This window comes from Rahnella sp. ATs2, assembly GCF_051851855.1.
GTDB classification, from domain to species: Bacteria; Pseudomonadota; Gammaproteobacteria; order Enterobacterales; family Enterobacteriaceae; genus Rahnella; species Rahnella variigena.
The window spans coordinates 1-45,346 of sequence record NZ_JBLYPL010000031.1; the positions used below are offsets into that span (position 1 = coordinate 1).

A 45,346-nucleotide genomic window follows, 5' to 3' on the forward strand; every position below is an offset into this window, starting at 1 on the left:
GTGTTTGAAAGAGAGACATCGTTTAACTTAGCCCACATGAGCAGATCAATCATTGGAAGGATACGGTAGTCAACCAACTTTAGAATCTTTCCCAGACCAAAAGCCTCTTGCTTCCTGCCCTTGATTCCATACTCTTTCCTCCACACAGGAAGTAGCGCACGAAGCGAGCCTATGATTTCGTCATCCGATGAGCTTTCGAGGTCAAAGAAGGTATACACACGGCTTTCGTTTGTTCCCAGAACAACGGCTCTCATACTTTGAGTAAGTGACTTCTCCCTGCCATCTTTCTTGAGTTGATCACTACCTTTGACAAACGATTCTTGCGAGAACATTTCAAGTGACCTTCTGAGGCTTTCAATATGACCAAAAGTGACTTGTCGTATGTGCGTTTGGCTTTCTGCTAGATGAGTGTCGAGGTCAATTCTTTTACTGATTAGAGGGTTACCTGCAAGGATCTGGTCAAAATAATCATCTCCTTCTCCAAAAAACTCAATTGAGTCGAGGATGTTCTTTCTTACCTGTAACTCCTTATGTAAGCCTTTTAAAGTGCAAGACTCAACATCAACATAGTTGTCGTAGTCAAACCAAGCCTGTAGCTCTTTGTAGATCTGAACCGTATCCATACTGAGGCCTTACATTTGTGTTTTTATAGCTCAATGTAGAAGTCAGCTCATCATCACCTTGAACCAGCTTCTCAATCAACAAGCTCTGAAACAGTAACAACGGCTGATAAAATTGAGTATAATTAAGACGCTTTTTTCAGTGTCTCACAACAGTTTTTAAGGTTATTTTTGAGTGTTGGTATCTATGATGGTATAAAAACCTTAACTCCAATAAAAACCTTTAAAATCAGTAAGTTAACCACTAGTTCGATTTCTGCAGGGGACACCATACATACCTCATCTGAAGTCTATCGAAATCAATAAAAACCCCTTGTAATCAGCACGAAACCTCCAATGTCGACAATTCTATGTCAACTGGCATCTACCCATTTCAACGTAAATCAATACGTCTATGGGGCCTTATAGGAGGCTTATTCTGTTCAACGAAAAATGTGGCCCCCAATGCCCCTTAATGCAAGTCAGGTAGATACAGTCAAACCCAGGGAAAAAGTCTTTAAACTCGCTGATGGCGGTGGGTTATATCTCCAGGTCAACCCTAACGGTTCAAAGTACTGGTGGATGACATATCGATTCGCGGGAAAAGAGAAAAAGTTGTCATTTGGGATCTATCACGACATATCACTTGCAGAAGCTCGCACTAAACGAGATGAGGCAAGAAAGGTATTGGCGAATGATAAGGATCCCGGTGAGGTCAAAAAAGCTGAGCAGCTAGCCAAAAAACTCTCGGTTACCAACAACTAGCTCTCGAATGGTACAACGCTAAAGTATCTGGCTGGTCGAAAAATTATGCTGATTACGTCAAGCGAGCTTTTAAAAATAATGTCTTCCCCTATCTAGGCTCCCAGCCGGTGAATGTAATAAAGCCGCTGGAGCTTTTGTCTGTTTTGCAACGAATGGAAAAGCGAGGAGCGCCTGAGCTCGCAAGCAAAGTACGCCAGCGTTGTAGTGAGGTTTTTCGACACGCGATTGTGACAGGTCGTGCCGAACACAACCCAGCAGCTGATCTTGGTAGCGCTTTGCAAGGCCATGAGAAACAGCACTATCCCTTTCTTACCGCCGCAGAGCTGCCTAAGTTTTTGCACAAGCTGTCAAGTTACTCTGGAAGTCTGATTACCCTTCTCGCAACCCGGTTGCTCATGCTGACAGGTTTGAGAACACTAGAATTACGTCTGGCTGAATGGAGTGAAATAGACTTCGATAATCGTATCTGGGAATTCCCAAAACTAGAATGAAAATCAAACGTCCTCACATTGTCCCATTATCGACTCAATCCTTGAGCGCCCTTCGTCAATTGAAAGAACTAACTGGAACCTACCAGCTTATTTTTGCTGGACGAAACGATGTTAACAAAGCGATGAGTGAAGCTAGCATTAATATGGTTCTAAAGAGAGTTGGCTACGATAAGAGAGCGACTGGGCAAGGTTTTCGCCACACCATGAGTACTATTTTGTATGAGCAGGGATTCAACTCGGCGTGGATCGAAATGCAACTAGCTCACGTAGATAAGAACTCAATTCGCGGAACGTACAACCATGCACAATGTATTAATGGGAGGCGGGAAATGATGCAGTGGTACGCTGACTACATCGAAAACCTGGAAAGTGTAACTACAACAGCATAAAAAGCTCAGCCCATAACGGGCTGAGCTTTGCCACACCCCTTAATTTTTGCAAATTGCCGAAAATAGTTGAAAAATAGACTGACTCAAACAAATGAGCCCAATATCCAGTCGAATCCTTCCCAAAGCAGTAAGCGCCGTCCAAGCGATGGATTTAAAAACCAAAGAACAGCTTGCTGATGAAATATTCCGCAATCAACTAATGGCTGGCTTCGGTTGTGGTGCTGGATAGGTTTGGGGTAACAATGGAAAAAATTAATTTTGCAGTCAACATCCTGCTTATTTGTTTCACTGCGATGAAGATTCCCGGTCTTATCTGGCCTTTAATTACAGAGGTTTAGTTCACCACTGGTACTGCCGAAATCTATTCTGTTCACGCAAAATATTTGCCGAATCTTTGGACCCTTTTGCTGGTCCGCGACAGCAGGCTTCGCAGTCACTGCAAAAATTATAGTATCAACTGGGAGTGATTGGGATAACAGCTGTGCCCGCACTTCATATTCCTCTTTTTTGAAAGAAATCTACGAAAAAACCATTATCATGGATGGAAGCTAACACTCTTCCCATTCACTAAACCTATATTGAGGTAATTTTAATATGATTAGTTTTTTTAAATTAAAAATAAATATTCACTCTGATAATTTACAAAGCGCCATTAATAAAAAAACAAATAATACATCGCTATCTAGTAAGTCGTTGGAAAAATTAGTGAGCATAGCAAATACTCAGTATGAATTCAAAAATGGAGAGGCTGAATTTATAATCAGAGGTACCCCTTGTAGTACTAATGTGAATTATGGAAAGGTTTCAAAATTAATCAAAGAAATAAAAATTATTAAATCCTTCAAAGATGATTCATTTATCAACTCTCGAATTCACTCGTGGGAAGTTAATGCTAAAGAATTATTAAAAACAAATTACAACCCTGATGAGGAGAAACAATTATTGGGTAAGGGATCAAGAGGAACTGTATATAAAGATGGTGAATCTATTCTAAAGAAAACGAAAAACTTAACACTAAATGAAATTTTTCATGAAGCAAATATGTGCAATGAATATCATATAAAAATACAGAGTTTTAAAAAACCACCCACTATAGTAGAAAAATGTATTGAAATGCCATTCATCAACGGCAAGACTCCAAATTTCAAAGACACACTAATAGGAGTTAACGACCTATTTAAAAATGTTTTTTTTATGGGTGATGCAAAACCATCTAACTTTTTGAAAACTCCAGAAGGCAGCGTGGAACCCATAGATTTCGGACTTGTATTTAAGCATGATACATTAGAATCTATTGATCATGAAGTGAAAAAAAACATAATCTCTGACTATCTTAAAGGTGGGTTTAGATACATTCCAAACGAAATTAAGAATGAATATCATTCATGCATTGTAAAATTGGATGATATTCTTGGGAAAGATAGCCCCACAAGAAAGATAAATCTTAAAATACTATCAAAAGCAGGACTTTAAATTATACTCAAGAAAATTCTCATATCTTCACCCATAAGCGCCTTCAAAATCAAATGATGGCATAATCATGAAGAAAAATTATTCCTTGCAGCGTCAATATATTTATAGAGGGTGGATTTTGCCCACCCCATGACTTCACATATCTGTGAGACAGTATTTTTTTCATCATACAACCGAACGGCCAACGCCTGTTAACCCTTATTCAGCATCTTTGGCCGCCAACCTTTACGCTCTCTTGCCCGGGCAGCCTGAAGCCCGGCGGGAGTTCTTTCCGACGTCAAGTTACGTTCAAATTCCGCCAGTGCACCAAACAGATGAAATATTTGCATGCCGGCACTGGAAGTGATGTCGATGGATTCCTGAAGACTTTTTAACCTGCAGTAAAGCCGCATACCGCTTTATGAGAAAACTTCTGAATAATAAGATGCACTGGCACATTCCTCGGCTGATTAATACCGGTAAGGCCCCAACATACGGGAGGCCGCTTGCTCAACTTAAGCGCTAAGGAAAATGTCCGCCGGATGTTGAGCACTGGCAGATTAAGTAGCCAGGAAAACTATTTTTTTGTGCTATTGATGTCTTACCGTAACAATGAGGAGGCTAAGAAATATATTATACCCCGACAGCTAAACCATGAATTTCCTCTGAGTTTAGCAGCGTCTACATGTCGCATATTAAGCCTCATTGAGGGCATCTCCCTGAACTTACGCAGAATCCTCCTAGTTGTGATTTGATCTCGGTTGAGTCCAGTTAATAGCAGGAGAACAAAATATGGGATAGAAACCGCAATATACAGACTTTAAGTTGATTTTGGTAGACCAAGGAAGAGTTTGAGATGGTGCGAGAATACGAGTCTAACCTACGACCGTTGCATCGCTAATACAAGCCAACTCGTAATGAGTACAACCATGAGCACAAAAATGATATATTAAATAAAATTAAGAATACTTAACTCAAATCACGGTTAAACATCAAACTAAACCTTAACATCATGCAAGAATCCACGTACCGGCGTGGATTCTTTTATAAATGCGGCGGATTTTACAATTACGTGTCCGGAAGAATTGCCGGTAATACAGTCTCCCAGGCTTGAAGAATACAGTGTAGCGTGTTGGTATTTTTCACGCCTAGCTTATGTAACCCTCTTATCGTATGCGAGCTAACGGTCTTTTCGCTGATGCTAAACATCTGGGCAAGATGCTTACGGTTAGGGACTTTGTATAATTCCTTAATTACCATCTCTTCTCTGCAGGTCAAAATGGCCATTGTCTCGTCATCTAAGTCCTTTTCAAGACTCGTTTGAAGGCGACTAGCATATGCTTTGAGAGTGGCATTTTTACCTAAAAAGGCATGGCTGCAATATACCAGTGCGCTGAATGAATCATTGATATCTGCATGGCGTAATTTATCACCATGGAAAATATAGACGTACTCGCTGCCCGCATCAAAAACTATCATTCCGGAGGTATCACTAATATTAAGCTTTTCGATTAATGAACGTACGCCAAGAATAAAATAATTATCGTAGGAATAAATCTGCACAACACCATCCGATTTCTAGCTGAAATATTTAGTTAAAGGCCTGCTAAGCAGGCCTTGAGTATGCTGACAAAGCGGGGAGGTTAGCAGGAGCGCATAAAGACCGGTTTTGGCGGCACGCCCGGAGGGCAATGGTCCAACAGGGCCGTAAATGCTGTCAATGCCTCATCTTTTTCTTTGTTACGCATCGCTATCTCTGCTGGGGTTGTGGCAAGCATTAGATTTACATCCAAATCAAATGTTTGTGCGATACCCATAATCCCAACAACGCTAGGGTCGTGTTGACGGCTCTCCATATTGATGTTTGCTAGAGATATTTCTTTATATGAACGCATGGCAGAAAGTAGCGAAATAAATTTATCTTTATTCTCACGTGCGTTAGCATCAGATGAATTGAATTTATTTTCAAAAATTTTATTTACCTCTGCTTTATTGTCTTTATTGGCCACCAGCGCTCTGCGCTCTTCTGGAGAAAATTTATTTTCCGCCAGCGTTTCCCCCATCCATTTTTTTATCAAAAAACTTGCTTCAACATTATTAATTTCATTAGTTTTGACCGCATCCAGAAATGCAGTCTGGTCGGTCAAGCGTTGATTAAATTCGCTAAGTTTGATCGTTGGACTCTGTCGGAACATACCATTTATAGAGCTAGGGTCAGCTTCCATTTTCCGCATTAACTCCTGACAGAATATCCTCGTGTCGGCTCCCGAGATAGGATTAAGCGTAGTCACAGGCGGCGTTGACACAGGCGATGTTGACGCAGGAGCTTCAGCAGCCGAGGGACTCATCCTCTCACTAAGGCGATGGAAACCTGCAACGACCGCGTCTTTCATCGTTACCAGTGAGTTGTATACTTTTGTCACGCAAGAAAGAAATCCCTGCTGGACGCTATTCATGGCATTCCCTGCGGCCGTGGCGGCTTTAGCGCTGGCGCTTGCCATCGCCTGGTACAGTTCAGCAGGCGGAATCGGCATTGTAATCATTACATAGTTTCCTTATTAATTTACTGTCGCCCTCCCTATGTTCAGGCGACATTGAACGAACTGCGTTATGCACTTTCCTGCACGCGCTGGATAATATCCGCAACGGTCAGGCTGCTACTGATATCGGACTCTGGTATCGTTACGCCTATCTCTTCGAGCCGCATAAGGAGGTCTATAAGCTCAACGGAGTCCATTGCCAGGTCAGTAATTAAACTGTCCTTCAGGTTAATATTTTTTGGTAGAACGCCGTTTACCTGATAAATGAGATTAGCCACCAGCGAAGCTATCGTTTTATCAATCACTGATTCATTCATAGTGAATAACCTATTGCTCGCGTCGGCGTATGAACTCAGCTAACTTTTCCTGAAAAGGAAGTTTTTCTTTGTCCTGCTCAACACTCTTATTTTCCAGAGCTCCGAATTTAGATTGATCTCGTGGCTTTAACCTCGAAAGCACCGCATCCAGTTCAGCTGAGTCAGATTGGGAACCCTTAGGAACGAAACTCACCGGCTTCGACTCCCTGTTCCAGGAATTCACAGTGCGTACCGTTGTGTAAACCTGGTCGTTGCCAGACCTATTCCCGGGCATATTTACGGCCGCAGCATTAATTCGCGTTGGCTGGAAACCATCAGCTGCAGATTTACGGCTAACCTCTTCACCATCCTTGCGAAGCATTCCGTCATCAGTCGAATCCATGCCTGGATTGGCAGTTTTGATATTTGCGGGTGCCCTGTTCGCTGCCGAACCGTCACTCTGCACCTGAGGATTTAGTGGGGGTTCAGGTTCAGGCCTTATCAGGCTATCCGTTAAGTTCTTCTCAACATTATGCTCCACGGTTGGTTTTGCCTTTTCCCCTTCAGAAGCCAAGGCATCGTTTTTTTCCAGGTGAGCGAAGGCTGAAGGAGCCCTTTGCTTCAAAGCTTCAAACTTATCCGCCAGCGTCACGACTTTTCCGCTTGCCCGCTCAGGTTTAGTCTCTGGCCCAGGAGGGATAAAATGCGTCGGCGTTGAAGATCTGCGATTCAAAGGATCAATGTTGCGCGAGGTGGTGTAAATAAAATCACCGTTTGATAAAGAGGTGCGGCCGGACGGCTCCTTTTTCTCGCGCAGTACGACGCCATCGACGTTGTCCGCTTCCAAATTTTGCGCATTCTGCGTTTTGGACGCCTCGCCATCGAACGCCGTCTTCTGCATGTTTTGTTCAACCACAATGGTTGGCTGTTGCTGAACTTTGGGCTCAGGGCCAAGGCTCGAATCGTGAACAGTTTCCGTTTCAGTCGCCCCCTCAGTTTGAGTAGCGATGCTCTTTAATTCAGGCTTTGGTGTCTGGGTTTCAATTTCCCGCCTGGCAACGTTTTGCTGCGGAGTGTCGACAGCCAGCTCTTGCTTGTAGCCCTTTACGCCAGCCAGATTTCCAAGGAAGTTGCTACCGCCTCCAATGCCAGCATTAAACAGGTCTTTAATGAGACCCACCTTTTCAATATTGGTAAGCCCTGAATCCAGAATGTGCTTAACAATCGTAGAGTTAGAGTCCGCAGGCGAGGTATTCGCCGCACCAACTGAATGGGTAATATCGCCAACACTCCCCCCTTGGCTGGTGATATTCAGAGTAATGCCGCCCTGCCCTGGCCCGGTTGGAATAAATACTCTTTGGTTATCTGCACCACCTTCGGGGTTAGGATTCAGCATCTCCGGGCCTTGTGGTGCAGGGGTCAACGGTTCCGCATCATAAAATGTCAGCGTTTTCGAAATAGCGGCACAGTCATTGACGAAAAAGTTCAGCTTCTGGGCCATCGTTTCCCATGGCTGATTGGGCTGTGTCAGACCTTCTACGTCATGCTTCAGGGTAGATTTGCAAACATCCAGACATTGCTTGAAGATGGCCTTGTCGTGAGTATCCACTGACTTCGCCTGGTGATGATCTTCCCAGGCTTCCATACAGTGTTCAATATACTTGTTGATCACCTTCTCAAAAGCGCCCGCGCTGTATTTTGAAACCAGGCCTGAGAGTTCTTTTGCTACCTTCTGCTCTTTATTTTCATTGCCGTTAGCTTCGGCAAGTTTCTTACAAACTTTATCAAGCTTGGCTAGATCTTCTGAATTACCGCTATCTTGCACATCCTTATAGATAACACCGATAAGCGTCCTGATCTTATTTCCTTCAGGGCTTAATTCTTTTTGAAGAAAATCGGCTGGGAGATTTTTTTGCGCCTCATGCCAAACAAGCTGTTTTGCATTAACGGTCTGATGCGGCTGTTGTCTAAATAGGGCTATCGGATCGTTTCTACCTTCTGTAATCAGATTGATAAAAGCGGGTCTCTCGGTCGCGCATGCAGAGCTATCCATGCCTCTGGCATAGATAGATTGAATATCCTGTCTGACTGCACCATTAATAGATCCAGGCATAATAATAACTCCTCAACTGTCCTATGTTTTGACTTTGATGCAGGGCATAAAGCACCGGGTTAGGAAATTTAACAGCCGCTGAAAGACCGTTTTTTTTGGCTTGTCACTCGTTTCTCGATAGCGACTGTATATTTCAGGCTGCGCGATTAAAGCTTGATCGGCACGGTCATTATTGTGCGAAGTAGCTTGTTTTAGGGTATCGGCTCGCATATGAAAATAATAACGTTGTGCGGCGCAAACCCCTTCACCTGGCAATGAATGATGCTCTTCTAATGCAGAAGCATAGCCAAAATGGTCTTTAAAACTCCCCTGCGAGCTGTTAGACGACCCACTGTTCATACGTCTTAAAAAAGTGTCTGGTTCCGCAAATTTCACCTGCAAACCCGAAACGCGGCAGGCGAATGCACCATAGGTTTCATTTACTCCCTGAGTCAGATAAATATCTTGTCTTAAACTTTCTTGCGATGCGAACCTTTAGATGCTGTTCATATAACCCACCCAGCAAATTTTTAACCTAAGGCTTTAAGAACGTCTTTTGCACTTTCCGCAAGGGACGCGATCGCACCACTCAATACTTTATTTAAATTATCGAAGGTGCTGTTTGCCTGGCTATAACGTTGGGCAAAAGCCTGCATATTACTTTGCAGGGCGCTGCCGCCTGCATTAAAGGAGGCAAGCCACGCCTGGTAGCTGGCCGTAGAAACTTTGCCACCGCTAATACCTGATGGATAATTAGGTGCAGCGCTGTACTGATCGAGGTTGAATTCGATTTTACCGCTATCGTTTACTTTAAAGGCAGGCGCAAGCGTGGTTTCCATACTTTTACGCTCTTCCGGCGTCATTTTATCCCAGTTTTTTACACTGCCCAGGTCGATACCGTTAACTTCATTCCTGAAGTCGTCATACCCTTTTTTCATGACGGATGTATCGAACTTAACATTATTACCGTCATCACCTGTGGAAACGGCTTTGGATGCCGCTCCCTGCACGTGCGTATTATAAGCTTCGTACATTTCCGTATACTTCTGCATCAAATCGGCATAGAAATCTACGTAATCGCCTTTGATTTCTTTAATGGCGAGGGCCATTCTGGCCCACAGCTCGGCATAGCTGGTGTGGGTGGAAATTTCGTCATCACCGCTCTTTGGCTCCGGTGCAGGTTCCTGCGCCGCTCTTTGTTTCTCAGCCGAAAACTGGCTTAACGAATAGTTCGCCTTAGTACGATTTGTTACGATCTCGCGTTGGATATCCGATAACGCCTGAGCGCTACTCTTTACACGCTGTTCCTGATTGGCGACCATCTCAGCAACGTCATCCGACGGTTGCGCGCCGTCATTGGCCGTTTTGAGACACTCTAATGCGGCAAGCAGTTTGCTGTTATTAAAATCTTCGCCGCTGGTATCCAAACCATACTGACCAAGTAGTGCCCTAATTTCATCAAACTTATCCGCCTTATTAGGGGTATCCAACTGAGCAATAAGCTCTTTTATTAGTTTCGTAGTCAGTTCCGAAGTTGAACCTGCGTGGGTTTCAGCCATCGGCGCAGCCTGGGTAGCGTTGGTATCAGAGGAATAATAACTAACGGGGTTGGGTACAGCATTATTTACGTTAAGCATGGCGATATTCCTTTTGAGCAACGTATGCCGGGTATCCCTGCATACGTTGCTTATTCTTCAGATTTAGCGTGTACGTTCCGCGATGGAAGATACCGCGCTGTTATTAGCGTTGAGTATGGTGTCGGTCATACTTCTGATGGCCGCATTGGTCTCAGCGGCCTTCTTGGCCGTTTGACTTTGGGTATTGGCCAGTTCGCTGTTAACATCGCGGTCGGCGCGAGCCAGCTCTGCCTCTTTCTGCTTCTCAGCGGCTGATACGCCAAATGCCCCTTCAACAGCCCCCTGCCCGGAACGAATACCCTGGTTGGCGTACTCAGCGGTAACACGGCTTTTCTGCGTCGCGAGCTGTACCGAATTGTGGGTATCGCGCTTAAGCGCGCTGGCGTGCATATCAGCAGCCTGCGGATGTGTCATGGTGGCCTCAACATCGCCGGACAGCTTTTTGTTCTGATGAACCATGGTGTCCTTGCCACTCTTAATCGCGGTCTGATGCTCGCGAACGCCAAGCTCAAGGTTGCGGGCCGGTTTCAGATTCTTGGTGATGGAAGTGCCTTCTTTATTTAGCGCCTTCATCTGGGTCGCGGTCGTTGCTCCCTGTCCTGCAATACCCAGCGCGCCGGAGGTGATCGCCCCGTTGAGATTCTGTCGAGCAGCCTCAATGGTTTTATTACCTGCGCGAGCCGCCGCATCTACGCTGCGGTTTGTTGCCGCCGCCGCCGCTTTGTTGGCATCTCGTTCAGCATTTAACATTACGGTGGTGATGGTATTGCTCACCTCGAGCTGCTTCATGGAACCCACAACGTTGATGAACCGTGGGCCCGCGGCATCTGCGGCGGTGATATCAGTGCCGCCTTCAACAGCGGGCTGCGAACGAGCTTGACCAGCGGAAGACGAAGCGTTGCTCACGGATGACTGACTGTCACTTTTCCCGATATCTGCCGATTTATTATTTGGCTGCGTAATATTGATCTGTGAAGTTAATACGCCAGGCACGGAGGCTGCCAGGCGCTCTGCTTTATTTGCATCCCCTTCCCCTGCGACGGATAATTTCACAGTTTTAGCCGGGGTATCAGTTTCAATATCTCCCCCTTTGCGTTTCTGTGCCGCAGATGATGCCTGAGTCATATCGGTACGCAGACTCTGCTTTTCCATCATCAACGACAGCATGCCCTCTTTTTTTGCGAGATCGGACATGTCCTGGACATTTCTTTTCTCTTCCTGAATAACAACACTTTTTGTTTCGGTCTTAACGTCCTGCACTCGTAAATAACGTTCTGACGCACCAGCACCAATAATTGGATCGGACATAATTGATAAAACTCCTTTATATTATTGCGGGTAAAAAATAGTCCCGCCGTTTATCCGGCAACTGCACTCATCTGTTTAGTAATATATTTACCGGCCTGCGCCTGGTTTTCCGCAACCGTTGAGATATTGCGCACAATCTCACTGACCGATTCCATTCGATGGGTAAAGCTATCGATGGCGCGATTCATCATTTCGTTAAGCAAATCCTGAAGCGCTGCGTCCTTCATCATTTCAGCTCTGATCTTCGACGCTTCCAGCAGCATACTGGCCGCAACAATCCCGACAGCCGCCTGGCTTGAGGTATTGACCACGCTCAGACCCACCACAGCCTTCTGGCTGTAATTAGAAACCTTGGCCATTTGCAGCTCGTCTGCACCCAATGAACGGCCAAAACCTTTGCTTAGCCGCTTAATAACCTGGCCGATGGCACTGTCCATCAATTTTTGCATGGTAGATTTTGTGGCTTTTTCAGCCACTTCTTGCGCTACCTCTTCCGCAACTTCCTTCACCGCGGTGCGCACCACGTTTTTGGTGACGTCTTTAACGACCTCTTTTTCCACTTCAACAGCAACATTTTTGGCCATGGTCTTGCTGGCTTCTTCTGCCACGTCGACACCAATCTTTTTCATCACCGTGCCAAAAACTTTGCTCATCACGCTACCCGCCACCATTACACCGGCGACAAGTACCGCCGCCGCCGCGATCGCGCCCAGGATTTGTCCCACCATATCTGCCGTGTCTTTATCGACGCCGAAGGATTGAAGAATGGCTGAGAATATTTTGCCCATCATCTCCATCAGCGGTTTCACGATCGCATCCATCAGCGGCTGCATCGCGTCGGCCATAAACGAACGGCCGGTCACGGCCTGGCTTATCTCGTCACCAATCGCCAGCGCTAGCCCAACGGCCGCCAGTGCCAAAGAAGCGCCACCGGTGAATGCCGCAGCGGCAAAGCTGACGGCCGTAACAATCCAGCCCAAAATCTTGCCAATGCAGCCCATCGTCTTCTGCATTTCTTCAGCTTTACGCACTTCCTCTTCGTATTCCTTGGCCTTTTTCTCCGCGTCCTTGGCCGCTGCTTCCGCCAATTTCTGCTTCAGCTCCGCCGACGCCTGAAGATCGTCACTGGAACTTTTGTTAATCAGCTGCGCCATCAGGGCCATGAGGAATGTCAGGGTTTTAGACTCTGCGTCAGCCTCCTTACGCCGCTGTTCAATGGTGCTTTGCTGCTGCGGGTTGAACGACTCAACCATCTTCTGCGACTTAGCCTGCGTCGCATCTAATGCCGATCGGGAGCTTTTCTCCGCAGCTATTGCAGGATTCAACGTCTTATTAGCAAAGTTGTTATAGGCGGTTGTGGCCTGGGTGAGGTTAGCCTGCGCAGCGTTCACCGCCGTTTTAGCAGCATCAACCTTGCCCTGCAGTTCTTCAGAAACCGGGTCTTGTTTTGCGGCCTCGGCCTCAAGGGCCGCTAATTTTCTTTGCGCGTCATCAAGCGCAGATTGGGCCTTTCCGACATCCTGTGAAAGCGCATCCGCCTGGTGTTGCGCAGCCTTAAGCGCGTCAGCATCGCTGGCCCATTGCGTCCCCTGAAGCTCTAACTGGGCTGCCATCTCGGAATAGGCATTCGCGGCGCCATCCATCATGGCGTTGATGCCCTGCAGCTGGGCGAGCAGGTTACTCATCGACGTTTCATTCGTGAGCTGCATGACTTTCCCGAGCAATGCCGTCGCCCAAGCCGAAGCAGAAAGCTTCGCTTCGCTGCCGCTTTTTGCCGTGGCGGGCTCGCGGCTCGCCGGAGACTTAAGCTGAGGAATGTCCTGGTTATCTAAGTTCGTCCTTGGGGTATTCCCGTTGACGGTATTGATAGTCGATTTCAACAGCTTGAGCAGCTGATCGGGCTGCAGGGTTTGCAGCGCACCCTTAACAGAATTCAGCTGCGGATGATCTTTTAACTCCGCATTGCCGAGGCGTTTTGCCTGTGCGGTTTGTTTTTTTAACTCAACATCGCCCGCTTCCATCCCCGCCTGATGTTGGTCTACCGGCTCTTGGGTCGCTTGCTCCAGAATGACTGGTCGCGCCACCTGCCTGATTATCTCCATTATTATTCCTCATTAAGTTTCTCCTCTTCAGGAGTATCGGCCTTGTCATTATTTATTTTATTAAGCGCGGAAATATAGGCTTTCGCCTTTTCACTTAATAACGCGTCTTTACACCTGCTAATAACAATATCGAAGCATTTACGAGCCTGCACACTCTGTCGCAGCATCAGGTTACATTGACCGGCATAAAACATTGGCCTGAAGTCTTCTTTAGATAAGGAATAAGCAAGTGCATAAAATTCGATAGCTTTGGCATAGTTCTTTTTAAGCTGATAGACCGCCGCAAGACCCATTGCATATTCAGGGTTATAGAAATCATAAATGCACAGAAAACGGAACAGAGACTCAGCATCGTCCAATTTTCCATGATGATAAAAATCGTACGCCAGCTTATAAACGTCCTGCATGGTGTCATTAGGTACGGCATAGACATCCTTAAGCGTCGCCCCGTTTTGAATGGCATCCAGCAGGCTTTCAGCATAAGCATCGAGTTGCTCATCACTTTTAAATTCTTCTTCATCGTTGAGTAAATCCAACATATTTTTATTAGCCATTGCAGCCTCTTTCCTTATTAGTTGTTAACATCTAAAAACAGCCAATTAACCCAAAGGCGAACAGTGAAGAAGATATAATCATCATACTGTTGCGCCCCGGTAGTTAATACAAAAAAACCGCACAGGTGTCCGCTACGAATGGCCCGTTGGCGGTTGCTGACTTTCCGGCAATGTAGATTCGGCCTCCTCGTCGGCCGCCGCCATTTGGGTCATGCCCGCGGCTTCGACCTGACGCAGCCAGATAAGAATGTCCATAACGTCAATCAGCACATCATCATTTAGCGAAATGAAGCTGTACTGGCTATAGGTGCGATACAGCCTGCGGGTAAGCGGAATATTGCGTACTACCGGCACGCCGATTTTTTCCGCATAGGCAATCGCCGCTTTGGCTTTCATGTTGGTGCAACGCAGAGCAATAAAGGGCAGCGATGCCACTTCCGGGTTAAAATAGATCGCCATCGCGATATGCGTTGGGTTCGCCATCACCACCTCAGAATTTCTGACCGCCGCCATTTCCTCCCCGGAAAGTATCTCCTGGTGCGCTCGCCGTCTGGCACTTTTAATCTGTGGATTGCCGTCGCTCTCTTTACGCTCCTGTTTGACCTCATGTTTATCCATTTTGAGATCTTTGAAATGGAGAAAATATTCAACGATAAAATCTGCAATCAGCACAAAAACCGACCAGCCAATAAACACCAGCACGGCCTTCAGCGTCAGCGAAACCCAACAAGCAATAAGCCCGGCTATATCGGTCCGATAAAGCGTTAATGCCTGGCGAAGGTCGTTGTGAATCAGGCAGTAGCAGGTCGCCGCAAATACAATGAGATAGCAAACTGATTTCACCAGCTCTTTTACCGTGCGCATGCTGAAGATCTTTTTTACCCCTTCCACCGGGTTTAGCGCTTTGAAATTTAGCTTGATGGCTTCGGTTGCGATAGAAAACCCAGTCTGCAGCAAGGTTGCGGCCATACCCACCAGCGCACAAAGCGCAATAAATGGCAGGCTAAGCAGAAAGAAAATACGCATTAAGCCCATGAGGAAATCATTTATCCCAATCTGAGTGCTGTACAGCAGGGTCATGGAGTAAAAATGGGTGAAGTCACTGAAACTCATGCCATAGGCCAGGTAAAAGATCCCGGTCAGCAGTATCACCGTGGTAATAAGATCCTTACTTTTAAACGTCTGGCCCTTTTTAGACGAGTCCTTGCGCTTTTTACTGGTAGGCTGTTCTGTTTTTTCTGCCATAGAAATATTTCCTCAGGGAAGAAATTGCTGAAAACCTGAAAGCGAGAACATGTGTAGCGGTTTCTCAGACAGCGAGTGAAAGCCGTAGAAAAGGAAAACTGCAAAGGCGATAAAACTCTTGATGGTTAAAGACAGTGAAAAAGGGTTGAGCTGCGGGCAATAACGTGCGAACACGCCGAGCAACATTTCGGCGATCATCATCACTAACATCACCGGCGCAGCAAGGAGAATGCTGTTTTGCACTAATACCACCAGCAGGTGTCCGGCCTGTTCCCAGTGAACACCTTCTAAGGAACTCCCTCGTGGAAACATTTGATAGCTTTGCACCATCACTTCCATAAGTAGCCGCATGCCTCCGCTGGCAAAAAAAATAGCACCGAAGGCAAAGTTTAAAAAACCCGATAATATCGAGCTTTGCACCCCGTTAACCGGGTCGATACTGTCACTGATTGTCGCGCCGCGTTGGTTATCAAGAATTTCACCGAGGCCGATGACTACCCAGAAAGGCATACACAGCGTAAACGCTAAAATTAACCCGATAATACATTCTTTAATTATAATAATTAGCCACCCCTGCTCTGGACTTAATACCGTTTCAAAGCAGGGCCAAAGACCGATGATCGTCAGCGAGATAATCGTGTTTTTAATAATCAGATTTGATAGAACCCGTTCGCCCAGTACCGGCAGCATATAAAAGACGATCGCCAGCCGCGCGTAAACGATGACAAAAGTCAGCACGCTGTGCTGAAAATTAAGATAGAACGCCACAAACAGCATATATTTTCCGTTTTAACGAAAAGCCATATAAAAAGCCTGAGTGGCGAAATTCGTCATTTCGGCTGAAAACCACTCCATCAGCATAAAAATGCTGGCAAATACCGCCAGCATTTTCAGCCCAAAGGGCAGCGTTTGTTCCTGAATTTGCATGATGGTCTGAAACAGGCCAACGATAATGCCAACGATGGTAGCAAAGGCGATAGGTACCGCCGTTAGCTTCAGCACAACGAGCAGCGCGGAGTTACCAATAAATAATACATTACTCATGATGTCATCAGATCGGCGTACTGGGCGATCAGTCCTTTGGTTAACAAACTCCAACCGTTCATTGACACGAACAGAATGAGCTTAATAGGAATCGAAATGGTCACTGGGCTCATCATCATCATCCCCAACGCCAGTAGGATACTTGAAACCACCATATCGATGACTACAAACGGGACGTAAAGATAAAACGCAATTTTAAATGCGCTCTGTATTTCGCTTAGCGCATAGGCTGGCATCAGGGTCATGAGCGGCAGGCCCGTTAATTCATGGTCTTCCACCTCAGGCTCCGGCTCACCGGTTCTTTGCTGCTGTACTTTATTAAAAAAGCGGATTAAGTCATGATCGGAATAATTCACCAGATAAGCCCGGTAACTTCCCAACCCCTGATCCATAAGTTGAGTTACGGAGCTGCTGTCATTGAAGTCGATATGGTTTTCTTCAATATAGCCGGAAATTTTCTGACACACGGGCATCATGACAAAAGCGCTTAAAATAAGCGCTACGCCATTTAAGGTTAAGGTCGAAGGTACCTGTTGGATCCCGAGGGCATTGCGCACCATCACCAGCACAATGGAGAACTTAATAAAGCAGGTCCCCCCGGCAATAATAAAAGGCAATAAGGTGAAAAACGACAATATCGCAATTAAAGAAATATCATTACTCAACATCAGGCTGTACCATGTTACCTGGCTGGGTGGGGTTCACGTGATTAACCTCAACCGCCAGAGATCCGTTCTCCAGAGCCACCAACTCACCGCGGGCAAATAGCTTTTTGTTGAGGTAGATTTTAATATTTTGTTCTGCTTCTGGGGTCAGCGCCAATGACGTGCCCGGCGTTATTGCATCTAATTCCGCCAGTGTCACCGTCCGGCCATCCAGCACAAATTTAATATTGACGGGCAGACTGGTCCAGTCGTGCAAAACCTCATCTTCATAGTATTCCTGGTAATGCTCTTCTAACTGTTCTTCCACAATAACCTCCTGATTAGGGTAATAACTCAGTTTAAAAAGTCGGCGATCGCCTACCGCCAGATGGGGCAAGTTCTGTTTTATCAGCAGCAAATCCCCGGCAGCCACGTCTGCTACTTGGGCAAGGGAGAGCTGGCTGTATCCCAGCACGTAGTTCAGCTGGAAAGGCACCTGATTGGCGGAGATGGCCGGTACATGCAATGCGCGCTCCCCGCTCTGTGGCCAGTCAAGGCATAGCAGCTGGCAAGGCTCTGCGGGGATCGCAAGCGCCTTTTCCGGCAGGGCGCCTGCGGGTAGCGCAATCTGTACCGCATCCCACACCTGCTCCTCGACCAAAAAGCTCAGTTCGAGATGGTTTAACCAGCGCGCCAGATAGTTGAGGGGAACCTCCGACCAGGGGATATCGGGCAGGTGGACATCCATGTATCCGAGCCAGGCGTCAACGTTAAGCCAGGCCTGCGACCGGCTACCCTGCTTATCCTCAAGCCGCACCTGCAAGTAGCGCTCCTGCCCGCTAAACTCAGCGATCTCACTACCGGGGTGATGGTTACGCAGCAGCTCAAGCGTCAGTTGGCGGCCGTCAAGCTTGCGTAAATGACCTCTCAAACTCATTCCTGATCCTCATCCTGCTGTTGCTGCCGCTGCCGCCGCTGCTGTTGCTGTTCATCTCGCTCCTGCTGTGGGCGCAGAAGATCGAGGCTGAGACCTGTCAAATGGCCCATATTGCGAAGCAGCACATCCGCTGCACGAGCATCGGAGGGAAGCAAAGTGACATTCCCTTCCCGGCGTGCTTCGGTTGGCACCGAAATTCTGACCGAATGGTCGCCGGACCAGCGTTGAAACTGATAGTTCACTTCGAGCGTCTGGCCTTCGTTTCCGCCTTTCACCCCGCTTTCCAAACCGGCCTGAGTCTTCAGCTGCTGGAGCGTTGCGGGGCTATTTCTGCTTTGTGCCGCTGTTTCGCCCTGCTTTGGCACCACGTTCTCCGGCTGCTTTGCCCCCTGCCAAAGCGGTCTTGCTTCGCCAGAATCTTCCTTTATTCGAAACGGCTTTTCCTGGCGGCCCGCCTCCGGGGCCGATGTAGTGACGATGCCAGGGTTTACTACGGCGGCAGCCTGAGGGTGCTGAGCCGTGGTGGATTGATGAAGTTTTGTAGCCGCGTCTACGAGCGTATTTGTTGCAACGTTTACGGCGACAGACGTGGTGGATTGCCCCTCGGTTCTGGATGCGCTCGCCACAGCCCTGGTGCTTAACGGGCTGGTGACCTCGCCTTTTTGGACGACGACGGAGTTTTTGCCTGCGTTCGGCGTAGCCATCTGGCCAGCAACGACCAACGCCACCTGCCGACGCAGGCCATCGCCCTTCTTCGTCTGGCGTGCTTCGGCGGCAAGGCCCAAGGAGGCGGCAGCGACTTCTTTTGCCGCCTGCTTTTCGGTTTTCTGCAGGCCTCCCCCCTGCGCTAAGGAGGTCGTTAACCTAACCAGCGCACCCGGCGGTAGCATGGCGGCCAGCGAAATATTCTCGCCGCCCTCATCCTGCTTTTTCTTTTTCGCAATATGTTTTAGCAGCGCGTTGTCATCCGGCGTTGAATCGCCCTTCATCGCAACGCTCATACTGACTTCAGAAACTTTTTCTACCATAACCCGCAATCTCCTGAATTTCGTTTTCTGCATCATTGTCGCAGCGGCGTATATAATCGCGGCGCAGCGGCTGCAAATAATAAGAAAGTTTGTAGTGCTTTTTATCCAGCAGGCTCATTGCGGCGCGATGCTGCTCAAGATTGTGCTCCAGATTATATTTTTCATTTTCCAGCTGATTTATTTTATGAAGAACCAACTGCTGGTGAGTTAATAAAGCCCCCTGCTGTCTTATTCCCTTATAAATATCCGCACGGCTGTGTAAGCCGGAAGGGGTTAACATTTTTATCTGCTGGTTGATATCCGCGCACTCCTGCTGATGCTCAGCAATTGTCTGCCTTATTTTTGCTAATCGGTTTTCCGTTTTTACGATATCGCCCTGCAGAATCTGTTGTTTGCGCTCCAGCAGGGAGACAAACTCGCGCCCTTTACGCCACGCTTCCATATAAACTTTCCAGACAGGCCTGCATGTCGGTTTTTTCGTCCATGCTTTGTTGGAGAAAAGCTTCCATCTGGTTTTTGTGATCAAAAGCGGCATCGTTTTCCGGATTCTCGCCGCGTCGATATTCGCCGAGATCCAGATAGAGCTGCATCTCTTTTTGACGTACCAGATATTCACGAAAGCGTTTTGCTAACTGACGGTGTTCCGGGTCTGTTACCTGTAAAAATACGCGGCTAATGCTCTGCATAATATCAATCGCCGGATAGTGTCCTTTCGCGGCCAGCTTTTTGCTGAGATAAATATGCCCGTCAAGAATCGAGCGGACTTCATCGCCAATGACATCCGACTCTTCCTCATTTTCAATCAGCACCGTATAAAAGGCGGTGATGGAACCGGTTAAAAACCGTCCTGGCCGCTCCAGTAATTTCGGCAAGGCCTCAAATACGGATGCCGGGTAGCCTCTTCGGGCGGGCAGCTCTCCCATACTTAGCGCCACATCACGCAGCGCTCGCGCATAGCGGGTTATTGAGTCTATAAACAGAAGTACGTTTTTACCCTGCTCGCTAAAGAACTCGGCTATCGTCGTGGCAATCTGCGCCGCGTTGCAGCGCTCAACACAGGAACGGTCTGACGTTGCGTAAACCAGCACGATCTGTGAACAGCGCGACGAACGCTTTAGCTCTTCAACAAACTCGGTGACTTCACGTCCACGCTCGCCAATAAGCCCGATGACGTAGATATCCGCTTCGGAATGTTCAACGATCATGCTCATCAAAGAGGTTTTGCCGCAGCCCGCCGCCGCAAAAATCCCCATACGCTGCCCCTGGCCACAGGTCAGCAGGCCATCAATTGCCCTGACGCCGGTCGCCAGAGATTCAGCGATAGGCTTACGCTGGGTAAAATCTTTAGGCGCCCCGCAGGCCTCCAGGCTATGCGCACCGGTCAAACTCTGCTGCACGGCGTTGTCCAGGCGCCCGCGAACAGTACCGGTTGCGTCAATGATTGCCCCGGCAATATTTTTATGAACATCGATACGAAAAGGCTTGCCGGTCGGCAGCAGGACATTGCTGCGTGAAAAGCCCTGATTATCGTTAAGCAAGCTCAGTAACGTATGCTCCTTATTGAATCCAATCACCTGGGCCGTCCCCAGCACTTCGGGTTCAAGTAATGATTTCTGAATCTCGCATATCTCACCAATGCGCGTCCCCGGCAAATGCGCTTCAATCACATTTCCCTGAATACGTAACGGGTGTGCTAGATGAACCAGGCATTTGGCTACCATTGTGTGAACCTCAGTAATTAAACCAGTACGGCGCGGTATTCCTGCAAAATACTCAGGTAGTTATCCAGCATCGATAAAAAATCATCCGGCGCCTGCAGGTATTTTTCTTTCACCTGAGCACGCAGTTCAATATTGCCGTCAACGGGGTATAAACACGGCTGTCCGGTGTAAAAATACTCTTCGTTGTGATTAAGCATCAGGGGCAAAAGGCTCGCGCTGCAATAGCTTAAAGAGGCTGGAGCCTGCTCAACAATTTTCGCCCACACCCATACTTCATCATCTTCACTTCTGACGTGAATAGTTGGAATATCATCTTTCATATTCAGAGAGATGGTTGAGTGGTTGCTCAGATCGCTATCCAGAATATCAGCCATCCCGGCATCTTTAAGCATGGTGGAAAGCAGTGCAACAACGTCGTATTTCATTTATTACCTCAATTAATTTTCTAACGAACCAATGACATCAACATCCACGCCGGATGCAACATCGCCATAAGAAAGCACTTCCATTTCCGGGTAGCTTCCTTCAATGATTTTTTTCACAAAGCGACGAATATCCAGTGACACCATCAAAATAATATCGCGAGCGTTAGCGCCATTGCTGCTAATGCACTGCTCGAGGCTTCTGATAATACTTTCAGTTTCCGGTGGCGGCAGATTGATAAATGTCCCGCCAGAAGTTTGGCGAATTCCACCACGAACCAGGCTTTCCATATCGTGCGACATAACCAGGGTGCGAATTTGCCCGTTGGCCGCAAAGCGGTTAGAGATATAACGTGATAACACGCTGCGAACGTGCTCCACCAGCATAATGGGGTCCTTTTCCTTGGGCGCCCATTGAACTAAGGCCTCAAGAATCAGACGCATATTGCGAATAGAAATACGCTCCTGTAATAGCCGCTGGAAAACTTCGGTAATACGCTGCACGGTATTATTTCGATAACACTCTTTGAGTAGCTCAGGATATTTTTTCTCCAAATCGTCAAGCAGCGTTTTGGCCTCCTGAATGCCGAAGAACTCGGAAATATTGTGCACCAGCAAAGTTGAGACGCAGGCATAGAATTCATCGATCGCCGTTCTTGAATAAAAACCAAGCTGCAAGGCGGTTTCACTCCGTTCTTCAGGGATCCAATAAGCGAAACCCTGAGCCGTTTCTACCGCCTGCACGGTAGAGTCAATAACTTGCAGCTCATCGCCACGCATCAGCACTTTGCACATGCCCGGTAAAATGTCATACGTGGCAACCTGAATTTCATTGATTGAAACCGTTAGCTTGCCGCGCACCATTTGCTGGTCGTAGTTCATCACAACTTCCGGCAGACGAACGCCGTACTCAATAAAGAAGTTACGTTTGAGCAACGAGCACAAATTATGCTCCTGGAAATAGTTCTCGTAGCCTTTCCAGGCGGTAATGATGAGCGGAATCGTTTCTGGGATGTACTCCCCGTCGATCATCACCGGTTTGCTTTTCAGTACCGGTTCTTCATCTTCTTCTACAGAATTAACTGTCGGCTTTTTACCTTTTTTAGCATCAAGCTTATCCTTGATGAAAATGCCTAATAGTAAAGCTGCCAGCAGAACGAAGACCGGCAACGGAAAGCCCGGCAATAGCCCCAGAGCAATAGCCAATACGGCCGTAACAAGTAGGATGAATTTATTATGAAACATATCCTGCAAGATTTTTGCGCCGAGGTTCGTGTTCTCACTGTTATTGACGCGGGTGACGATCAGCCCACCGCTTATGGAGATTAACAGCGCCGGAATTTGTGCAACCAGAGCATCGCCGATGGTCAATAGAGTAAATACAGACATCGCATGAGATAAATCCATGCCGTGCTGTAATGTGCCCACCGCTATCCCGCCCAGTAAGTTCACGAAGATAATAATGATCCCCGCAATGGCGTCGCCCTTAATAAACTTCATCGCACCATCAAGCGCGCCGTATAACTGGCTTTCAGCTTCAAGATCGCTGCGGCGACGCTTGACTTCTTTTTCATCGATAACCCCTGCCTTGAGGTCAGCATCAATGCTCATCTGTTTGCCCGGCATGGCATCTAAAGAGAATCGTGCAGCCACTTCCGCGATGCGCTCCGACCCTTTGGTGATGACGATAAACTGCACGATAGTAACGATGAAGAAGATAACAAAGCCCACCACCAGGTTATCCGCAATGACGAACTCCCCGAAGCTGGCAATAATTTCCCCGGCGTCGGCATCCGCCAGCACCAGTCGACTGGTACTGATAGAGATTGCCAAACGGAATATCGTACTAATTAGCAGAATTGATGGAAAAGTCGAAAAATCCAAAATCCTTGTAATATAAAAAGAACCCAAAAAAATTAGCAGTGCCATCGTCAGGTTAAGTCCAATAAGGAAATCAACCAGGTATGTCGGCAACGGGATAATCAACATCACCACGACCATAATCATTATCGTTAAGATAATAAGCTCTGGCCTGTTACGAATTTCGAGAATAAATCTTCTAAGCATGAGTAGTTGCACATCAATCCATGGCAGACAAACTAGTTTGCCTGCGACTATTTGTAATATTCATTCCAGATGCCGGTATTTTTCTCTTTTTCGAGCATTTTATGCAGCAAAGCAGCCAGATGATTGACAATAACTTCCCGATAAAGCGTATCGACGAAGAGGAACTCAGGCGTCATATTATAAACATTGCGCAGTTCTTGAATGACCATCGACCGCTGCTTGAGCAGCAGCAATGACATAAAGTTTTTACTGAACTCTTTTAACGCCAATTTAAATTCGTCAGTATCCACTAAACCCGCTATATAAAGCCCTACAATATCGGCCTCGCCCAGCATCAGCTGATTGTTTCTCATCTGTCCCCAAAACGGGAATTTAGCAAAACTTTCATTTAGCAGCTGGTCCAGCGTGTGGAGCAAGCGTGCATCTGACAATTTTGCGCTGAGTGGGCCAAATTCAGAAGAATGAATTCCGGGTTCATTGGCCTTCATATCAGCAATCAGAGCCGACAGTGTGAAAGCCAATAAACGCGTTCTGTTCTGATAACCGTAAACATCAATCCAGTCTTTGTAGATAAAGCCTGCGGGCATCTCTAGTTCAAGAAAATTAAGATAGCTATTGCGCAGGTCCTTTGCCGACAGGGGCCTGTCACCGCTACCGTCGCTGAACCGTTTTGCCAGGCGACCTACATTCATTCCTGACTGCATTTTTTTGGTGTCGCCAAATTTTTCTAAATCGGCGATCGCTTCTTTGATTTTCTTCTTCTGAAGTTCAGACAGCTGGCGGCTCAACAGCATTTCACGCAGCGCGAGCATTAAATCGCTGTCATCCGGGAAAAGCTGGCGGGCGAAGTTCAATAGGTTATTGAGGTCACGAAGCTTGGTCACATGCTTAATTAATGTGTCCAGCTTTTCATCTGCCAGATCCTCAAGCATAGAGGAGACAAAATCGTTATCTGCGCTGTCGTTTTTACGCCCGGCTTTGCTAAAGCGACCAAATGCGCTGAGGAGATCGGCCATTTCCTCTGCGGCATTACTCATCTCTTCCTGCAAATTAATAGGCAGCGCTTCTTCGCCCGCATCAAATACGGGCTGGCCTGCTGCGCTACGGTTTTCCGGGATTTGCGGTTCAATGCGATTAAAATCAACGCCAGCAACAGAACGAATGTCCATAACTCACCTGGTCCTTAATTGTTTTTCATCGTTTCACGTAACATGGAGACCGTCGATTTCAACGTTACCTCGTTCCCCACCCAAGTTCGGCCCAGCACGGGGTTATTTTCCTCCGGTCCCCGACCCTGCCAGGTTTCGCCGCTTGCCAGTAAACCTGGCTGTATAAGGAATAAGCGAACCATTTTCTTGTGACTGGTATAGCTGTAATCAAACAGCTTACCCAACACAGGAATGTCGCGCAGGAGCGGGATGCCCACGCTGTGATGTTCATCCTGGTCGCGGCTGTAGCCACCGACCAACAGGCTATAGCCCACGGGCACGCGCGCTTCCGTACTTATCTGGGTGTTATTCACCATTGGCAGGCTGTCGACATTTTCGGTTTTACCCTCAGAGTTGAGAGGCAGGCCGCCATCCTGAATATTCAGGATCATCTCAATCTCCTGCTGGCGCTGCGCCAGACGCGGCAATACGCTAATCATGGTGCCGTAGGTAATCTTTTCGAGTGAGGAGTTACGCTCACCTACCAGCTTGGCGTAAAAGCTGCTGTTATTATCAAATAGCGCCGGAACATTTTCCTGAGTCAGGATCTCCGGACGTGAAACCACCTGTGCATTGCCTTTTTGCGCAAGTGCGGATACGTCCGCCAGAAAATGAATGCTGTTTTCCGGAGTCAGTGAACTGGTATTAAAAGCAACGCCGGTATTGCCTATTTTTGCCGCACCCTGCCAGCGAATTCCCAGCTCGTTAATATCATCCTTCGAAATATCAATGATCCACAGCGACAGCTGTATCTGCTGTTTAGGTACATCAATTGCGCTGACTAAATCCTCAACAAAACTTACCTGCCTTTCGGAACCCTGAATGAGCAAGCTGTTGGTATCCGAATAGCCGACAATATTGATGGACGATTGGCCGAGGGAATCTGACTCATACTCCCGTTTCGCCGATGACCCCGAATTAAATGAAGGCAACGGCGGAAAATTTCCCTTTTGTGTGGCCGAAGCGGCCTCAAGCGCGCCTCGCGTATCATTATCTACGGTGATGTTCGCCCCGGCTGGCGCTGAACGTCCTCCACGGCTATCGCCTGAGTTATTCAGCAGCTGGTTCAGCACCGTCGCAACGCCCGGCACGATGACAGGGCTGTCGCGCTGGGTAAAGGTGCGATCGTTCACAAAAGTATTTTTAAGCTTGATCACGCGGATCGTGTTTTCACCCGTTCCGGGACGGGCATAGGTTGCATCAATATACTTTGCAGCCGCCGCGATAAGTTCGACATAGACCGGCGGCCCTGAGACATAAAAAGAGCCAGAGCGCCCGTCTGAACGCAGCGGGAAACGAGCGTCGTACAGCCCTGAGGACTTGATGAAGGCAACCAGCCGGTCAAACGGCGCATAGGACAAGCGCACAATGCTGCTTTTGATTTCGCTGGCATCGTAAACGTACACAGAGCTGCCATCGTCATACCAGATAAGCCCGGTACGTGAAGCCAAGGTATTTAACAGCTCCTTCGGCTTGCTAAGATCGAAATTTCCTGAGACCCGTTTTTTGGCCGCCTCCGTACTGACAACAAAGGGTTTATTCAGCGCGCCACCGATCACAAAAAATAGCTGTTGAACGCTGTTATTACTGGCGACGTAGGTATTTTCGTCATCCCGCGAACCGTTACGGACATCGACTGGGCCCCCCGAGTAATCCTGGGTATCCAATAATGCGCCGACCGCCGAATTACAGCTCAATACTCCCAGCAATAAATACGGCAGATAGCGGACCGGCAGTTTCGCAACCATCTTATTCATGAAGCAAGCCTTCCAATTTTTTAAACTCCCTCGGTGTAATGCCAAACAGTGATTTTATTTCACTAGAAAAATGAGACGACGACGCATAGCCGTTATTTCCTGCGATAGCCGCAATTGAGTTATCTTTTTCAATCAACTGCAGGGCACTGTGCGCCGCTCGCCAAAGGCGTAACTGTTTTTTTGGCCCCCGGGTAAAAGCATGGTGGCAAAGCTTCCTGAAATAGGATTCAGATACGCCGTAGATCTTACTGGCATTACCAATCTTATGGCTGTCACTCTCTTTATCTTCATTCATTACCTGAGATAACAGAAAATGGGCAATCCAATAGCTTTCGACATTCCTGACAAACGAAAAGAGATTTTCCAGGCGGCGATCCTGAGGCTTTAATAATGTAAAAATCAACATCCCCATCAGCGATTTGCATTCATCGTCCACTAAAATTGCCAGATTCCGCTCGGTGTGCATCAGTAACGAAGTATTTGTCTCCCCTATGCGCGGCTCGGCGTTAACGCTGCGAGATTTAGCCTGATAATCCAGGAATGAAAACAGCGTGCTGGCCTGTGACATCGACAGTATTTCAACCATCCAGTCACCCCGAAATGCGATCTCCATGTTATTCAGGGTCGATAGCACAATGGGTTGAAGAATATTATTCAGACGATCGTCATAGTTCTCCCTCGGTTCACCTGAGGCAGATACGCTCATAACGGATTCACTATTTAGCGGTCGCGCAAACAACACGCCGTTATTTAAATCGATACATTCGTCACTCACGTAAAGCGGCATTTCCGCATTTGCGCTATCATTTACGCGTTGCCGCATTATGTTTTTCTGATGGCATTGAGCATTGCTATCTAGCATAGTTTTCTCTTACCTCAGCTTTTATTTAGAAATAACATTTAAGCACTTGATTAAGAACTATCTAATACAGCGCCTCGAAGTGCCAGTGAATTTATCAGAAAATCCTCGTTCGTCAATGCAAGTTGAAAGAGATAAAAAAAGAATAAAAATCATAAAAAAAGCTTCAACAAAAAATCAACAGACAATGTTGAGTTTAATAATCGGTAGCGCTACAGTGTGCCGTCTTAAAGATGCAATATCCGTATGCCGTCAAATAAATTCATCGTGAATGTAAAAATATTTTTCCATTCGCGAGGCACTTCATTCCTTTTGAAAACGTTTCTATTAAATGGCACGGCTTAGCATTAGGAAGTTGTAGTGCAGATTAAAATAAAATCGCACGGGCGCTGCTCGTTAGATTGCTTATTTACATTATTAATGGCCCTTTCTATGAACAGCGACATGAACGAATTAAACGATGATATGCCTGTACCAGAGGCACTGAAAAAATTCACCCTGAAGGTGCTGTTTGGACCCATGTTTGGCTGTGAACTCCACCTTCCAGCAGACGATTACTTTCTCATCATCAACCCGGGACTTGCACCCCAGGATAACGCCACGGGAACGATGTTGCCCGGAGAGCATGCCGCAGCCTACACGCAGAATACGCTTTATCTACCCTGTGATATGCCGTCACCCAACATTATCTTGCGTTTGTCGGCTCTTTTCCGAGATGAAGAATCGGAAGAAGGATATCGTCTTGAAGTACAGGGGGTGGATAGAAGCTACCCGGCGCTGCTGAAGGAAAATGAAGTTTTCGTGCATGAGCACATCCGCTTTGCCATCAAACCTAGTGAAGATGACTGGCCTGAAGATATTAAAAACTTCAACCTTCCCCCGGCCCTCGATGCTGAATTCAGCGAACAGGAGAAGCTGGAAGAGTTTAATGCAAAAAAAAATCATGCTCTCGTTTTCGGTTCAATTATTCTCTTACTTCTTGTGATTACCGCAGGCGTAATCTGGTATAAAAAACTGGAAAGCGATCGGCAGGTTTTAACATTAAATGAAGCGCTGGCGGGCGCACCGATGCCTGTGGATATTGTTCGTGGCCGTGATAATAATCTTATCTACGTTCTTATCCAGAACTTTCAGGCAATGGAATGGACGCGGGAAGCACTCTTCAAATTGCAGGGCAAGGACAGCGTGATTCCTGTTTGGTTAACGCAGCAAAGAAAGGAAGTCATTACGCAGCTGGCTAATGCGGGTTACCCCGTTTTACAAATTGACTATTCCAAACCTCAGCACCCGGCAATTGCACTTTACAGAGGATTAACCCTACAGGAAGAAAAAAACTTCAAGGCTATTGTTTTACAAAAAATCCCTTTTGCTCTCGACATCAAAGTCCTGGTAAAAACTAAAGCTCAGTTATTACAGGAAGCTCGCCAGGGCCTGGATCGTTTGCACATTTACTACCGCCAAATCAATTCTAATAGCGGTTATGCTTTGGTGGTTCGTGATGCCCTGAGCGACAGCGCTCTACGTTCTTTGCAGAATTTCATTAAACAGTTCAATCACCAATGGGGAAACCGCGTGATTAATTTTTCAATTAATCTCGACGAAAACTGGTTACAAGATAAGTCATATGTTGACTCTTCTAATGGCTATCTGTTTTTGAACCCTCGTCATTGGTACTTTCCCCTAAAACAAGGAGACTTAAATGGCTGACACAAACGCACCTACTGTGGATAACAATGGCTATTATCTGGATGAAGTATCTGCCGGCTTCGAAGCTGGTGCTAAATCTATGATGGAGGAATTAAAGACAGCTGAAGCTGCATTGAAAAACGACCCGTCTGACCCAGCCGTATTGGCCAATTATCAGTCGAAGCTACAGCAATACACGCTGTTTCGTAACGCCCAGACAAGTACCGTAAAAGCCTATAAGGATATTGGCGCGGCTATTATTCAAAACTTCCGTTAATTAACCCGGGTACGTGTTGCTCTCGTACCCTTTTCTACTGTGGAGTAATTATGAGTCAATTTAATGAAGCCCTGTCGGCATTAACCCGGCTCTCGCCAAATACCATCAACCCTGAAGATAACCTATCCGTAAGCGTTCACGATCGAAATTTTAATAATTTAGTATCCAGCACGTTTACTAAAGTCAGCGAAACCGACGCGCAGTTTAAAAATGTGATTAATACCCTTAGCCAATCTCCGCATTACACCAGCAATCCGGAGAAGCTACAGATGCTACAAAACTATATCGGTGAATACAGTAACTACGTTTCCCTGGTGAGTACTCTTGCACGCAAGGCGGTGAGCACCATAGAAACCCTGGAAAAATCGCAATAATGATAAAAAAATATTCACGTGTCCTCGCTGCCGTGCTGTTAACTTTTATGCTTAGCGCCTGTAATGACGAGAACCTACTCTTCAACCTTACCCAGGAGCAGGCCAACCAGGTTCTGGCTATTCTGCAGCAGCATAATATTTCAGCGAAAAAGGACGGCAATCTTAAGGCTGGCTATACCGTCTCGGTCGGGGAGTCTGAAGGTACCGCCGCGCTGTCTATCATTAATCAGTACCAGCTGCCGTGGGCCGCTGACGTTCAGATAGGGCAGGCTTTTCCGGAAAGCTCTCTGGTTTCTTCACCCAACGCCGAGCAGGCTCGCGTACTCTCATTACAGGAGCAGCGGCTTGAGCAATCGCTGCGCATGATAGCTCCGGTCGTTAATGCGCGCGTTCACGTCAGCTATCCCCCCTTTAATAACGATACGAGCGGAAAAAAAGCCACCGGCCACGTCGGCGTGCTTATTTCCTATAAAGGCGAGATTGACGATAATTTGTTTATCTCGCAGATCAAAACGTTAATCAAAAATAGTTTCGATGACGTGCGCTACGAGAATATTTCGGTGGTTCTGTTCCCCGCCCCGGTTATCCAGTACGTTGCGCCGACCAGAGTACCCGCCAGCATCCCTGCCCTGTGGATTATCCTCTTTTCTGCTATGGCTTTGTGCGCAGCCGGCACGGCGGGCTTCATGCTCTATAAGCTTAGCCGCCGCCCGCCTTCAACCCAGGATAACGCTGCCGAACTGATTGAAGACGAGGCCGCAAAACCATGAGAGTCGGAGATCCGCGCATAATGTCCATTTTATACGCCCCGGCAAGCTATACACATCGCAGCCACCTGCCGGAGATATTCCGGGCGAGTGAAATCCGAGAGGACAGGCTACTTAATTTCTGGCTGCTGAGGCACGGCAAACTCTCTGACCTACCCGCACGCTGGCAGCCCGACGAAGCCATGTGTTCGCTATTGCTTTCGCACTGGCATCTGATCCCCCTTGCTGCACATTTGGTTGGTGGCTATCTGCAGCGGAACAGACTGCCTGAAATGGGCGCTGTGCTGATGTCTGACCCACGTCTGCTGGCCTTTATCTCTTTGCCGCTGCTTCTGGAGGTAACGCTTGATGAAGGCGATATCCCGTTTGATACCGCTTCCTGCGGCGCAACGTTCCTTCTGGGGCAGTTCCCAGGGTTACCTGCCGCGCTGCGACAGCGTCTGATGCTGCACTTTCCTTCCGGCATGGCGCTTGCGCAATTCGCGGCCCCCAAAACGCTAAACCACATTAATTTGCTACGAATGGCCTTCACCTATGCGCACCATTACTATTGATGAGTTACCCGAAGACCTGCATCGCCTGACGGTGATTAAATCTTCTGAGCGAACCCGCCATCAGCGAATAGCCATCGCGCTGGAACGAACCCTAAATCGCTGCAGTGAAATTCATGCCGAGTATGAGTTACAGACGGTCAGGCTGCGTGAAAACCTTGAGAGGCAAGCGTTCCAGACCGGCTTTGAGCTATTTTTCTCGCAGCTGGTGACGCTGCTTGACGAGTATCAGCGCCAGCAGCAAAAGCGGCAGGAGGTTTTTCGCCAGCAGATCGGCACAGCCCTCAATCAGTCCTTACACGACCCGATGATCGTTGAGCGCATTATCCATCACCTTCAGGAACAGTGTGGGCATCAGAAAGCGCTGCGCATCGTTATTCCCCGAGCAGTAAAGCTGCCGGAAGGCGCGGACATCTCGAACTACCTGTATACCGATGATAATCACATCACCGTGCAAAATGACATGGATGCGGTGCGCTTTCCTAGTGAAACGCTTTGCCGCACGTGGCTACAGCAGGCGGATGAAAAGACCGCCGGTTTTAATGAAACTATCAACAACCTGACGCCCGACATGCTTCGCAATCTGGCTGGGAAACTCATCGCTATGAGCCACCGGATGCCTTCAGAAACCGTCAACTCAGATAAGGATGAAAACAATGAGTAGCATCAACAGTATTGCCTCTTCCTCGCCGTACGTGAAAGACGGTGAATCGTCGGATGAGAAATTTAACAATAAAGTACTCCACTATTTCCAGCAGAATAAGCCCGACGATAAGCTGAGCGATGTGATGGATCAAATGCGGGCACTTTCCCCCGATAAGAACAAATCGATGCATCAATTGAACGAAGCGTTGCTCTACTCCGATGCCTATTTGCGCAATACCGATGAGTACAAAGATTATGCGAACAACGTGCTGGACAAGCGCACCTTCCAGCTGCTCGGCGTGAATATGTTTTTTAATAATATGATGTATAAAAGCTTTACCGAGACCGACAGCGATCCGTCGTTATAACCTTCCCCGCTATTAATCCCGGCTTAGTGCCGGGCATACAAATCATGAAAATAAAATCATTTACGCCCGTTGCTTTAACCTTATCTCTTTTGTTCTCCCCTTTTGCTACAGCACAAAAGGTAGATTGCATTGTCGAAGCCGCGCAGTGCTTCCAGATTAACCCCCTGCTGATTAAGGCTATTATTTGGCAAGAGTCCAGAAACCGTCAGCAGGCTATGAATCGCAATACAAATAGCACCGTTGATGTTGGCATTATGCAAATTAACACTGTGCATTTTAAGGCCTTAAAGTCCCTGGGCATTGATGAAGCTTTGTTGCGAGAGAATAGCTGCGCTAATGTTTTTTCAGGTGCCTGGGTGCTCAAGCAAAGTATTGAGCGCTATGGCTACACGTGGGATGGAATCGGTAACTATCATTCTAAGACGCCGGTGCATCATGACAGGTATGTCAAAAAAATCATTTCCCTAATTGCACATCAAACGGCGGTCATTGATAAAATAGAAGTGGCCAGACAAGAAGGCATCCGCGAGCGTTTTGTCTGTCGATAAGGGAGTAAGAAATATAATCCTACCCATGTAATGTGGACATGGCCTTCAGCGAGTGAAATAAGCTTTCTACGCAGGCATTGTCATAACAGCAGCCTTTTGCGCTCATGCTCCCGCGCAGATTATGGCGTTTCTGTAAGGTCTGATAATCCGATGAACAGTACTGTCCACCACGATCCGGGTGAACAATGAAATTTTCCGGGCGTTTACGCCGCCAGAGCGCCATTTGCAATGCATCACACGTAAGCAGTGCCGTCATACGCGGTGACGTCGACCAGCCGTTTACGGCACGCGACCGCAGGTCGATGACCACCGCCAAGTACAACCAGTCCTCTTCCGTACGTAGATACGTGATGTCACCTGCCCACCTTTGGTTCGGGCCCTGGCGCTGAAGTCCTGATTCAGCAGATTATCTGATACAGGCAGACCATGTTCATGATAGCTGATCGGGCTGAACTTCCGGGTAGCTTTCGCCCGCAGCCCCTGACTACGGAGGCTGGCGGAAATGGTTTGATGTTGTACTCCGGTTGTTCATCAGCTAGACGTGGCGCACCATAACGCTGTTTCGCCTCAGTGAATGCCTTACGGACAGTAGCATCACAGATGACCCTGAACTGCTGTCGCTTGCCTGACTGATGGCTGCGCAGACGCCAGACATACCAGCCTCTGCGTGCAACTTGAAGCACACGACACATGATTTTGATGCTAAACTCAGCCCGATACTTTTCGATAAAGACATACTTCATTTCAGGCGGTTCGCGAAGTATGTCGCGGCCTTTTGAGAATGGCCAGCTCTTCTGCCCGCTCCGCCAGCTGCCATTTCAGACGGGCTATTTCAACAGACATTTCCTGCTCACGTTCGGAAGAAGAATGTGCATTCTTCAGCTTGCTGCGCCAGGCATAAAGCTGTAATTCATACAGGATGAGTTCTCGGGCAGCAGCGGCAACACCGATACGTTCTGCAAGCTTTAGGGCTTCGCTGCGATATTCAGACGTGCGTTGCTTACGGGACTTTTTGGTGGTTGATGCTGGTTTTGTCATGAGTCACCTCTGATTGAGAGTCTACTCACTTATTCACGTGTCCACTATTGGTGGGTAAGATCAATAACGCAAGCATCTTGCTTGCGTTTTGGAATCAGAATGACGAGGCCGCAAAGTCGAGAAGCTTCAACAGGTAATCGACTAAAAAATAATAAAAAATTTCATTACGCTGTTTAATTGTTGTTTACTAAAAAATGCTCCAAAAATTATATCTAAGGTTATTAATTATTTTGACTTTATATCTTGCAGCGTGACGCATTGAGCGCTTAACACATTCGCCTTAGGGTGGCAGATTGCTCCTTCAACCGTGTTGCAACAATGCAAAAAATTATTGCCTTCCGGCGGGACGAGGTCTAATGGCATCTGGCCAATATTATTATGATTTTTATTAAAATCCAGCGGGTTACTTCTTGCCGTCATGGCAACAAAAATGAGACTAAAAAAAAGAGCAGCTACTGCACTTAAAAATAACGTCTGCGGTGTAAACTTCTTTCTTTCAGGCACCCCTCTGGGAGCAGAATAAGGGATGATCGACATCGAATTAGCACTCACTGGAATGACGTTAATCATCGACTGGGTTGAAAAGGAAACGTTATCTACTTCGATATTTCTAGGAAAAGAAGACTCAAAACCAGGTTTATTGGGTTCTATTTCAGGCTCTTCCCAGCAGGGCCCGGCCGTGAGTTTATACCCCAACTTTGGGATAGTGACAATAATACTCTTCGCATCATCCCCCAGGCTTACTCTTAAAGAACGGATCACCTGTGCAATACTTTGCGAAGTCACATAACCGCCCCCCCATACTTCAGCAAGAAATTCAGTCTGAGAAACCGGTTCAGGGTATTTTTCGCAAAGTAATGCAAGCACATCTGACTGCTTTTTCCTTAATTGTAAAACAGTATCGTCTTGTTGCAGCGTTCTGGATTTTGGATTAAATGTGAAATTAAGAAAGTAAATTTTTCCTGGATTTACTACGCATTTTTTCATTTTAAATCCCTTTGCGTTTAGCTTTATGAGTGAAGGTACCTTCAGAAAAAAGCATGAGTGAATATCTCAATCCATGATCTTAAATATCTTCTGCCAAATTTTCAGATAACAAAAACCCAACTTATTTATAACCTTAGTTATACAAATAGCGGGGAATAATGTCTTCTTTATCACGATGTAGACAACAGAATTGATCTCGATGCAAATTTACTGTGAACGCAATAATACAGTACCATTCAAATCACAATATTTGAAATTGTTTTCAACGATCGATGTGTATTGGTCCATAGCCAAAACAAATCACTCAGTTTATTTTCAGGAACATATTTTTAGTCAGTTCATCCTTATAAGAAGTATTGGAAAAGGACGTCCCTGTCGCCACTGAAAGTAATGTCCTCACGCTACATGAATATTTACTTTTTCCGGGATGATAACTAAAAATATGAATACGTGTTATGAGTAGGGAGTACTTAATACCCCCTCTTTTTGCAGGCAGAAATATAACACTCGCTGGTAAGGCGCTCTATCAAAAAACGCCTCAAGCGATCCTACTGCTGGGTGATGATCAATGTTGCCGAAGCATTAAAAGCACCTGTTTTTATATCTTCATAACTGACCGAGGTAGGTTTGACTGGCGTAAAACTCAGTGGTACCGAAATACTGCCATTGACTACACTGAGCTGCTGCGTGTTACCATTGGTAACGATATTCCCGTTCCAGCGCATGACGACCCCGAGATTATTGTTACTGGTAGTAATGGCATTATTATTCCAGGAGGTTGGAGTTGTGTTCATCTTTACCTGAAAATCAACTTCATGGGTGACATCACAGGTTATGTTGAGGCTTTTTTCCACCGTCTGTGCGGAAGTTCCGGAGCTTTGAATCTCACTTCTTTCAAGCTCTCCCAGTTCAACTAACAACGTCTCTCCGGAGAGGATTTTGCAAGTTGACGTGTTTATATCTACATCGTTCGCCGCAATGAAATACCAGATGTAATAGTTTTGCGCACCGTGGTTATTTCTCTGGATAAACTTAATTTGCGCAAGCCTGTCTCCCCGTCTGATCTGCAACGACTTACCCATGCTGGTTAGCTCGAAATAAAGCTCTACGGGTAAGCTTTTAGTTTCCTGTGCATTGAGACTAAAGATCTCAACTTCAGGTACAGGCTCAGGATAAACCTTTCCAGAAATGATAACGCCGCCCTTAAGATCCTTGAAGATGGCGGAATTGAGGCTCATTCCGTTACTGGCAAGCCACATGGAATCGACCCAACCGCCGTCTACAGAGTCGTTTTTGCAGCTGATCTGCGAACGGAGATCGACAATCTTGTTTCTACCGGTATTGACGTCCGGGCTAACGTTTACGTTAACGTCAGCATCTCCGCCGTTCCAGCCAATGGAATTACATGAGTAGGCCCATGCGCCCTGAGGCACCGCCAGCAGCATAATAAATAAGGGTAATTTCATATCTGAATGTGATTCTCCTAGGGATAATTAAGCTCGAATGTCGCTAGCGCCTCAAATGCTCCACGGCGTAAAGTATGTGCAGCCAGCGCGGAAGGTTCTCCAATAACGTAACCGTACAGCACAAGATCGTTGGTTCCGCCGGCGAGCGTAAAAGCGGGCACGGTCTTATTCAACGGCAAGGGTGTGCCGTCCTTCTGCTCCAGGCCAAGCGCGATGCCGCTGGCGGCCGAGTTGCTAAGCGCCAGAAAACCCGGTAATTCCTTGCTCTGCGTCCCTTTAAACGTGACCTCTACCTGATTACCCAGGCTCAGATCGCACTCCAGCAACCTGAGGGCGAAGGGCTGCGCGTGGGTACGAGTGTTAAGGTATAAATAGGTATCGATTACCGTGCCGAAATCCAACGTAATATCCGTCGTATTCGGGTCCAGCTCGCACGGATCGGCAACCAGGGTCCCATCAAATTTCAGGTTGTCGCTGGTGACTTTCAGGCCACCGTTCCCTGCCGCCGCGTGCCCGGCTAAAGCCATCATAAACAACAGCATGCCCACGCTGCGTCCGGCTAACGTTCTATTCCCCATTTCTGTTCCTTATAAATACTCGGCCAGCAGCGTTGCCGTAGCGGAAAACGTCCCTTCGCCCAGCTCATCGATGCCGGGATCTTTTACCGGCACAGCCTCAAGCGTGGGCGGATGCTGATAAAGGATGTCGAGGGGTCTGTTAATCTCCATCGGCTGACCGTTCTGTTTAATCTGGATCCCTAGCCCACGGATATTGGTCGCGAGCGCGCTGCGGTCAAAGGACGTTGCGCTGCCGTTTACCGCAAGGGTCAGACGCCACGCGGGGTCAACATCGTCACAAATCAGCTGCCAGGCGATAGCCTGCTGGTAACGCACCCCGTCAACCTTATGGATGCCAACATTGTCAAAGTGGATGTTTACATCACGATCGTTATTGATGTGGCACGGATGGATCCTCAGCGTGCCGTGAAAGGAAATGTCGTTACTGTCGCCGGTTGCTGCGGCATGCGCCGACGTGAGCTGAACACCTGCCCCGGACAGCAGCAGCGCCAGCGCCAGGCTCCTTCCGCAGCCGCCGTAAACTTTGTTCTTCACCCTGATTGCCTCAGTTATAAGCCACTTTTAACGTGGCGCTGGCGTTGAATGCCTGTCCGTCCTGAAAACGTGCGCCGCTCTGTTTTTCCAGCACGGCGTACAGCGAAGGCTGGCTGGCATTATCGAAGTTGAACCATTGATTTACCGGCAGCGTTTCGCTTCCTTTAAGCAATTTGATGCCAAGCCCGCTGGCATCAGTTTTTAGCTGTTTCCCATCAAAGCTGGCAGCGCTACCGGCAATCTGCATTTGCAGCGTTTTACCGTCCGGATCGCCTTTGCAGGTCACCTGATAGGGAACGGGCTGTTTATAGGTCTCACCAATAATTTCATTGATATAGACGTCACCGAATTCCACCTTAATCGGGTCAGATCCGCTAAAAGTACACAATGCGGTCGCCACCACCGTGCCGGTAATGCGAACATCTAAATTACTGGAGCCCGCCGCTGCCGCATCACCCCCCAGCAGCATTCCCGTCATTGCGAACAGGGCCATTGCTCCCCATCGGGCAAATATCATCTTTGGATCCTTAGTCATAATTCAGCCTGAAGCCGACCGTAGCCTGCCATGTACCCGCCGTTAACGGGGCCGGAGTGCGTTCGGGCTGCACGTAGTAGACCAGCGCATCATTGGTCGGGGTGACAAACTGCGGCAGCGTACGCTCGCCTAATCGCACGTCACGCCTGGCGCTGTCGGCGATCCTCAAACCCAGCCCGGTGAGGCCGTTCACCTGCACCAGCTCGGGGCTGTCGGCATCCGCGGGGGCCAAAAAAGTCACGCTGACAGCCGGCTGAAGCGAATCCCAGCTGCTGTTCCCGCTCCACGTATTGAGCATCTCTGACCCGCTGCGCACGCAGTCACGTAACCTCAGCGTAAAGGCTACCGGCTCACCGCGATCGCCCGGGTTTCGCAGCGCCTCGGTTGATGTGTTGCCGAGACTGACTTCCTGAGTTTGAGAAGTCATGTCGAGGCGACATGCCCCCTCGACAAAATCGCCCGAAATATGCAGTGCCCCGTTTACGCCTTCAACGTTCCAGTTGTCGGGCAGCGCCCAAGCCGTCGGCGGCAGCACCAGCGCCAAAGCCAGGGCGCTGGCAGCGCGGTTGCACCCTGCCAGAACGTGGTAATTCCACTTGCTTTGCTTCTCCATCAGCCTCACCCGGCTTTACTCCCGGTGACCCGGCAAACGTTGCCCGCGCAGTTGAAGATAAGCTTCGGTCGCCCGCCGTAGTCATTAATCCATGCCAGCATCGGTTTCTGTCCCAGCGTCGATGCCTTGATGTTCAACAAAGCATCTGAACGAGGGGCAATCATCACCGGATCGAAGCCGGCAATCGGGGGGCTGTCCGAGTGTTCGTATGCCCCGGCCAGGGTCACGTAATAGGGGCCAGGATTAATAACGCGGTATTTATCGCCTTCGCGCTTAAGCGTAATTTTTTCCTGCCACACGCTTTCGCCTTCGGATCTATTGATTTCAATGGATTCCGGCCGATAGAACAGCTTGATTCGCGTCTGCAGAGCAATCTGCAAAGTATTGGCTTTCGTGCTTTTGGGCGGGATTTCACGCAGATTAAAGTAAAATAGCGACTCTCTATCCTGAGGCAGCGTGCTGGCATTCCCCATCAGCTGCAGTTTCACCTGGCCTTTTGCCAACGGCTCTACTCGCTGTAGCGGCGGAAGCGCGGTCAGAGGCTGGGTGATTTTGTTACCTTGCTCATCTTCTACCCATGCCTGAGCAAGATAGGGCAACATTTTATTCTGGTTGGTGATATTTAAACTGATCGATTTATTTGCACCGTTAAAGACGGCACGCGTACGGTCAAGAGCAATGGCTGCCGTCGCGCTTTGGCTGATCAGTACGGCAATCAGGGTGGTGGAGGTCATCGTCAAATAAGAATAGTTTTTCATCAATTGAAACTCGCTTTGCAGGATGTCGCCGTGCCGTCTTGCGCGGCGACCGAATTGTCATTCACTCTTTTGCCTGATAGCAGGGGGCTTAAGCCCGTACGCTTTGGCATAGCAGCATTAGATTATCGGGGGCCGTGGGCAAGGGTTTCGGCAGACTCAGCTCGCACTGGGTTTTCCCATCCCATACCACGCGCATCGATTCTCCGGCATTCATTCCGGTTAGCCAAACCTGGCCGCCATCGTTAACGATCCCAGCCTGATGACCGCCGAGCCCCATAACTACTGCACCAAACGGGGGCGTAGTACCGTCCGCAAGACGGATGGTGACCATCGCTTTTTCCCCGGCAATAACGCCGAAGCGACGCAGACCGATCGCGCCTTCGGTCAGGGTGCCCTGCACCACCGAGCGCGTAGCCTCAACATCATCCGCCAGCTTGTTGACGTCCACGCTAACGCTGCTTCGGTAGTAGCTGCTGATGTCCGACACGACGGCTTTTCCAAACCGGTTAGTCTCGGTAACACCACCGTATCCCCGCACCGGAACGCCGCTGACGCCCGAGGTATCGACCATCATTCGCGTTCCCCCCATTGTGCTTACGCGGTGTAACGCAACGCCTTCCGTGGTGCCGGTTATGCCGCCCTGAGCAGAAAGGCCGACGGAGTGATAGCGGCTACCTTCGTAGCTGGTGTTGACGCTCATTTCCGCGTTATTCCCCTGATGGGTGAAGTAACCGCTGCCAACCGCATTGCCTCTGCTGCCCGCTCCGGCCTTGACCCGATAGCTGTTATTGCTATCGAGGCGTTCGAAATACCCCACCGTAGTGCTATTACCCGTGCTGCCCGCCTGGCTGTCGAAATTCAACGTGCTGCTGTTACCCCACGGCAATGACAGGCTGAGATACATGCCGTCATCGCTAGTGTTGTTATAAAGCGTTCGATAGGCCGACAGGTTGAGGCTGACGTTTTTAAAACGCCAGGCATCGAAATAGCGCGACAGGGAGAGGTTGTAACTATCGTTATCCGGGCGGTTCCAGTAGGTTTGGTGGCTATAGTTCGCATAGGCACTCAGGCCCAGACTACGGAACTGCTTGTTGAAAGCGATGGTATACAGCTCTTTATTGTTGTTACCGACGATGCCGTGATAGCGCACGTTCAGATATTCGCTCATGCTCATAAAGTCGCGCTGAGAAAAGCGATAGCCCGCAAAGGTGACCTGGCTGTCGTATTCGTCAAAACGTTTGGAATAGCTAAGACGCCACGAGCTGCCCGTTTTGGTGTTGTCCCTTGGCAGTTCCGCATGGGACTGAGTGACGTCAAATGAAAGCGCCCCTAACGCCAGCAAATCGCGGCCAATCCCTGCCGCCAGCGCGTGATAGTCGTCGGCCAGCAAACTCCCGCCATACAATGACCATCCGTTATTCACCCCCCAAGAGAATTCGCCGGTGGCAAACCCCGGCCCTTGGCTATCGTGCCGGTAATCTGAAGGTTTACCGAAGGCGAGTTTGTATCGCACGCTGCCCGGGCGCGTAAGATAGGGAATGCTTGCCGTATCCACCTGAAAACTTTGCGAAGTGCCATCCTGCTCCTGAACCTTCACATCCAGAGTGCCCGAAACGGCGGTGTTCAAATCCTGAATCCGAAACGGCCCTGCGGCGACCGTGGTTTCATGGATAACCCGTCCCTGCTGGCTAACGGTCACTTTAGCGTTGGTTTTTGCCACGCCGACGACTTCCGGCGCGTAACCGCGCAGGTTTGGTGGCAGCATATTGTCATCAGACTCCATGCTGGTTCCGGTGTAGCGGAAACTGTCGAACATGCCGGAATTGAGGTAGTTCTCACCGAGCATCAGCTTCGATTTTAACGAGGGGATCGCCCGCCAGGCGTAGTAGCGGCTCCACTGCCAGTCACGCTGCGTGTTGTTCATGGAGCCACGGGTATGGTTGTACTGCCCCTGCCAGTCGGCGCGAAAACGCCAGGCACCCAGGTTAAACCCTGTGGTTCCGTTGCCGCTGAGCGACTGGACATCCCTGCGGCTCGCGCCGGTAAAACGCGACGACTGTCCGTTAAGGTTGTAATCAAAAATTCCCCCGGCAATACCGTCATCCCAGCGAGCGGGCGGATCCCAGTTGTCAGCGGTATATTCCAGATATGCCTGGGGAACATTCAGGTAGAGCGCGCTTTCGCCCAGAACTGCCCGCGCGCTTACCCCCGGCAGGCTCGCGTTATCCAGACATTGCCCGCTGTGCCACCACTTGAGATCGCGCAAAGCAGAAGCTTTTAAACCCAGTTGAGCAATGACCTGTGGCGTAAGGCACACTTGGCTGCCCTGAGGATCGTTATCCGGTTTAATAAACGCTAACGTTTGCTCCGGCAGCTCGGCTTTGTTCAGACGGATAACCATCTGATACTCACCCGGCATGATGTACCCTGCCTGAGAAAACTGGCTAAGGTCGATGTGTGAACGGTCACTAATATCCAGGACATCCGTGTTGAATTCTATTGCGTCTGCCGCGTATCCCTTTGCCCCCTGAAAAGCCAGCGTCACCATCAGCGCTACAGGACAACGGCGCAGCCATGCGCCGGCGTGATATAAAACCTGCCTCATCAAAAGTAATCCAGTTTAAAACGCACGGTAGTGGAGTAAGCCCCGGCCCGTAGTTTTTGATGGTTGCCCACCAAACGTAGTGAGTAATCAAGGCGCATGGCACCGGGCTGCAGCAGGCCCGCCTGCGAAGCAATGCCGGGCTGCATACGGTTTCCTGTGGCATCAGAAATCTCTAACCCGATACCTCGAGCGCCACCGTGGAGAGCAAACAGCTCGCCGTCGGTAACGGGACCATCAAAGGTCACCATGAAATGCGACCAGTCCTGCTGGTTAGGAATCAACTGCTCAAAAGCGCAATTTTCCAGATGAATACTGAATGGCTTAGAAGGGCCACCACCGTCACGGATGACTTGTTCCAGTGGGATAGTCATCAGATCAATCACCTGTTCCCGACTGGCCACGGCGATCGCGCAGGGTGTGTCGATGATCGAACCCTGCATGCTTACCTTTCCATGCCCCTGATCCGCCGCATTCTTCGCCAGCGCACCTGAGGAGGCCAGGCATAGCACAAGCCACACCAGCAGGGAGGGCACTACAAACGAAACGCTGCTATTCATAGGTATCTCACAAACGAAAACCGTATAGAAAAACGCAGAAGGCCCGCTGTGTGCTTACTGATAGGCCAGAGTAAAATTGGCAACCGAGGTGAAGGAACCCGGCACGACCGTTGTGCTCCCGCCGTTTCCTTTGAGGTAGGCGGAGTAGGTCAGCGTGTTATCACCCTGCTGTGTTTTTGTCGCGGAACTGGCGGTGCCAAGAGGAATATTGGTGCCCTCATCGTTGGTAATGCCGATAGCCGCCCCGCTGGCGCTGCTTCCGACAATAGCCAAATAGCCGGGCTGAGCGCTGGATTCCGGTCCGGTAAAGGTAATGGTGACGGTTTTATCCGTAAGTCCCGAGAGGTCGCAGCTTTCCAGTTTGATATCAAACGGACGCGGGTTGGACTTTCCGCCGTTGAGCAGAGATTTATTGGAGATTTCGCCCAAATCGACGGTCTGCTCAATGGTTTCAGGGGTAATTGAACAAGGGGCATCAATAATACTGCCGGTAAACTTAACCGTGCCGTGTCCCTGATCGCTTGCCTGTGACTGGCCTGCCAGTACAGCAGCCCCCATACCAAAGGCCCAAACCAATTTGGTTAATTGCATTTACTCATTCCTTTATAAGTTTCTTACTAGCGTTATTCACAAGAAGCCTCGTTGCCACGACCGCGCAACGGGAATTAACTAATTTACGTTAGTGATTTAAAAACTGATATCAAAAACCGCCTCAACTCCACCCACAAGCGAAATATATAAAAAGCGTTTTTTAGAAGAAATTCTCTGGAGGGAGATATACGATTTAGCACATTGCTACATTATCTATTAAATCGACACTCGGAACTAAATCATGTCTAATTCACTAAGCGTACGTGACCAAAATAGTTTTATTTCAGCCTATAAGAACTTACTTAATGACAGTGACAAACGCATTCATAAAGGCGATGTCAATACGCTGAACAGAATTCTCAATAAATGCGATAAAGTTGAGGTCGGCCAGCTGCTAATGACAAAAATGGAATCATGTCCAAAAGACCCTGTCGCGCTGAAAAATACTTTCAGTAATTTATTTGACAAGCTTGAAGCGCAGAATTCCAAAATGCATGATAAGAAAGAAGAGAAGCTTAAAAATATTCAACAGAAGCTTGCCCCGGTTGTGCAGGACATTCACAAAAATGAAATAAATGCTCACAATGCCAAAGTAAACGGTGAGATTAAAGGTCTTGCAGATGATCTCCAACTCATTTCAAGAAATGTTTCTCAGGAAAAAAATGAGATCGCCAAACTTAAGGAAAAAATTAACAAAGCTGATGTGCAGATTAAAAAACTGCATAATGAGATTAAACCTCTGGCCGATGCGCTAAAGAACACCTCCTCGGAAGACTTTGCGGTCAAAGATGCCAAGCGTTTAAAAGATACTGAAGCAAAAATCAGTAAACTCGAGGCCAAACAAAATGCCGAAATCAGTACATTAAATAAGAAAATTGCCGCGCATGAAAATAGCCGTGCGGTTTTACTCGATTTTGCAAGGAAACACGGTGTAAGCAGTGCCGAGCAGGATCTGAGAAAAGCTGAGAGCGGCGCTATTTATGATAATCGCGATACGGGCTTTGGCACCACCAGCTGGCGTGAACATCTGGGCAGCGATAAATATGCCATCAAGCACTTCGGTTACGATTTAAAAGAAGGCCGCCGTCAATATTCTGATCTCATTAAAGTGCCCAACCATAAGGGCAAACAGTGGCAGAAACTGATGCAGAACTTCGATGATGCGCCAAAAAACATCAGGGCTCTGCAAAGGGAAATATCGCAACTCAAGAATGAATATAAAAGTGATATTGGTCAGGTTAAGCTTGAGAACCGTCTTTCTGCCAAACAGGAGATTGAGCAGCGAATTAATTTTAAACAAGAAGCCATTCACTCCTTAGAAAAGAGCAAGGAAATTGTATCAGGGGAAATTAAATCATGCCATGAGTATATATCTGTGCTAGAAGCCAAGAAGACTCCGCTCATAGCGAAAATGGACGAGCTTAAGTCCCAGATAAAACAAGACAGCTAAGTCATTCTGTTTTCCTAAGGTAAAATCCACGCTCCGGCGTGGATTTCATCCCGATCACATAAATTCATCTACTAATAAGCTTCATGATCATGCCCTCCTGCCCGCGTTTAGATTGCTCATGTCTGGCACGCTGACCCACTATCAATCGCAATCCCAATAAGCTCATCAAATGAGTAACTTTTACGCTTGGTGAAAATGTCATTCAGATAATGGTAGCGGTCCTCACGGCTAAGTTATGCCTCTCTATCGGCGCCAAAAAATCTACGCAGACAACGCTTAGAAATAGCATATGCCCGGTATGAGCGTTGAGCATTGGAATACCCGGTTAGTTTGATAATGCCCTCGATTACCAGTGCCTTCATTGCCCGCTCATGTATTGGCCCGAGTTTCTTAAATAAGCCGGGAAGTTTCCCGCAGGTCACTCTGTCTAGTTCACGCGCCACGGCCTTTCTCATGATGGTATGTCTTGGTTCGCCTTCGGCAATAATACCGCCGCAGGTAGTTTTATCCCGTATGAACAGATAGTAGCCTTTGGTCATGACGCCATTTCCCAGCACACTCTTACTGTTAACTCGAAGCTGTACGTCATTTTCATGCCAATCCCTTTCCTTTATTATGGGTATTCCGGCATCATACTCGTGATTTCTCTTGAGCTAAATTATTTTAAATAAGGAAATATTTGAAGGAGTAATTCTGATAAAAATATTGGATAAATGCGCCTGGCTTACCATGCGGTTTTACAAATTATACTCCCGATGATAGACGCTAATATTTAATTTCCATTTTCACTAAAATGATTAAATAAACGATTCCTGAAGGGGACACCCTTTCACAGTTCACATAACGACATTAGATAAGACAATTAACTACTGATTAAATATCAGTATTGCCTGTGTGGGTATAAGGAGTAATCTCCTCGCCAATCATTCAGGTAGTACAACCATAACAGGGACAAAGTGCGATCATGCGCTTACTGGGATTTTTGCTATTTGCAGTCAGTCTTTTATTAAACCCGGCAATTGCCAAACAGCACACGCAATCTTCCTCAAACGATAATGAGCTTATCGAGCAAGGAGATTATACCAATTCAGACGGGCAGGAAATTCACCGGCCGGCGCATACAAAGTCGGGCAATGCTCCTGATGGCGCATCGGCTCAGTGCAGAGATGGAACCTACAGTTTCAGTGCTCACCGTCGAGGAACGTGCTCGCGACATGGTGGCGTGGCGGAATGGCTTAACTAAATTAAAAGCCCGCAATTA

At 48.0% G+C, this 45,346-nt stretch carries 45 protein-coding genes and 4 pseudogenes; 13 read left to right on the top strand and 36 right to left on the bottom strand.

Annotated features, from left to right (window positions below; genetic code table 11):
* Nucleotides 1-623: DUF6387 family protein (locus tag ACJY2G_RS23410; RefSeq protein ID WP_439292267.1), on the bottom strand; the 623-nt coding region annotated here is incomplete at its 3' end.
* Between the two features lie 441 nt (nucleotides 624-1,064).
* Between ACJY2G_RS23410 and ACJY2G_RS23415 the strand changes: the two are divergent.
* Together ACJY2G_RS23415 and ACJY2G_RS23420 are read left to right on the top strand one after the other, a co-directional pair.
* Nucleotides 1,065-2,244 (top strand): annotated as a pseudogene (locus ACJY2G_RS23415) (tyrosine-type recombinase/integrase).
* Between the two features lie 594 nt (nucleotides 2,245-2,838).
* Nucleotides 2,839-3,717, top strand: a complete 879-nt coding sequence (locus tag ACJY2G_RS23420) for a hypothetical protein (RefSeq protein ID WP_439292268.1) — start codon at nucleotides 2,839-2,841, stop codon at nucleotides 3,715-3,717.
* 65 nt (nucleotides 3,718-3,782) lie between these two features.
* Here ACJY2G_RS23420 and ACJY2G_RS23425 read toward each other — a convergent pair whose 3' ends face one another.
* Nucleotides 3,783-3,902 carry a helix-turn-helix domain-containing protein gene (locus ACJY2G_RS23425; protein ID WP_430319294.1) on the bottom strand — a complete coding sequence of 40 codons (120 nt, stop codon included), beginning with the start codon at nucleotides 3,900-3,902 and terminating at the stop codon, nucleotides 3,783-3,785.
* Nucleotides 3,903-3,908: 6 nt separating this feature from the next.
* The gene (locus ACJY2G_RS23430; RefSeq protein WP_341868557.1) at nucleotides 3,909-4,109 is read right to left on the bottom strand and encodes a recombinase family protein; all 201 of its coding nucleotides are present in this window, start codon (nucleotides 4,107-4,109) and stop codon (nucleotides 3,909-3,911) included.
* Here ACJY2G_RS23430 and ACJY2G_RS23435 point away from each other — a divergent pair.
* Nucleotides 4,097-4,219, top strand: a pseudogene (locus ACJY2G_RS23435) (IS6 family transposase); the annotation flags it as partial. The gene ACJY2G_RS23430 and the pseudogene ACJY2G_RS23435 sit on opposite strands and share 13 nt — an antisense overlap.
* 545 nt (nucleotides 4,220-4,764) lie before the next feature.
* Here ACJY2G_RS23435 and ACJY2G_RS23440 read toward each other — a convergent pair.
* From ACJY2G_RS23440 to ACJY2G_RS23540, 21 genes are all read right to left on the bottom strand, one after another.
* Nucleotides 4,765-5,259, bottom strand: coding sequence for a LuxR C-terminal-related transcriptional regulator (locus tag ACJY2G_RS23440; protein WP_112287145.1), 495 nt, complete (start codon nucleotides 5,257-5,259; stop codon nucleotides 4,765-4,767).
* 80 nt (nucleotides 5,260-5,339) lie between these two features.
* Entirely contained in the window at nucleotides 5,340-6,239 is a 900-nt protein-coding gene (locus ACJY2G_RS23445) for a hypothetical protein (protein WP_430319295.1), read from the bottom strand.
* A gap of 65 nt (nucleotides 6,240-6,304) precedes the next feature.
* Nucleotides 6,305-6,553 (bottom strand): acyl carrier protein, encoded by a 249-nt coding sequence (locus ACJY2G_RS23450; RefSeq protein ID WP_120161708.1) that lies wholly within the window; start codon nucleotides 6,551-6,553, stop codon nucleotides 6,305-6,307.
* A 10-nt stretch (nucleotides 6,554-6,563) separates the two neighbouring features.
* Nucleotides 6,564-8,645 carry a hypothetical protein gene (locus tag ACJY2G_RS23455; RefSeq protein ID WP_430319296.1) on the bottom strand — a complete coding sequence of 694 codons (2,082 nt, stop codon included), beginning with the start codon at nucleotides 8,643-8,645 and terminating at the stop codon, nucleotides 6,564-6,566.
* Between the two features lie 509 nt (nucleotides 8,646-9,154).
* Nucleotides 9,155-10,261, bottom strand: a complete 1,107-nt coding sequence (locus tag ACJY2G_RS23460) for an IpaD/SipD/SspD family type III secretion system needle tip protein (protein WP_120161706.1) — start codon at nucleotides 10,259-10,261, stop codon at nucleotides 9,155-9,157.
* Nucleotides 10,262-10,324: 63 nt separating this feature from the next.
* On the bottom strand, nucleotides 10,325-11,569 hold the full coding sequence (locus ACJY2G_RS23465) for a type III secretion system protein (protein ID WP_430319298.1): 1,245 nt from the start codon (nucleotides 11,567-11,569) through the stop codon (nucleotides 10,325-10,327).
* 50 nt (nucleotides 11,570-11,619) lie between these two features.
* Complete coding sequence (gene sctE, locus ACJY2G_RS23470; protein WP_439292269.1) at nucleotides 11,620-13,671, bottom strand: type III secretion system translocon subunit SctE; 2,052 nt, start codon at nucleotides 13,669-13,671, stop codon at nucleotides 11,620-11,622.
* A gap of 2 nt (nucleotides 13,672-13,673) precedes the next feature.
* Nucleotides 13,674-14,225 carry a type III secretion system translocator chaperone SicA gene (gene sicA, locus ACJY2G_RS23475; RefSeq protein ID WP_430319299.1) on the bottom strand — a complete coding sequence of 184 codons (552 nt, stop codon included), beginning with the start codon at nucleotides 14,223-14,225 and terminating at the stop codon, nucleotides 13,674-13,676.
* Between the two features lie 132 nt (nucleotides 14,226-14,357).
* Nucleotides 14,358-15,470 (bottom strand): EscU/YscU/HrcU family type III secretion system export apparatus switch protein, encoded by a 1,113-nt coding sequence (locus tag ACJY2G_RS23480; protein ID WP_120161702.1) that lies wholly within the window; start codon nucleotides 15,468-15,470, stop codon nucleotides 14,358-14,360.
* A 12-nt stretch (nucleotides 15,471-15,482) separates the two neighbouring features.
* Complete coding sequence (sctT, locus tag ACJY2G_RS23485) at nucleotides 15,483-16,247, bottom strand: type III secretion system export apparatus subunit SctT (RefSeq protein WP_279918653.1); 765 nt, start codon at nucleotides 16,245-16,247, stop codon at nucleotides 15,483-15,485.
* Nucleotides 16,248-16,259: 12 nt separating this feature from the next.
* On the bottom strand, nucleotides 16,260-16,514 hold the full coding sequence (sctS, locus tag ACJY2G_RS23490) for a type III secretion system export apparatus subunit SctS (protein WP_112287156.1): 255 nt from the start codon (nucleotides 16,512-16,514) through the stop codon (nucleotides 16,260-16,262).
* Complete coding sequence (locus ACJY2G_RS23495) at nucleotides 16,511-17,182, bottom strand: EscR/YscR/HrcR family type III secretion system export apparatus protein (RefSeq protein ID WP_112287157.1); 672 nt, start codon at nucleotides 17,180-17,182, stop codon at nucleotides 16,511-16,513. Before ACJY2G_RS23495 ends, sctS begins: the two co-directional genes overlap by 4 nt.
* On the bottom strand, nucleotides 17,172-18,095 hold the full coding sequence (locus tag ACJY2G_RS23500; protein ID WP_430319300.1) for a FliM/FliN family flagellar motor switch protein: 924 nt from the start codon (nucleotides 18,093-18,095) through the stop codon (nucleotides 17,172-17,174). The genes ACJY2G_RS23495 and ACJY2G_RS23500 overlap by 11 nt, the downstream gene beginning before the upstream one ends.
* On the bottom strand, nucleotides 18,092-19,123 hold the full coding sequence (locus tag ACJY2G_RS23505) for a SpaN/EivJ family type III secretion system needle length determinant (protein WP_430319301.1): 1,032 nt from the start codon (nucleotides 19,121-19,123) through the stop codon (nucleotides 18,092-18,094). The genes ACJY2G_RS23500 and ACJY2G_RS23505 overlap by 4 nt, the downstream gene beginning before the upstream one ends.
* On the bottom strand, nucleotides 19,104-19,565 hold the full coding sequence (locus ACJY2G_RS23510; protein ID WP_120161699.1) for a type III secretion system protein: 462 nt from the start codon (nucleotides 19,563-19,565) through the stop codon (nucleotides 19,104-19,106). Before ACJY2G_RS23510 ends, ACJY2G_RS23505 begins: the two co-directional genes overlap by 20 nt.
* Nucleotides 19,549-20,844 carry a type III secretion system ATPase SctN gene (gene sctN, locus ACJY2G_RS23515; RefSeq protein WP_112287161.1) on the bottom strand — a complete coding sequence of 432 codons (1,296 nt, stop codon included), beginning with the start codon at nucleotides 20,842-20,844 and terminating at the stop codon, nucleotides 19,549-19,551. Before sctN ends, ACJY2G_RS23510 begins: the two co-directional genes overlap by 17 nt.
* A 17-nt stretch (nucleotides 20,845-20,861) precedes the next feature.
* Entirely contained in the window at nucleotides 20,862-21,269 is a 408-nt protein-coding gene (locus tag ACJY2G_RS23520; RefSeq protein ID WP_112287162.1) for a hypothetical protein, read from the bottom strand.
* Between the two features lie 12 nt (nucleotides 21,270-21,281).
* On the bottom strand, nucleotides 21,282-23,333 hold the full coding sequence (locus ACJY2G_RS23525; RefSeq protein ID WP_341798975.1) for an EscV/YscV/HrcV family type III secretion system export apparatus protein: 2,052 nt from the start codon (nucleotides 23,331-23,333) through the stop codon (nucleotides 21,282-21,284).
* A gap of 47 nt (nucleotides 23,334-23,380) precedes the next feature.
* The gene (gene sctW, locus ACJY2G_RS23530) at nucleotides 23,381-24,502 is read right to left on the bottom strand and encodes a type III secretion system gatekeeper subunit SctW (RefSeq protein ID WP_112287164.1); all 1,122 of its coding nucleotides are present in this window, start codon (nucleotides 24,500-24,502) and stop codon (nucleotides 23,381-23,383) included.
* A 14-nt stretch (nucleotides 24,503-24,516) separates the two neighbouring features.
* Complete coding sequence (sctC, locus tag ACJY2G_RS23535) at nucleotides 24,517-26,298, bottom strand: type III secretion system outer membrane ring subunit SctC (protein ID WP_112287165.1); 1,782 nt, start codon at nucleotides 26,296-26,298, stop codon at nucleotides 24,517-24,519.
* Complete coding sequence (locus ACJY2G_RS23540; RefSeq protein ID WP_430319302.1) at nucleotides 26,291-27,160, bottom strand: helix-turn-helix domain-containing protein; 870 nt, start codon at nucleotides 27,158-27,160, stop codon at nucleotides 26,291-26,293. Before ACJY2G_RS23540 ends, sctC begins: the two co-directional genes overlap by 8 nt.
* A gap of 429 nt (nucleotides 27,161-27,589) precedes the next feature.
* Between ACJY2G_RS23540 and ACJY2G_RS23545 the strand changes: the two genes are divergently transcribed.
* The 8 genes from ACJY2G_RS23545 to ACJY2G_RS23580 are packed head-to-tail and all read left to right on the top strand — an operon-like array spanning nucleotide 27,590 to nucleotide 32,373.
* A complete protein-coding gene (locus ACJY2G_RS23545) occupies nucleotides 27,590-28,864 on the top strand; it encodes a PrgH/EprH family type III secretion apparatus protein (protein WP_439292270.1) in 1,275 nt (424 codons plus the stop codon).
* Nucleotides 28,857-29,120: a type III secretion system needle filament subunit SctF gene (gene sctF / locus ACJY2G_RS23550; RefSeq protein WP_112287168.1), complete on the top strand. Its 264-nt coding sequence runs from the start codon at nucleotides 28,857-28,859 to the stop codon at nucleotides 29,118-29,120. Before ACJY2G_RS23545 ends, sctF begins: the two co-directional genes overlap by 8 nt.
* Before the next feature lie 50 nt (nucleotides 29,121-29,170).
* Complete coding sequence (gene sctI / locus ACJY2G_RS23555) at nucleotides 29,171-29,494, top strand: type III secretion system inner rod subunit SctI (RefSeq protein ID WP_038482293.1); 324 nt, start codon at nucleotides 29,171-29,173, stop codon at nucleotides 29,492-29,494.
* Nucleotides 29,494-30,264: a type III secretion system inner membrane ring lipoprotein SctJ gene (sctJ, locus tag ACJY2G_RS23560; protein ID WP_112287169.1), complete on the top strand. Its 771-nt coding sequence runs from the start codon at nucleotides 29,494-29,496 to the stop codon at nucleotides 30,262-30,264. Before sctI ends, sctJ begins: the two co-directional genes overlap by 1 nt.
* Before the next feature lie 20 nt (nucleotides 30,265-30,284).
* A complete protein-coding gene (locus tag ACJY2G_RS23565) occupies nucleotides 30,285-30,815 on the top strand; it encodes a type III secretion protein (protein ID WP_232829802.1) in 531 nt (176 codons plus the stop codon).
* A complete protein-coding gene (locus tag ACJY2G_RS23570; RefSeq protein WP_439292271.1) occupies nucleotides 30,796-31,476 on the top strand; it encodes a type III secretion protein in 681 nt (226 codons plus the stop codon). Before ACJY2G_RS23565 ends, ACJY2G_RS23570 begins: the two co-directional genes overlap by 20 nt.
* Nucleotides 31,469-31,825 carry a hypothetical protein gene (locus ACJY2G_RS23575; RefSeq protein WP_112287172.1) on the top strand — a complete coding sequence of 119 codons (357 nt, stop codon included), beginning with the start codon at nucleotides 31,469-31,471 and terminating at the stop codon, nucleotides 31,823-31,825. Before ACJY2G_RS23570 ends, ACJY2G_RS23575 begins: the two co-directional genes overlap by 8 nt.
* Before the next feature lie 44 nt (nucleotides 31,826-31,869).
* Entirely contained in the window at nucleotides 31,870-32,373 is a 504-nt protein-coding gene (locus ACJY2G_RS23580) for a lytic transglycosylase domain-containing protein (RefSeq protein ID WP_112287173.1), read from the top strand.
* Between the two features lie 22 nt (nucleotides 32,374-32,395).
* Here the strand turns inward: ACJY2G_RS23580 and ACJY2G_RS23585 are convergent.
* The 11 genes and pseudogenes from ACJY2G_RS23585 to ACJY2G_RS23635 form a co-directional block, all read right to left on the bottom strand.
* Nucleotides 32,396-33,411, bottom strand: a pseudogene (locus tag ACJY2G_RS23585) (IS3 family transposase); the annotation flags it as partial.
* Between the two features lie 225 nt (nucleotides 33,412-33,636).
* The gene (locus ACJY2G_RS23590) at nucleotides 33,637-34,398 is read right to left on the bottom strand and encodes a winged helix-turn-helix domain-containing protein (RefSeq protein WP_430319303.1); all 762 of its coding nucleotides are present in this window, start codon (nucleotides 34,396-34,398) and stop codon (nucleotides 33,637-33,639) included.
* A 548-nt stretch (nucleotides 34,399-34,946) separates the two neighbouring features.
* Nucleotides 34,947-35,864, bottom strand: a complete 918-nt coding sequence (locus ACJY2G_RS23595; protein ID WP_112287175.1) for a fimbrial protein — start codon at nucleotides 35,862-35,864, stop codon at nucleotides 34,947-34,949.
* A 17-nt stretch (nucleotides 35,865-35,881) separates the two neighbouring features.
* Nucleotides 35,882-36,442, bottom strand: a complete 561-nt coding sequence (locus tag ACJY2G_RS23600) for a fimbrial protein (protein ID WP_112287176.1) — start codon at nucleotides 36,440-36,442, stop codon at nucleotides 35,882-35,884.
* Nucleotides 36,443-36,451: 9 nt separating this feature from the next.
* The gene (locus ACJY2G_RS23605; protein ID WP_167459649.1) at nucleotides 36,452-36,976 is read right to left on the bottom strand and encodes a fimbrial protein; all 525 of its coding nucleotides are present in this window, start codon (nucleotides 36,974-36,976) and stop codon (nucleotides 36,452-36,454) included.
* Nucleotides 36,977-36,986: 10 nt separating this feature from the next.
* Complete coding sequence (locus ACJY2G_RS23610) at nucleotides 36,987-37,511, bottom strand: fimbrial protein (RefSeq protein ID WP_112287178.1); 525 nt, start codon at nucleotides 37,509-37,511, stop codon at nucleotides 36,987-36,989.
* Nucleotides 37,504-38,124 carry a fimbrial protein gene (locus ACJY2G_RS23615; protein WP_430319304.1) on the bottom strand — a complete coding sequence of 207 codons (621 nt, stop codon included), beginning with the start codon at nucleotides 38,122-38,124 and terminating at the stop codon, nucleotides 37,504-37,506. The genes ACJY2G_RS23610 and ACJY2G_RS23615 overlap by 8 nt, the downstream gene beginning before the upstream one ends.
* A gap of 5 nt (nucleotides 38,125-38,129) precedes the next feature.
* A complete protein-coding gene (locus tag ACJY2G_RS23620) occupies nucleotides 38,130-38,882 on the bottom strand; it encodes a fimbria/pilus periplasmic chaperone (RefSeq protein WP_112287179.1) in 753 nt (250 codons plus the stop codon).
* Nucleotides 38,883-38,970: 88 nt separating this feature from the next.
* Entirely contained in the window at nucleotides 38,971-41,487 is a 2,517-nt protein-coding gene (locus tag ACJY2G_RS23625) for an outer membrane usher protein (RefSeq protein WP_430319305.1), read from the bottom strand.
* Complete coding sequence (locus tag ACJY2G_RS23630) at nucleotides 41,487-42,044, bottom strand: fimbrial protein (RefSeq protein WP_120161690.1); 558 nt, start codon at nucleotides 42,042-42,044, stop codon at nucleotides 41,487-41,489. Before ACJY2G_RS23630 ends, ACJY2G_RS23625 begins: the two co-directional genes overlap by 1 nt.
* A 54-nt stretch (nucleotides 42,045-42,098) precedes the next feature.
* Nucleotides 42,099-42,635, bottom strand: coding sequence for a fimbrial protein (locus ACJY2G_RS23635; protein WP_112287182.1), 537 nt, complete (start codon nucleotides 42,633-42,635; stop codon nucleotides 42,099-42,101).
* 241 nt (nucleotides 42,636-42,876) lie between these two features.
* Here ACJY2G_RS23635 and ACJY2G_RS23640 point away from each other — a divergent pair, with 241 nt between their 5' ends.
* On the top strand, nucleotides 42,877-44,085 hold the full coding sequence (locus tag ACJY2G_RS23640; RefSeq protein WP_120161689.1) for a hypothetical protein: 1,209 nt from the start codon (nucleotides 42,877-42,879) through the stop codon (nucleotides 44,083-44,085).
* Nucleotides 44,086-44,459: 374 nt separating this feature from the next.
* On the opposite strand, the pseudogene ACJY2G_RS23645 reads toward ACJY2G_RS23640, so the two are convergent.
* Nucleotides 44,460-44,624 (bottom strand): annotated as a pseudogene (locus ACJY2G_RS23645) (PAAR domain-containing protein); the annotation flags it as partial.
* A gap of 425 nt (nucleotides 44,625-45,049) precedes the next feature.
* On the opposite strand from ACJY2G_RS23645, the gene ACJY2G_RS23650 reads away from it, so the two are divergent.
* Complete coding sequence (locus ACJY2G_RS23650) at nucleotides 45,050-45,328, top strand: DUF3761 domain-containing protein (protein ID WP_430319306.1); 279 nt, start codon at nucleotides 45,050-45,052, stop codon at nucleotides 45,326-45,328.
* Nucleotides 45,329-45,346 lie beyond the last annotated feature (18 nt).

Bases quoted from the DNA above. Each gene is read 5' to 3' on its own strand.
- ACJY2G_RS23420 (WP_439292268.1), top strand. From the start codon at position 2,839: ATGATTAGTTTTTTTAAATTAAAAATAAATATTCACTCTGATAATTTA.
- ACJY2G_RS23430 (WP_341868557.1), bottom strand. From the start codon at position 4,109: ATGCGGCTTTACTGCAGGTTAAAAAGTCTTCAGGAATCCATCGACATC.
- ACJY2G_RS23445 (WP_430319295.1), bottom strand. From the start codon at position 6,239: ATGATTACAATGCCGATTCCGCCTGCTGAACTGTACCAGGCGATGGCA.
- ACJY2G_RS23450 (WP_120161708.1), bottom strand. From the start codon at position 6,553: ATGAATGAATCAGTGATTGATAAAACGATAGCTTCGCTGGTGGCTAAT.
- ACJY2G_RS23455 (WP_430319296.1), bottom strand. From the start codon at position 8,645: ATGCCTGGATCTATTAATGGTGCAGTCAGACAGGATATTCAATCTATC.
- ACJY2G_RS23460 (WP_120161706.1), bottom strand. From the start codon at position 10,261: ATGCTTAACGTAAATAATGCTGTACCCAACCCCGTTAGTTATTATTCC.
- ACJY2G_RS23465 (WP_430319298.1), bottom strand. From the start codon at position 11,569: ATGTCCGATCCAATTATTGGTGCTGGTGCGTCAGAACGTTATTTACGA.
- sctE (WP_439292269.1), bottom strand. From the start codon at position 13,671: ATGGAGATAATCAGGCAGGTGGCGCGACCAGTCATTCTGGAGCAAGCG.
- sicA (WP_430319299.1), bottom strand. From the start codon at position 14,225: ATGGCTAATAAAAATATGTTGGATTTACTCAACGATGAAGAAGAATTT.
- ACJY2G_RS23480 (WP_120161702.1), bottom strand. From the start codon at position 15,470: ATGGCAGAAAAAACAGAACAGCCTACCAGTAAAAAGCGCAAGGACTCG.
- sctT (WP_279918653.1), bottom strand. From the start codon at position 16,247: ATGCTGTTTGTGGCGTTCTATCTTAATTTTCAGCACAGCGTGCTGACT.
- sctS (WP_112287156.1), bottom strand. From the start codon at position 16,514: ATGAGTAATGTATTATTTATTGGTAACTCCGCGCTGCTCGTTGTGCTG.
- ACJY2G_RS23495 (WP_112287157.1), bottom strand. From the start codon at position 17,182: ATGTTGAGTAATGATATTTCTTTAATTGCGATATTGTCGTTTTTCACC.
- ACJY2G_RS23500 (WP_430319300.1), bottom strand. From the start codon at position 18,095: ATGAGTTTGAGAGGTCATTTACGCAAGCTTGACGGCCGCCAACTGACG.
- ACJY2G_RS23505 (WP_430319301.1), bottom strand. From the start codon at position 19,123: ATGGTAGAAAAAGTTTCTGAAGTCAGTATGAGCGTTGCGATGAAGGGC.
- ACJY2G_RS23510 (WP_120161699.1), bottom strand. From the start codon at position 19,565: ATGGAAGCGTGGCGTAAAGGGCGCGAGTTTGTCTCCCTGCTGGAGCGC.
- sctN (WP_112287161.1), bottom strand. From the start codon at position 20,844: ATGGTAGCCAAATGCCTGGTTCATCTAGCACACCCGTTACGTATTCAG.
- ACJY2G_RS23520 (WP_112287162.1), bottom strand. From the start codon at position 21,269: ATGAAATACGACGTTGTTGCACTGCTTTCCACCATGCTTAAAGATGCC.
- ACJY2G_RS23525 (WP_341798975.1), bottom strand. From the start codon at position 23,333: ATGCTTAGAAGATTTATTCTCGAAATTCGTAACAGGCCAGAGCTTATT.
- sctW (WP_112287164.1), bottom strand. From the start codon at position 24,502: ATGGACATTCGTTCTGTTGCTGGCGTTGATTTTAATCGCATTGAACCG.
- sctC (WP_112287165.1), bottom strand. From the start codon at position 26,298: ATGAATAAGATGGTTGCGAAACTGCCGGTCCGCTATCTGCCGTATTTA.
- ACJY2G_RS23540 (WP_430319302.1), bottom strand. From the start codon at position 27,160: ATGCTAGATAGCAATGCTCAATGCCATCAGAAAAACATAATGCGGCAA.
- ACJY2G_RS23545 (WP_439292270.1), top strand. From the start codon at position 27,590: ATGAACAGCGACATGAACGAATTAAACGATGATATGCCTGTACCAGAG.
- sctF (WP_112287168.1), top strand. From the start codon at position 28,857: ATGGCTGACACAAACGCACCTACTGTGGATAACAATGGCTATTATCTG.
- sctI (WP_038482293.1), top strand. From the start codon at position 29,171: ATGAGTCAATTTAATGAAGCCCTGTCGGCATTAACCCGGCTCTCGCCA.
- sctJ (WP_112287169.1), top strand. From the start codon at position 29,494: ATGATAAAAAAATATTCACGTGTCCTCGCTGCCGTGCTGTTAACTTTT.
- ACJY2G_RS23565 (WP_232829802.1), top strand. From the start codon at position 30,285: ATGTCCATTTTATACGCCCCGGCAAGCTATACACATCGCAGCCACCTG.
- ACJY2G_RS23570 (WP_439292271.1), top strand. From the start codon at position 30,796: ATGCGCACCATTACTATTGATGAGTTACCCGAAGACCTGCATCGCCTG.
- ACJY2G_RS23575 (WP_112287172.1), top strand. From the start codon at position 31,469: ATGAGTAGCATCAACAGTATTGCCTCTTCCTCGCCGTACGTGAAAGAC.
- ACJY2G_RS23580 (WP_112287173.1), top strand. From the start codon at position 31,870: ATGAAAATAAAATCATTTACGCCCGTTGCTTTAACCTTATCTCTTTTG.
- ACJY2G_RS23590 (WP_430319303.1), bottom strand. From the start codon at position 34,398: ATGAAAAAATGCGTAGTAAATCCAGGAAAAATTTACTTTCTTAATTTC.
- ACJY2G_RS23595 (WP_112287175.1), bottom strand. From the start codon at position 35,864: ATGAAATTACCCTTATTTATTATGCTGCTGGCGGTGCCTCAGGGCGCA.
- ACJY2G_RS23600 (WP_112287176.1), bottom strand. From the start codon at position 36,442: ATGGGGAATAGAACGTTAGCCGGACGCAGCGTGGGCATGCTGTTGTTT.
- ACJY2G_RS23610 (WP_112287178.1), bottom strand. From the start codon at position 37,511: ATGACTAAGGATCCAAAGATGATATTTGCCCGATGGGGAGCAATGGCC.
- ACJY2G_RS23615 (WP_430319304.1), bottom strand. From the start codon at position 38,124: ATGGAGAAGCAAAGCAAGTGGAATTACCACGTTCTGGCAGGGTGCAAC.
- ACJY2G_RS23620 (WP_112287179.1), bottom strand. From the start codon at position 38,882: ATGAAAAACTATTCTTATTTGACGATGACCTCCACCACCCTGATTGCC.
- ACJY2G_RS23625 (WP_430319305.1), bottom strand. From the start codon at position 41,487: ATGAGGCAGGTTTTATATCACGCCGGCGCATGGCTGCGCCGTTGTCCT.
- ACJY2G_RS23630 (WP_120161690.1), bottom strand. From the start codon at position 42,044: ATGAATAGCAGCGTTTCGTTTGTAGTGCCCTCCCTGCTGGTGTGGCTT.
- ACJY2G_RS23635 (WP_112287182.1), bottom strand. From the start codon at position 42,635: ATGCAATTAACCAAATTGGTTTGGGCCTTTGGTATGGGGGCTGCTGTA.
- ACJY2G_RS23640 (WP_120161689.1), top strand. From the start codon at position 42,877: ATGTCTAATTCACTAAGCGTACGTGACCAAAATAGTTTTATTTCAGCC.
- ACJY2G_RS23650 (WP_430319306.1), top strand. From the start codon at position 45,050: ATGCGCTTACTGGGATTTTTGCTATTTGCAGTCAGTCTTTTATTAAAC.